At 61.7% G+C, this 56,900-nt stretch carries 52 protein-coding genes (1 of these 52 only partly in view); 28 read left to right on the top strand and 24 right to left on the bottom strand.

Annotation, left to right across the window (positions count from 1 at the left end; translation table 11 throughout):
- From dxs to V9L13_RS17245, 3 genes are all read right to left on the bottom strand, one after another.
- Nucleotides 1-56, bottom strand: partial view of a 1-deoxy-D-xylulose-5-phosphate synthase gene (gene dxs, locus V9L13_RS17255; RefSeq protein WP_103521353.1) — the start only. Its footprint begins 1,843 nt before the window's first position; only the first 56 of its 1,899 coding nucleotides appear in the window; it begins with the start codon at nt 54-56; its stop codon lies beyond the left edge, outside the window.
- Between the two features lie 91 nt (nt 57-147).
- Nucleotides 148-1,035 carry a (2E,6E)-farnesyl diphosphate synthase gene (ispA, locus tag V9L13_RS17250; protein WP_338800101.1) on the bottom strand — a complete coding sequence of 296 codons (888 nt, stop codon included), beginning with the start codon at nt 1,033-1,035 and terminating at the stop codon, nt 148-150.
- Nucleotides 1,032-1,274, bottom strand: coding sequence for an exodeoxyribonuclease VII small subunit (locus tag V9L13_RS17245; RefSeq protein ID WP_003228627.1), 243 nt, complete (start codon nt 1,272-1,274; stop codon nt 1,032-1,034). Before V9L13_RS17245 ends, ispA begins: the two co-directional genes overlap by 4 nt.
- A 494-nt stretch (nt 1,275-1,768) precedes the next feature.
- Here V9L13_RS17245 and V9L13_RS17240 point away from each other — a divergent pair, with 494 nt between their 5' ends.
- From V9L13_RS17240 to V9L13_RS17215, 6 genes are read left to right on the top strand one after another with little or no spacing between them, the layout of a single operon-like run.
- Nucleotides 1,769-2,560 carry a DUF2135 domain-containing protein gene (locus V9L13_RS17240; RefSeq protein WP_103521354.1) on the top strand — a complete coding sequence of 264 codons (792 nt, stop codon included), beginning with the start codon at nt 1,769-1,771 and terminating at the stop codon, nt 2,558-2,560.
- A 38-nt stretch (nt 2,561-2,598) separates the two neighbouring features.
- The gene (locus V9L13_RS17235; RefSeq protein ID WP_338800100.1) at nt 2,599-4,311 is read left to right on the top strand and encodes a DUF2138 domain-containing protein; all 1,713 of its coding nucleotides are present in this window, start codon (nt 2,599-2,601) and stop codon (nt 4,309-4,311) included.
- Nucleotides 4,296-4,946, top strand: a complete 651-nt coding sequence (locus V9L13_RS17230; protein ID WP_003228618.1) for a DUF1175 family protein — start codon at nt 4,296-4,298, stop codon at nt 4,944-4,946. The genes V9L13_RS17235 and V9L13_RS17230 overlap by 16 nt, the downstream gene beginning before the upstream one ends.
- Nucleotides 4,943-9,517, top strand: a complete 4,575-nt coding sequence (locus V9L13_RS17225; RefSeq protein WP_338800099.1) for an alpha-2-macroglobulin — start codon at nt 4,943-4,945, stop codon at nt 9,515-9,517. Before V9L13_RS17230 ends, V9L13_RS17225 begins: the two co-directional genes overlap by 4 nt.
- A gap of 1 nt (nt 9,518) precedes the next feature.
- On the top strand, nt 9,519-11,138 hold the full coding sequence (locus V9L13_RS17220) for a DUF2300 domain-containing protein (RefSeq protein WP_338800098.1): 1,620 nt from the start codon (nt 9,519-9,521) through the stop codon (nt 11,136-11,138).
- A gap of 3 nt (nt 11,139-11,141) precedes the next feature.
- A complete protein-coding gene (locus V9L13_RS17215) occupies nt 11,142-11,954 on the top strand; it encodes a DUF2135 domain-containing protein (RefSeq protein ID WP_338800097.1) in 813 nt (270 codons plus the stop codon).
- A gap of 8 nt (nt 11,955-11,962) precedes the next feature.
- Here V9L13_RS17215 and V9L13_RS17210 read toward each other — a convergent pair whose 3' ends face one another.
- The 10 genes from V9L13_RS17210 to V9L13_RS17165 all read right to left on the bottom strand — a co-directional run bounded on the left by V9L13_RS17210 (nt 11,963) and on the right by V9L13_RS17165 (nt 22,400).
- Nucleotides 11,963-12,397, bottom strand: coding sequence for a hypothetical protein (locus V9L13_RS17210; protein ID WP_338800096.1), 435 nt, complete (start codon nt 12,395-12,397; stop codon nt 11,963-11,965).
- 391 nt (nt 12,398-12,788) lie between these two features.
- Entirely contained in the window at nt 12,789-13,535 is a 747-nt protein-coding gene (locus V9L13_RS17205; RefSeq protein ID WP_003228601.1) for a S24 family peptidase, read from the bottom strand.
- 223 nt (nt 13,536-13,758) lie between these two features.
- Entirely contained in the window at nt 13,759-14,286 is a 528-nt protein-coding gene (gene ppa, locus V9L13_RS17200) for an inorganic diphosphatase (RefSeq protein ID WP_008052339.1), read from the bottom strand.
- A gap of 112 nt (nt 14,287-14,398) precedes the next feature.
- Nucleotides 14,399-15,211: a zinc-dependent peptidase gene (locus V9L13_RS17195; protein ID WP_338800095.1), complete on the bottom strand. Its 813-nt coding sequence runs from the start codon at nt 15,209-15,211 to the stop codon at nt 14,399-14,401.
- 4 nt (nt 15,212-15,215) lie between these two features.
- Nucleotides 15,216-15,866, bottom strand: a complete 651-nt coding sequence (locus V9L13_RS17190) for a DedA family protein (RefSeq protein WP_007968152.1) — start codon at nt 15,864-15,866, stop codon at nt 15,216-15,218.
- Between the two features lie 346 nt (nt 15,867-16,212).
- Entirely contained in the window at nt 16,213-16,674 is a 462-nt protein-coding gene (locus tag V9L13_RS17185; protein ID WP_003228592.1) for a GNAT family N-acetyltransferase, read from the bottom strand.
- Nucleotides 16,675-16,788: 114 nt separating this feature from the next.
- Complete coding sequence (gene eutC, locus V9L13_RS17180; RefSeq protein WP_338800094.1) at nt 16,789-17,613, bottom strand: ethanolamine ammonia-lyase subunit EutC; 825 nt, start codon at nt 17,611-17,613, stop codon at nt 16,789-16,791.
- Between the two features lie 5 nt (nt 17,614-17,618).
- Nucleotides 17,619-19,013 carry an ethanolamine ammonia-lyase subunit EutB gene (locus V9L13_RS17175; RefSeq protein WP_041064955.1) on the bottom strand — a complete coding sequence of 465 codons (1,395 nt, stop codon included), beginning with the start codon at nt 19,011-19,013 and terminating at the stop codon, nt 17,619-17,621.
- Nucleotides 19,014-19,205: 192 nt separating this feature from the next.
- Nucleotides 19,206-20,576 carry an ethanolamine permease gene (eat, locus tag V9L13_RS17170; protein WP_338800093.1) on the bottom strand — a complete coding sequence of 457 codons (1,371 nt, stop codon included), beginning with the start codon at nt 20,574-20,576 and terminating at the stop codon, nt 19,206-19,208.
- A gap of 303 nt (nt 20,577-20,879) precedes the next feature.
- On the bottom strand, nt 20,880-22,400 hold the full coding sequence (locus V9L13_RS17165) for an aldehyde dehydrogenase family protein (protein WP_003228584.1): 1,521 nt from the start codon (nt 22,398-22,400) through the stop codon (nt 20,880-20,882).
- A gap of 478 nt (nt 22,401-22,878) precedes the next feature.
- Here V9L13_RS17165 and V9L13_RS17160 point away from each other — a divergent pair, with 478 nt between their 5' ends.
- The 4 genes from V9L13_RS17160 (at nt 22,879) to V9L13_RS17145 (ending at nt 27,589) form a co-directional block, all read left to right on the top strand.
- Nucleotides 22,879-24,786, top strand: coding sequence for a sigma-54-dependent Fis family transcriptional regulator (locus V9L13_RS17160; RefSeq protein WP_338800092.1), 1,908 nt, complete (start codon nt 22,879-22,881; stop codon nt 24,784-24,786).
- A gap of 532 nt (nt 24,787-25,318) precedes the next feature.
- The gene (gene mpl, locus V9L13_RS17155) at nt 25,319-26,668 is read left to right on the top strand and encodes a UDP-N-acetylmuramate:L-alanyl-gamma-D-glutamyl-meso-diaminopimelate ligase (protein WP_201136482.1); all 1,350 of its coding nucleotides are present in this window, start codon (nt 25,319-25,321) and stop codon (nt 26,666-26,668) included.
- Nucleotides 26,665-27,312, top strand: a complete 648-nt coding sequence (gene ubiX, locus V9L13_RS17150; RefSeq protein ID WP_003228582.1) for a flavin prenyltransferase UbiX — start codon at nt 26,665-26,667, stop codon at nt 27,310-27,312. The genes mpl and ubiX overlap by 4 nt, the downstream gene beginning before the upstream one ends.
- Nucleotides 27,305-27,589, top strand: a complete 285-nt coding sequence (locus V9L13_RS17145) for a YceK/YidQ family lipoprotein (RefSeq protein WP_047602534.1) — start codon at nt 27,305-27,307, stop codon at nt 27,587-27,589. Before ubiX ends, V9L13_RS17145 begins: the two co-directional genes overlap by 8 nt.
- A 163-nt stretch (nt 27,590-27,752) precedes the next feature.
- On the opposite strand, the gene V9L13_RS17140 is transcribed toward V9L13_RS17145, so the two are convergent.
- The 3 genes from V9L13_RS17140 to V9L13_RS17130 form a co-directional block, all read right to left on the bottom strand.
- A complete protein-coding gene (locus tag V9L13_RS17140; RefSeq protein ID WP_003228578.1) occupies nt 27,753-28,394 on the bottom strand; it encodes an oxidoreductase in 642 nt (213 codons plus the stop codon).
- Nucleotides 28,395-28,421: 27 nt separating this feature from the next.
- Nucleotides 28,422-30,149, bottom strand: a complete 1,728-nt coding sequence (locus V9L13_RS17135; RefSeq protein WP_003228577.1) for a C13 family peptidase — start codon at nt 30,147-30,149, stop codon at nt 28,422-28,424.
- Between the two features lie 102 nt (nt 30,150-30,251).
- A complete protein-coding gene (locus V9L13_RS17130; RefSeq protein ID WP_003228575.1) occupies nt 30,252-30,707 on the bottom strand; it encodes a MaoC family dehydratase in 456 nt (151 codons plus the stop codon).
- Between the two features lie 181 nt (nt 30,708-30,888).
- Here V9L13_RS17130 and V9L13_RS17125 point away from each other — a divergent pair, with 181 nt between their 5' ends.
- The 3 genes from V9L13_RS17125 to V9L13_RS17115 are packed head-to-tail and all read left to right on the top strand — an operon-like array spanning nt 30,889 to nt 32,568.
- Nucleotides 30,889-31,251, top strand: a complete 363-nt coding sequence (locus V9L13_RS17125; protein ID WP_103486260.1) for a CidA/LrgA family protein — start codon at nt 30,889-30,891, stop codon at nt 31,249-31,251.
- A complete protein-coding gene (locus tag V9L13_RS17120) occupies nt 31,251-31,967 on the top strand; it encodes an LrgB family protein (protein ID WP_003228570.1) in 717 nt (238 codons plus the stop codon). The genes V9L13_RS17125 and V9L13_RS17120 overlap by 1 nt, the downstream gene beginning before the upstream one ends.
- Before the next feature lie 10 nt (nt 31,968-31,977).
- On the top strand, nt 31,978-32,568 hold the full coding sequence (locus V9L13_RS17115) for an LON peptidase substrate-binding domain-containing protein (protein ID WP_003228568.1): 591 nt from the start codon (nt 31,978-31,980) through the stop codon (nt 32,566-32,568).
- A gap of 3 nt (nt 32,569-32,571) precedes the next feature.
- Here the strand turns inward: V9L13_RS17115 and V9L13_RS17110 are convergent, their stop codons facing one another.
- Together V9L13_RS17110 and V9L13_RS17105 are read right to left on the bottom strand one after the other, a co-directional pair.
- Nucleotides 32,572-33,888 carry a bifunctional DedA family/phosphatase PAP2 family protein gene (locus V9L13_RS17110; protein WP_338800091.1) on the bottom strand — a complete coding sequence of 439 codons (1,317 nt, stop codon included), beginning with the start codon at nt 33,886-33,888 and terminating at the stop codon, nt 32,572-32,574.
- A 191-nt stretch (nt 33,889-34,079) separates the two neighbouring features.
- Nucleotides 34,080-34,778, bottom strand: coding sequence for a DNA-3-methyladenine glycosylase (locus V9L13_RS17105; protein WP_338800090.1), 699 nt, complete (start codon nt 34,776-34,778; stop codon nt 34,080-34,082).
- 177 nt (nt 34,779-34,955) lie between these two features.
- Here V9L13_RS17105 and V9L13_RS17100 point away from each other — a divergent pair, with 177 nt between their 5' ends.
- From V9L13_RS17100 to V9L13_RS17040, 13 genes are all read left to right on the top strand, one after another.
- Entirely contained in the window at nt 34,956-36,227 is a 1,272-nt protein-coding gene (locus tag V9L13_RS17100; RefSeq protein ID WP_338800089.1) for a glutamate-5-semialdehyde dehydrogenase, read from the top strand.
- A gap of 1 nt (nt 36,228) precedes the next feature.
- Entirely contained in the window at nt 36,229-36,918 is a 690-nt protein-coding gene (gene nadD, locus V9L13_RS17095; protein WP_201137067.1) for a nicotinate-nucleotide adenylyltransferase, read from the top strand.
- A 72-nt stretch (nt 36,919-36,990) separates the two neighbouring features.
- The gene (rsfS, locus tag V9L13_RS17090; RefSeq protein WP_003228555.1) at nt 36,991-37,485 is read left to right on the top strand and encodes a ribosome silencing factor; all 495 of its coding nucleotides are present in this window, start codon (nt 36,991-36,993) and stop codon (nt 37,483-37,485) included.
- 9 nt (nt 37,486-37,494) lie between these two features.
- The gene (gene rlmH / locus V9L13_RS17085; protein ID WP_003185785.1) at nt 37,495-37,962 is read left to right on the top strand and encodes a 23S rRNA (pseudouridine(1915)-N(3))-methyltransferase RlmH; all 468 of its coding nucleotides are present in this window, start codon (nt 37,495-37,497) and stop codon (nt 37,960-37,962) included.
- 10 nt (nt 37,963-37,972) lie between these two features.
- Nucleotides 37,973-39,868, top strand: a complete 1,896-nt coding sequence (gene mrdA, locus V9L13_RS17080) for a penicillin-binding protein 2 (protein WP_003228554.1) — start codon at nt 37,973-37,975, stop codon at nt 39,866-39,868.
- 31 nt (nt 39,869-39,899) lie between these two features.
- On the top strand, nt 39,900-41,003 hold the full coding sequence (gene rodA / locus V9L13_RS17075; RefSeq protein ID WP_049827977.1) for a rod shape-determining protein RodA: 1,104 nt from the start codon (nt 39,900-39,902) through the stop codon (nt 41,001-41,003).
- A 17-nt stretch (nt 41,004-41,020) separates the two neighbouring features.
- Nucleotides 41,021-42,031 carry a lytic murein transglycosylase B gene (gene mltB, locus V9L13_RS17070; protein ID WP_103486252.1) on the top strand — a complete coding sequence of 337 codons (1,011 nt, stop codon included), beginning with the start codon at nt 41,021-41,023 and terminating at the stop codon, nt 42,029-42,031.
- Entirely contained in the window at nt 42,031-43,041 is a 1,011-nt protein-coding gene (locus tag V9L13_RS17065) for a septal ring lytic transglycosylase RlpA family protein (protein ID WP_103486251.1), read from the top strand. The genes mltB and V9L13_RS17065 overlap by 1 nt, the downstream gene beginning before the upstream one ends.
- A gap of 187 nt (nt 43,042-43,228) precedes the next feature.
- Nucleotides 43,229-44,386, top strand: a complete 1,158-nt coding sequence (locus V9L13_RS17060; RefSeq protein WP_003228546.1) for a D-alanyl-D-alanine carboxypeptidase family protein — start codon at nt 43,229-43,231, stop codon at nt 44,384-44,386.
- An 86-nt stretch (nt 44,387-44,472) separates the two neighbouring features.
- Nucleotides 44,473-44,748 carry a DUF493 domain-containing protein gene (locus V9L13_RS17055; protein ID WP_003228544.1) on the top strand — a complete coding sequence of 92 codons (276 nt, stop codon included), beginning with the start codon at nt 44,473-44,475 and terminating at the stop codon, nt 44,746-44,748.
- On the top strand, nt 44,748-45,395 hold the full coding sequence (gene lipB / locus V9L13_RS17050) for a lipoyl(octanoyl) transferase LipB (RefSeq protein WP_226501060.1): 648 nt from the start codon (nt 44,748-44,750) through the stop codon (nt 45,393-45,395). The genes V9L13_RS17055 and lipB overlap by 1 nt, the downstream gene beginning before the upstream one ends.
- A 25-nt stretch (nt 45,396-45,420) precedes the next feature.
- Nucleotides 45,421-46,419 carry a lipoyl synthase gene (lipA, locus tag V9L13_RS17045; RefSeq protein WP_160768663.1) on the top strand — a complete coding sequence of 333 codons (999 nt, stop codon included), beginning with the start codon at nt 45,421-45,423 and terminating at the stop codon, nt 46,417-46,419.
- Nucleotides 46,420-46,546: 127 nt separating this feature from the next.
- On the top strand, nt 46,547-47,497 hold the full coding sequence (locus V9L13_RS17040; RefSeq protein WP_338800088.1) for an LD-carboxypeptidase: 951 nt from the start codon (nt 46,547-46,549) through the stop codon (nt 47,495-47,497).
- Nucleotides 47,498-47,623: 126 nt separating this feature from the next.
- On the opposite strand, the gene V9L13_RS17035 is transcribed toward V9L13_RS17040, so the two are convergent.
- The 5 genes from V9L13_RS17035 to leuS form a co-directional block, all read right to left on the bottom strand.
- Complete coding sequence (locus V9L13_RS17035) at nt 47,624-48,946, bottom strand: lytic murein transglycosylase (protein WP_338800087.1); 1,323 nt, start codon at nt 48,944-48,946, stop codon at nt 47,624-47,626.
- Nucleotides 48,947-49,007: 61 nt separating this feature from the next.
- A complete protein-coding gene (gene arfA / locus V9L13_RS17030; RefSeq protein WP_003228536.1) occupies nt 49,008-49,172 on the bottom strand; it encodes an alternative ribosome rescue factor ArfA in 165 nt (54 codons plus the stop codon).
- A 200-nt stretch (nt 49,173-49,372) separates the two neighbouring features.
- Complete coding sequence (holA, locus tag V9L13_RS17025; RefSeq protein ID WP_003228535.1) at nt 49,373-50,410, bottom strand: DNA polymerase III subunit delta; 1,038 nt, start codon at nt 50,408-50,410, stop codon at nt 49,373-49,375.
- Between the two features lie 39 nt (nt 50,411-50,449).
- Nucleotides 50,450-51,055: an LPS assembly lipoprotein LptE gene (gene lptE / locus V9L13_RS17020; RefSeq protein WP_338800086.1), complete on the bottom strand. Its 606-nt coding sequence runs from the start codon at nt 51,053-51,055 to the stop codon at nt 50,450-50,452.
- 88 nt (nt 51,056-51,143) lie between these two features.
- Nucleotides 51,144-53,750 (bottom strand): leucine--tRNA ligase, encoded by a 2,607-nt coding sequence (leuS, locus tag V9L13_RS17015; protein ID WP_003228532.1) that lies wholly within the window; start codon nt 53,748-53,750, stop codon nt 51,144-51,146.
- 255 nt (nt 53,751-54,005) lie between these two features.
- Between leuS and V9L13_RS17010 the strand changes: the two genes are divergently transcribed.
- Both V9L13_RS17010 and V9L13_RS17005 read left to right on the top strand, forming a co-directional pair.
- Nucleotides 54,006-54,329, top strand: a complete 324-nt coding sequence (locus V9L13_RS17010; protein WP_103486248.1) for a hypothetical protein — start codon at nt 54,006-54,008, stop codon at nt 54,327-54,329.
- 104 nt (nt 54,330-54,433) lie between these two features.
- Entirely contained in the window at nt 54,434-55,195 is a 762-nt protein-coding gene (locus V9L13_RS17005; protein ID WP_338800085.1) for a YdcF family protein, read from the top strand.
- A gap of 172 nt (nt 55,196-55,367) precedes the next feature.
- Here V9L13_RS17005 and lnt read toward each other — a convergent pair whose 3' ends face one another.
- The gene (gene lnt / locus V9L13_RS17000; protein ID WP_338800084.1) at nt 55,368-56,891 is read right to left on the bottom strand and encodes an apolipoprotein N-acyltransferase; all 1,524 of its coding nucleotides are present in this window, start codon (nt 56,889-56,891) and stop codon (nt 55,368-55,370) included.
- Nucleotides 56,892-56,900: the final 9 nt, after the last annotated feature.

Raw genomic sequence — 56,900 nt, 5'->3', positions numbered from 1 at the left:
TCGAGCAGGGGCGTGGTCGGGCGCTTGCGGGGAATCTCATGAAACGTCGTGGGCATCAGGCGAATCGTTATAGGTATAAAAGATGCGGCAGTTTACCTGATGCATCGCCCCCTGCCCACGCGTTGGTCTTTTTTGGCAGGTTGGCGTTCAGTTACGCCGCTCGACGATATACCGGGCCAGGTCGCGCAAAGGCTCGGCTGCCGCGTCAAACGGTCGCAGCGCGTGCAGTGCCTGATCGCGCAGTTCCAGGGCGTAGACCTTGGCCGCGTCCAGCCCCAGCAAGGCCGGGTAGGTCGGTTTGTCGCGGGCGATGTCGGCGCCCTGGCGTTTACCGAGGGTTTCGGTATCGCTTTCGACGTCGAGAATGTCGTCCTGCACCTGGAAGGCCAGACCGATGGCCTGTGCATAAGTCTGCAGGGCTTTGAGTTCATCCTGCTCGGCACGGCCGCTGGCCAGGGCGCCGAGTTTGACGCTGACTTCGATCAGCGCGCCGGTCTTGTGCCGGTGCATCTGCTCCAGTGCTTGCTGATCCAGCTTCAGACCGACCGAACCGAGGTCGATGGCCTGACCGCCGACCATGCCCGCCGGGCCTGCCGCATGCGCCAGCGCCGTGACCTGTTGCAAACGGATGTCAGCGTCGAGGCTGCTCAGGCGCGGGTCGAGCAGGGCGCTGAAGGCCAGGCTCTGCAAGCCGTCACCGGCAAGAATCGCGCAGGCTTCGTCGAATTTCTTGTGAGTGGTGGGCTGGCCGCGACGCAGATCGTCGTCGTCCATCGCCGGCAAATCGTCGTGCACCAGCGAATAGGCGTGGATCAGCTCCACCGCGCAGGCCGCGCCGTTGGCTTGCTCAGCCTTGCCACCGAGCGCTTCGCACGCGGCGTAGGCCAGCAGCGGGCGCACGCGTTTGCCGCCGATCATCACGCTGTAGTGCATTGCCTCATACAAGCGCGACAGTTCCGGCAGCGGAGCCTTGAAGAGGATTTCCAGTGCCGCATTGACCCGCGCCTGACTGGTCGCCGAATACGCCGCAATCATTCTGGCTGTTCCGCGTCGAAGGGTTCCTCGGCGAGTTCGCCATCGCGCTCCAGCAGCACTTGCACCTTCTGCTCGGCCTGGGCCAGCGCTGCCTGGCAGTCACGGGTCAGGCCGATGCCCTGCTCGAAAGCGGTCAGCGAGTCTTCCAGCGACAATTCACCGTTCTCCAGACGCTCGACCAGCGTTTGCAGGTCGGCGAGGGACTGTTCGAAATCCAGTGCAGCTTTTTTGCGGGCCATGGCGGCGATTTCCGGTTGACGTTAAACCGGCGCGACACTAGCAGATAGGGGGTTTATGGGCAAATGAGGTGCCCCGGACGACCCCGCTTTACTGTGGCGAGGGAGCTTGCTCCCGCTGGGTTGCGTAGCGACCCCAAAACCCGCCACCGCAGTTTTTCAGGCAGATTGCACTGACCGGATTGGGCCTGCTGCGCAGTCCAGCGGGAGCAAGCTCCCTCGCCACAGTATTTGTGGTGACTTATGAAGGTTGGAGCTTATTCGGCTCATTTTGTGAGCCGAATAACGCTTCTATTCGGCTCACGCCCAACAAACCTGCGTGAATCCCACAGCAAATCCAGATGTATCCGATTGTTAAAAAACTGCCGAATCGCTAATCTTCGCGCCTTCTACGACCCGCTAGTCACGGGGTCTTTCAGACGAAACGCAGTTTCCACCGCTGTGAAGTACCGAGGATCGGGTGCAAGGTTTCGTTCAGGCATGGCAGGAGGCACTACATGCGTTCATTTCTTTTGTTGCTGATCGGTCTGGCTGGCGCGCCTGCGCTGCTGGCGGCGCCGACTGCCGAACTGTCGGAACCGTCGGGCGGTTGGCGCTACAACGGTCTGCTTGATCGCAGTGAAAACCCGCAAGTCGCCTATCCGACGCCGCCAATCGACCGTGGCATCCAGCGCAATCGCACGATGATCCAGGGCCAGCTCAAGGCCATCGGCAATCAACGCGGGCCGCACACGCTGGCGGTCAATGGCAATCCACTGAATCTGTACACCGACGATGACGGGCGATTTGCCCGCCCGTATGCGTTCGGCGCCGGTTCCAACAGTGTCGAAGTGCGCAGCGCCGAGGGGCAGTCGCTCAAGCGCGTGCAGTTCTACGAAGCGAACAACCTGCGCACTCCGGCGAAAATCCGTGTGGTGCTGGGTTGGGACGATCCCAAGGCCGAACTCGACCTGCACATCATTACGCCCGACGGTCAGCACGCGTTTTTCGCCCACACGGCGCTGACCAACGGCGGCGGTCTGGACCCGGATGGCGTCGATGGCCCCGGCCCGGAAATGTTCACCATGACCGCGCCGCTGCATGGCACCTATCTGGTTTACGTCAACTATTGGGGCAACTTTGGCGACGGCGGCTATAACTTCGAGGAGGCCAGCAATCAGAACGAGGTCATCACCTCGCAAATCACGCTGGTGCTCAACGAAAACACGGTCGACGAAAAACGTGAAACGTTCATCGTGCCCCTGCGGGCGATCGGTGATCTGCTGCTGGTCAAGACTTTCAACTATTAAGCATCCCGCTCCACGGATGAACTTCGGGTTTTGTGAACATGAGTGATAACGCTGCTTCTCCGGCCGTCCCGACACCTGCCGGCAAACCTTCCCGGCGCTGGCCGGCGCTGCTGATTGGCCTGGTCCTGGTGGCCGGGGTAGCGGGTGGTCTCGGCTGGCTGCTGCACAAGCCCAAGTTGCCGGCGGCTCTACTTGCCAGCGACAAGCTCGGCCTGAGCCGCCCGGACGCACTGCTGGAAACCCGCTCCCTGAGCCAGTTGCCCAAGGACCTGCTGACGGTGCCGTTCCTCAAGGCCACGCTCACCGAAGATTTCGTCTTCTATTACGAAACCCACGCTGACCGCCTCGGCCTGATCGGCAGCCTGCGACGGATCATCTACGAGCACGACCTGAAGCTGCAGGACAGCCTGATCGAGCAGCTTTTCGATCAGCCAGCCGATGTCGCGTTGTGGCGCGGCGCCGATGGCCGACTCAAGGATTTCCTGCTGGTGATGGATCGCGGCGGTCTGGCGAAACTGCTGGAGCCGCTGGCGAAAGTCGCGCTGGATGACTCGCAACTGAGCAAGTTCGGCACGCTGAAAGTCGGCAGCGACGAGGTGACGCTCTATCAGCTCAGCTACAACGCCAGCAAATCGCTGCTGTTCGCTTCGCGCGGCGACAAGCTGGTAGTGCTGTCCAATCCGGCCAAATACTACGACGCCGACAACGGCGCCTCGGAGGAGTCGGGCCACGTGTCTTCACAAGCGCTGGCAGCGTTGCTCAATGGCGACAAACTGTTCCCCGAAGCCTTCGGTTTGGCAACGAAAACGCCGGAAATCAAACAACGCCTGTCGGTGAGCTCCAGCGTGCTTGCCATGGGGTATCAGCGCTTCATCCCGAACTTCGCCGGACTGCGTTTCGACATGGACGATAAGGGCTGGCACAGCTTTCTGGCCATGGACGAACTGGACAATCAGCCGGACTTCGATTTCAAACCGGTCTGGCAAGCCATGCCGCTGGGCGCCAGTGCCTGCGTGACCTTGCCGGTGGCGGCCGAACCGCAGAAACCATTACTGGTGAAACTCGGCGCCGACGAGGCCGTGGCCGGACGCATGATCACCCACGTCGCCGGTGCCGCCGGGCTGTGCTGGTATGCCGACTCACGCCTGTACACGCCGTTGCTGGTGGCGAGCCTGAAGAACGAGGACACCGGCCGGATCGACGGTGAACTGGGTGCATTGTTCAGTTCGATGATCGGCGCGTATGAAAACAACGTTGAATACCGCGCTTTCCCGGTGGTCGAGAAACAGGAAGGCCAGAGCCACGTGTGGCAGCGTCAGGTCAGCTCGAACTTTGGCCAGTACCCGGCCAAGGATGCCGAGAACCCGGACGCAATCACCGGCAAGGCGTTCATGAAAGTCAGCATGGCGCGTCACAACTCGACCCTGCTGTTTTCCCTCGACGACAAACTGGTGGAAAAGGCGATTGGCACCCTCGACAAACGCTTCCCGCCGATGGCCGACGTGCTGCCGAAAGACGTGCTGATGCCGATCTACTTCGGTCCGGATGCGATGGCGCAACTGATGCAGCAGGAAACCCTCGACAGCCTGCCGCAGGACATGGAGCCGGTGTTCTACAACGCCGCGCAAACCTACCTGATCCCGAAACTGCGCACCCTCGGCGGTTATGGCAAATACGCGCTGACCCTGCCCGAAGGCAGCGAGCCTGACGGCCACTGGCAATGGCTGCCGCTGGAATGGAAAGCGCTGTGACGACACTGATCCGCAGCCTCGGCCTGCTCGCGCTGTTACTCAGCGCCGGCGCCCGAGCCGTCGAAGCGCCGGCGCTGGATCCGGCACAGTCCCAGGTGTTCCGCGCCTGGTTCGTGCGCATCGCTCAGGAGCAACTGAGCCAGGGGCCGAGCCCGCGCTGGTATCAGCAGGACTGCGCGGGGCTGGTGCGTTTCGCTGCCAACGAAGCGTTGAAAGTCCACGACGACAAATGGCTGCGCAGCAATGGCCTGTCCAATCGCTACCTCCCGCCGGAGCTGACGCTCAGCGATGAGCAGCGCAAGCTCGCCCAGCAATGGCAGCAGGGCGGCGGCAAGGTCGGGCCGTACGTCAACGCGATCAAACTGATTCAGTTCAACAGCCATCTGGTCAGCCGCGACGTGTCCCAGGCACGCCCCGGCGACCTGATGTTTTTCGATCAGGGCGACGATCAGCACCTGATGATCTGGATGGGCCGCTACATCGCCTATCACACCGGCACGACCACCCCCACTGACAACGGCATGCGTTCGGCAAGCCTGCAGCAACTCATGACATGGAAGGACACCCGATGGATACCCGACGCAGCCAACCCCAACTTCATCGGCGTCTATCGACTGAACTTTCTCTCCCAATGACCGGTGCCCGCATGCTGCGACTCTGCGCTCGAATTCCCCTGCTGCTGGCGCTGTTGCTGCCACTGGCGACCGTCAACGCTGAAGATTCAGTGGAGCCGAGCGGCTACACGCCGGTCTCTGGTGAAAGCTTTTTCCTGCTGGCCGACAGCAGTTTCGCGGCGGACGAGCAGGCGATGGTGCGTCTCGAAGCGCCGGGTCGCGACTACCGCCGCTTCCGCATGGAACCGTACGGCGGCGCCGACATCCGCGTCTATCGCATCGACAAACCGCTGGATTTCCTCAAGCGTCAGAAGAACCTGCACCGCGTGGTCAGCGACGGCCAGTTCAAGGGCGAAGGCCTGTCCAACACCCTCGCGTACCTGTGGGACAACTGGTACCGCAAATCGCGGCGGGTGATGCAGCGTGCGTTCTCCTACGAATCGCGCAAGCAGGTCACCGAGGAAGTGCCGGAACTGAAGATGGGCAACGCCATCGCCGCGCCGACCCCGTACGACGCACAGCCGCAATTCGCGTTGATTCCGGGTCTGCCGGTGGTCAGCCAGTTCCGTTATCCACTGTGGCAGGCCAAACCGATCCAGCCGCCGGCCGGGGTCAACCTGGCCGGGTCTTCCAGCGAGTTCGTCAGCGTTGCGCCGGGTAACGTGTACATCCCGTTGGGCAAGCTGAAACCGGGCCTGTATCTGGTCGAAGCGCTGATCGGCAAGTACCGCGCGACCACCATGGTTTTCGTCTCCAACACCGTCGCGGTGAGCAAGATTGCCGGCGATGAATTGCTGGTCTGGGCCGCACGCAAACACGAAGGCAGTTCGGTGCCGAAGGTCAATGTGCTGTGGACCGACGGCCTCGGCGTGATGAGCAGCGGCGCCACCGATGCCGATGGTTTGCTGCGTCTGAAACACGTCAGCCCCGAGCGCTCGTTCGTGATCGGCGAGGACGAAGAGGGCGGGGTGTTCGTCTCCGAGAACTTCTATTACGACAGCGAAATCTACGACACCAAACTCTACGCGTTCACTGATCGACCGCTGTATCGCCCGGGGGATTGGGTGTCGCTGAAAATCGTCGGTCGCGAGTTCAAGAATGCGCGGGATTCGGTATTGCCGGGTGCGGCGGACGTCACGGTCAGCGTACTGGATGCCACCGGCACCGAGTTGCAACACCTTGACCTGAAACTCGATTCCAAGGCCGGTACCCAGGGCCGCTTCCAGTTGCCGGATAACGCCGTGGCCGGTGGCTATGAGATCCGTTTCAGCTACAAGGATCAGGCCTACAGCAGCGCCTTCCGTGTGGCTGAATACATCAAGCCGCACTTCGAGATTTCGCTGAATCTGGCCAAGCAGGATTACCGCACCGGCGAGCCGGTGAAGGGCAGTCTGGTGCTGCTGTATCCGGACGGCAAACCGGTGGCCAACGCCAAACTGACTCTGAGTCTGCGCGCGCAGCAACTGTCGATGGTCGACAACGAGCTGCAATATCTTGGGCAATTCCCGGTGGAACTGACCAGCACCGAACTGACCACCGACAGCAAAGGCAACGCGACCCTCGACCTGCCGGCCGCCGACAAACCGAGCCGTTACATGCTCACCGTGTTTGCCAGCGATGGCGCGGCGTATCGGGTCAAGACCACCAAGGAAATTCTCATCGACCGTGGCGCCGCAAGCTTCCGTCTGAGCGCGCCGCAACGTTTCAGCGCGGTCAACGACAAAGTCGCGTTCAGCTACGTCAACGAAGGTGGCAGCGAGCAAAGCAAAGCCGTCACCCCGAGCAGCTACAGCTGGGTGCGCCTGGAAGACCAGAGCACCGCTGAAGGCAAGCTTGCGGCGACGGACAAGGGTTTCAGCATTGCCTTCGAACGTCCGGGTACTTACAACCTGACGCTGAAGGATCAGCACGGTCGCGTCCTCGGCGCCACCGGCCATTCAGTCACTGGTGACGGCGTCAAAGCGGTGCCGGGCACTGTGGAAATCGTCCTCGACAAGCCCGAGTACAAGGCTGGCGATGAAGCGCTGGCGCTGATCACGTTCCCGGAGCCGGTCAGCGATGCCCTGCTGTCGCTGGAGCGTGACAAGGTCGAAGCCACCGCGCTGCTGGCCAAGGGCGGCGACTGGCTGAAACTGGAAAAACTCAGCGACACCCAATACCGCGCACGCATCCCGGTGAAGGACAATTTCGCGCCGAACCTGACCTTCTCGGTGCTGTACACCAAGGGCGGGCAGTACAGCTTCCAGAACGCCGGGATCAAGGTGATCGCGCCGCAAATCGACGTGGCGATCAGCACCGATAAAACCGTGTACCTGCCGGGCGACACGGTCACGGTTGACCTGACCACGCAGTTCGCCGGCAAAGCGGTCCCGGCGCATCTGACCGTCAGCGTCGTCGATGAAATGGTCTACGCGCTGCAACCGGAAGTCGCACCGACCATCGACCAGTTCTTCTACCACCCACGCCGCAACAACGTGCGCACCAGCGCCAGCCTGTCGTTCATCAGTTACGACGTGGCGTTGCCGGGCAGCCCCGGCGCGCCGGGCAAGGCCAACCGCAGCGAGCGTGGGGTGAAAGTGCTGGAGCGTCCGCGTCGCGAAGACGTCGACACCGCCGCGTGGCAGCCAGAGTTGTTGACCGGTGCCGACGGCAAAACCCGGTTCACCTTCAAGATGCCGGACTCGCTGACCCGCTGGCGCATCACCGCCCGCGCCATTGCCGATGACGGTCAGGTCGGGCAGAAGAAGCAGTTCGTCCGTTCGGAAAAACCGCTGTACCTGAAGTGGAGCGGGCCGAGCAAATTCCGCAAGGGCGATCAGCCGCAACTCGGAGTGTTTGCCTTCAGCCAGGCGGAAAAACCGGTCAAGGCTGAGCTGGTCACCCATTACGCTGGCGCCGAACAACGCCTGCCGGTGACCCTGAATAACGGCATCAACTACGTGCCGCTTCCAGCGTTTGCGCTGGCGACCGGTGAGTGGACTGCCGAGCTGGTGCAGGATGGCAAAACCGCGGACTCGCTGGCCGTGCGCCTGAGCGCGACCGGTGACGGCTGGCAAGTCACGCAAACCCAGAGCCTCGACGTGGCCAGCGGCGACACTCCGTTGAGCCTGCCGGCGGACGCCACTGACATTCGTCTGCGTCTGGATGACAGTCCGCAAGCGCTGTTCCGTTCCGCGCTCGACGATCTGCTGAGCTACCCGTATGGCGGCGTCGAGCAGACGGCCAGCCGTTTGCTGCCGCTGAGCATCGCTTATCCGTCGCTGGCGTCGAGCCCGCAGATCCGCGATCGCCTGCGCCTGATCATGCAGAACAGCCGTCTGCGTCTGGTGCAAATGGCCGGGCCGTCGGCGAGCTTCACCTGGTGGGGCTTCGACGGCGAGCCGGACGCGTTCCTCACCGCTTACGCCTACTACGCCGACTGGAACGCCAGCCAAGTGCTGGAGCTGACCTTGCCACCGGAGCACTGGCAGCGAGTGCTGGAGGTCTACGCCAAGCAAGCGCCGAACACGCCGCTGCTGCAGCGGGCACTGATTCTGTCGTTCGCCAAGCAGATGCACCTGCCGGTGAACACTTTGCTCAGCGGTTTGATGGACGATCTGGCCAAGGCCGGTGAGGGCAATGCCGAAACCCTGATGGACGACGGCGAAGACAGCCTGGTGATGAGTGACCCGGATTCGGCGCTCGGTCTGGCGGCGGCGCGGGTGTTGACCGCGGCGCTGGCGACTCAGTCGAAAGTCGCGTTGCCGGACGCATTCAATCGTCAGGTTGGCGCGGCGCAACAGCGTCTGGCGGTCAGTTCGCAGCCGTTTGCCGAAGCGCTGAACCTGTCGCTGCAAGCGTTCGATCAGGCCCGTGCGACGGCGTTGCTGCAACGTCTGCTGCCACAGCAATCGACCCTCGAACGCGCCCTGGCGCTGAGCTGGTTGCAACGCAGCATCGCCCAGGCCTCGCCGACCATCGCGCTGATGCCGGGTGAAGGCTGGAAGAAAAACTACGGCGCGACCGGCGAGATGTTCTGGACGTGGCAGGGGGCGACGCCGGTGCCGAGCGTGTTGTCGGTGTCCGGCACTCAGGAGCGTCCGCTGCGGGCGGCGCTGAGCTTCCAGACCCGGCAACCGGCGGTCGATCCAATGGCCGTGACCATCACCCGGCGCCTGTCGCGACTGGTGCCGGGCGACGAAGCCTTCACCTTCAAACTGGAGCCGGTGGGCACCAAGCCGCTGTCCAGCGACAGTCTGTACCTGGACGAAGTGATCCTCACCAGCAAGGCGCCGAAACCGCTGCGCTACGGCATGCTTGAAGTGCCGCTGCCACCGGGCGCCGATGTCGAGCGCACCACCTGGGGTATCAAGTTGCAGGGCAAGGACGGCACCGAACCGACCGCGCTGGAGAAGGCGCGCTTCGAGCCGGGGCAACTGGCTTACGCGGTGCCGGTGGATGCGCTGAGTGGCGAATTGCGTCTGCGCCATCTGGTGCGTTTCTCGCAGAAGGGTCAGTTCAACCTGCCGCCGGTGCGCTTCACTCAGGTCTACGCCCCGCAGCATCAGGCCCAGGAAGCGCAAGCTGCCCTCGGTCAGGTCACGGTCAACTGACATGAACCGGCCGCTGCTGTGGCTGCTGATGTGTGTGATGCCTGCGCTGGCGACGGCGCAGGATGAGCCGTTGCGGCTGGCGTACAAGGGCGAGTTGCTGTCGTTGAATCAGACGCAACTGATCGCCCGCGAGCCCTTGCCGTCGACGCTGGATACGCCGCTGGGCAGTCTGTGGAAATTGTTCGTCTATGCGTGGCTGGTGGATACCGGCGCGCGCGAGCCAGCGTATGAATGTCGCGGGCAGTCGAAGGAGGAGGTTTATTGCTGCTCGGCGGGCGGCAAGATCGAGCGCGATCAGGCGTTGGTGAAATCCTGCGGCTTGTACTTTGAGCCGGCGCGATTGGGCATTGCTGCTGCCGATTGGCGCACGTATTGGCAAGCGCGGCAGGCACCGTCGTGGTTGCTGTATTTGCCAACCGTGCAACCGGCTACCCGGGTTTCCGTGGCTGACTTGCTGAAGGTGTTGTCGGTGCTGCCGGCGCAGGAGCAGACGCGCCGGGTGTTGCTCGACGTTGTGCTGAATGCGGCGGACGGCAATGTCGTCGGTGAGCTGGGCGGACGCCTGCGGGTGAAAACCTGGAGCTGGCTCGGCGATCAGGATCCGCAATCGCGGCAGGGTGGTTTCGCCGGTTGGACGGCAGACGGTTCGCCGATCTGGGCCGGTGGGCGTGGCACCAGTCAGATGGTTTTGCGCCATTACGGGCAGGCGTTGGCGACGGTGTTGCCAGCGTCATGGCCGGCCGAGGCGGGGCGTTGTGTTGAGGTCGGACTGTTCTCGCGGTATCCGGTTTCGCGAGTCCTGTCGGGTGAGCGCGTTGCTGGCTCCGGGCCTTTGCAGGGCGACTACCGCGTCGAATTCGCCAATGGCAATGCGCTGGATATCCACAGCGCCGGCGAACTGTTTCTGCTCAACGACAAACTCGTCGCACGGCTCGATCGCGAAGAATACGTCGCCCGCGTCCTTGAGCGTGAAGCCAAACCCGAACCCGCCGAAGCCGCCAAGGCGCTGGCCGTGGCGATCCGCACCTACTTGCTGCAAAACGCCACGCGCAATGGCGATTGTCTGAGTATCGACGACAGCAGTAACCGTCAGCGCGTCGCCCCACGCCCGGCTTCCGCCGAGTCGCGCAACATCGCGGCGTGGACAGCGGATCTGGTGCTGGCCGGCAGCACCGTCACCTATCACTCCGACCAGCCCGGCCCGGACAAACTCGCATGGCAACAGGCCGTCGAGCAGGCCAATGCCGGTCAGCGCTACGACGCGATTCTGCTGCACGCCTATCCGCGCGCCAGCCTCAGCCGCTGGGACAACCCGGTCGCCTCCTGCGAAGCACTGCCCGCCGCGCAAGACTGGCTGCAAAAGCAGCGTCGTGGCTGGCGTCCTAAGCTTGAAAGCGAAACCGGCTACAACGAAGTCAGCACCTTCGCCGTGTGCAAACTCGCTTTCGGTCGCCCCTTTGTCGATCGCGAACGCCAACGTATTTACGTGCGTGGCGTGCTGACGCTGCAGGACCGCCTCGACCTGACTCACGAATACCTGCACCTGGCCTTTGAAGCACATCCCAATGGCCAGGATGAAACCTACATTGAAGGGCTCGCCCGTCACCTCTTGCTGGAATAGACCATGACACTCCGTTATCCACAGGTCTTGCTGTTGCTCTGCGCGTTCCATGCATTGCCGATGGCAATGGCCGCCGACAGCGTCAAACTCGACACCCCGGTCGGCGGCTGGCGCTCCGGCGCGCCCGAGGGCGAAGGCGAAAACTTCCGCCAGACCGTCAACTACCCGGCCTCCTCGGTCAATACACCGGTTGGCCAGGCCAACACCGCACGCATCAGCGGTGAAATCAAAGCCACCCCCAAGAGCAAGGAGCCGGGCCGACTGATCGTCAACGGCGTCAGCATGCCGCTGAAAATCGACGACAGCGGCCACTTCGACCGTCCGTTCTCCTTCCCCAACGGCAGCAACAGCGTCGAAGTACGCAGCCCTGACGGTCAGCAACGCCATCGCACCCAATTCATCAACGCCAGCGGCGGCGCCACCCCGGCCAAACTGCGCGTGCTGCTGTCGTGGGACAGCGACGGCACCGACCTCGACCTGCACCTGATCACCCCCGATGGCGCGCACATCTGGTATGGCGACCGCGTCGCGCCCAACGGCGGTACGCTCGACGTCGACGTCACCACAGGTTATGGCCCGGAAATCTTCGCCATGCCGGCGCCGATCAAGGGCCAGTATCTGGTGTACGTGAATTATTTCGGCGGTGGGTATCGCGGGGATGACGAGGGTGGGGAAGAGGCGGTGCAGCCGCTGACCACGGCGCAGGTGACGGTGATTACCGAGGAAGGCACGCCGAGTGAGAAGATGGAGACGTTTGTGGTGCCGATGCGGGCGGTGGGGGAGTTGACGCTGGTGAAGTCGTTCAGTTATCCGTGAGGCTCCGGTTATTTGGGGAACACACCGCAGAACGCATTGCCCTGATATTCGTGAACTACCGGCGCCAGGACCATCAATGGACCGCAAGCGTAGAACTGGGACGCCACTTTTTGCTCTGAGTTGAGCAAGACCACTTCTTTGCCGAATTCGTCGCTGCCGAAGGACTGCTCGAAGTACGAGGTACACACTGGCAACTTCAACGGCACAGGAATCACCAGAGCCCAAACCGTGATACCGCACCATTCTCGAGTAGGTGTCGATCTTTCGGTCCTGGTGATATTCGGATTAATCGAGCGTGCGCTGAGGGCTTTGTGCTCATCTGTTCTAAGCGTGGTTTTCTCCGGCAGGGCCACGATGGCACCGACGCAGCCGGATAGGCAAACGCCTAAAGCGGCAGTCAAAACGACTGATTTCAGAGCAGAGCGGTAACTGTCGAGCTGCACGTTTTACTTTCCTTGTAAGCGTGTGTGGACTGCCGGAGCACTTTCTTTCAGGCATTAAAAAGCCGGCTTGTGGCCGGCTTCTCGGGGACTGGCTTGGTTTATTTTTGGTAAACCGCGCCAGCCTTCAAAACGTACACCCGGATCTGCGACCGGCTGTGGGACTTGGTCAGACGTTGGTCTGCCGCGTCAGGCGTCATCTGAGCCGCGGGAGCGGGACGATGCGCAAATGTGGGGCGCAGGATACTGAGTTTTGTTGGGGATTCCCAGTCTCAACTGCGGAATAGAGCCACTGCGGCGGTCGATATTTGTAATTTGTACTGATTTTCGGGGCCTCTCCGCGAGCGGGCTCGCTCCCACAGGGTTTGGTGCAGGGTTGAAGATCCGTATCCGATCAGAGAAACGGCACCACCGGCCGGCGTTTGCCCAGGGTCGACCACCAGAATACCCAGCCCAGAATATGGATCCGCTGCTCATCGATCTGCGCTGCGCGGAAGATTTCGTCCGGGTATTCGGCGCTGTTGTGGCTGCGCAGGCGCAGGGCGTTGCCGGGCATGCGGTGCAGGTATTTGATGCGCAGCATGCCGTCGTGTTCGATGGCGTAGATTTCGCCGTCGACCACCTGGGTCAGGCCGCGGTCGATGCCGATGATCGAGCCGTCTTCGATGCGCTCGGCCATGCTGTTGCCGATCATGTGTGCGCAGATGGCGTCGCCGGGGCGGATTTCCAGTTGGGCGAGGTGGGCGCGGGGCAGGCGGACGGTATGTTCGGGGTCGAGGATGACGTGGGTTTTGTCGGCGCCGGCGCTGAGCGGTGTTTCCTTGAAAAACGGCAGTTCGATGTCGTTGGGGTCGATGATCGAATAGACGCCGTTGACGGACTGCGCGTCAAAGATGTCGCCGTTGCTGGCAGGGGTGTGCAGGCGGGGTGACTCCTTGGTGCCTTCGCCGGTTTTCAGCCAGTCGCTGTTGACCGAGAGCAGGCGTGAGACTTCCTCCATGCGGTACGCCGGGACGCCCCGGGTGTACCAGTTATGAATATTTTGGGCTTCCGTGCCCCAGAACTTTGCGAATCCCGTGGTGGTGATGTTCGCTGCTTCCAGGAGTGCCTTGAATCTTGGACCGCTAGTGTTCTTTCTCATAAACACCGAGTCTACGGCCGTGCCAGAGCGGTTTGAATAAACCGGGTGTTCAAAAAAAGGCTGTATTTTGCGACTGGATGTAAGACGTGCTTGTGGGAAATCACTCACTTCGAAACTTTTCTGTAGTCCGCGATAAACACACTGTTTAAGACACCATTTCTCAGGCACAAAAAACCCCGGATCAACCGGGGTTTTCTTCAAGCGTCATGCAGCCAGCGGGCGCTTAGCCCTTGTAGGCAGCAACCGACTTGGTGATCGCGTCGCGAGCGGCGTCAGCGCCAGCCCAGCCTTCGATCTTGACCCACTTGCCTTTTTCGAGATCCTTGTAGTTCGCGAAGAAGTGCTCGATCTGCTGGATCAGCAGCGGTGGCAGGTCGGTGTATTCCTTCACGTCGACGTACAGCTGGGACAGCTTGTCGTGTGGGACTGCGATGACTTTGGCATCGCCGCCGCCGTCGTCGGTCATGTTCAGGATGCCGACTGGACGCGCGCGGATCACCGAGCCTGGAGCAACCGGGTAAGGGGTCACAACCAGCACGTCGAGGGGATCACCGTCGTCAGCCAGGGTGTTCGGGATGTAACCGTAGTTGGCCGGGTAGAACATTGGGGTGGCCATGAAACGGTCAACGAACAGGCAATCGCTGTCTTTGTCGATTTCGTATTTGATCGGCGCGTGGTTGGCCGGGATCTCGATCGCGACGTAGATGTCGTTCGGCAGGTCTTTGCCAGCCGGAATCTTGCTGTAGCTCATTGGGCGTTGCCCCCGTAGTTGACCAAAAACACTTGGCCGGATTGACCAAAAAGTGGCGGCGATTATAGGCATATTCCTAAGCCGACGCCACGTACCAGAAGTCGTGCAGCGCTTACTCGTGCGCCTGATAGACCGGGTCTGTGGCCTGAAGTTGCCGCAGCCTGCCCAACGGATCCTGCCGGTAGAAAAGCTGCAGCTGCAAGTAGACCTGTGGATAAGCCGCGTGCAGCAGATCCGGGGCGCTGAAGAAATATTCGCTGGTGACCGCGAAGAATTCCGCCGGGTTCTCGGCGGCGTAGGGGTCGATGGCGGTTTCGGCATCGGGGTTGCGGTCGAGCTGGCGGTTGAGGTCATCGTAAGCGTGTTGCATGACCTCGGCCCAGTCGCTGACGCGCATGTCGGCGTGCAGCGGTGGCAGGCCGTTGGCGTCGCCATTGAGCATGTCGAGTTTGTGCGCCAGTTCGTGGATCACCAGGTTGTAGCCTTCCCAGCCCCCACTGGCCATCACGCCCGGCCAGGCGAGGATGATCGGCCCCTGTTGCCAGGCTTCGCCGCTGTGCTCGCCGTCCCACTCGTGCTCGACCCCGCTGGCATCGCGATGCCGTTGCGGGCTGAGGAAGTCATCGGGGTAGAGGACGATTTCGTGGAAACCCTGATACCAGTTCAAATCGCCCAGATTGAGCAACGGCAACTGGGCCTGGGCGGCGAGCAGCAGGCATTGTTCCTGATGCAGTTCGACACCGGGCAGGGCGGTCAGGTGTTTTTCTTCGAGGAACAGGACGCTGGCTTCACGCAGCCACTGGTCTTCGGTGGCGCTGATGCCGTCGAGAAAGCTCAGGTGATGACGCACCCGTTGCCACATCTCGTCGGCAATCGGGTGCCTGGCCAGAATGCGCCGGCGACGCCAGGCGCTCAGTGACCACATCGGATCAGTGAGTTTCGGCTTTGGCACCGCCGAAACGGCTGCGCACCACACCGATGATCATCGGAATCAGCGACAGCAGGATGATGCCGACCACCAGTAACGACAGGTTTTTCTTGATGAACGGCACGTTGCCGAAGAAGTAACCCAGGGTTACCAGGCCGCCGACCCAGAGGATGGTGCCGAACACGCTGAAAGCGAAGAAGCGCGGGTACGGCATTTTCCCGACGCCGGCGACGAACGGGGCAAACGTGCGGATGATCGGCAGGAAACGCGCCAGAGTCACGGTTTTACCACCGTGCTTGTCGTAGAAATCGTGGGTTTTCTGCAGGTAGTCGCGGCGGAAGATTTTCGAATTCGGGTTGCTGAAGAGTTTTTCACCCGCGGTTCGTCCAATCACATAGTTGGTGCTGTCGCCAAGGATCGCCGCGAGCATCAGCAGACCGCCCAACAGCACCGGATCCATGCCACCGCCCGCCGCTACGGCACCGGCGATGAACAACAGCGAATCGCCCGGCAGGAACGGCATCACCACCAGACCGGTTTCACAGAAGATGACAGCGAACAGAATCGCGTAGATCCACGGCCCGTAGTTGGTTACCAGCAAATCGAGATACACGTCGAGATGCAGGATAAGGTCGAGCGGGTTGAAATCCATGGGGGCACCTGTGGTGATGGCCTGACTCGGCAAGCCTGTGCGGATGATTCGGGTGTAAGCCTACAGCGGGGTGTAGTTTTTCTTACAAGCCGGAAAGCTCGGGATTATACGGGCTGAGAGGTGAAAAGCGCGTTGGTTTTGTAGCGAGGGATGTCGGGGTGTGAACAAATGTCAGGCAGGCATTGATGGTGGCGGCAAGGTGGGTGTGGCGAGGGAGCTTGCTCCCGCTGGAGGGCGGAGCACTCCCAAGCCTTGATTTGCCTGACCTGTTGAGATGACTGAGGTGGGGCCGCTTCGCAGCCCGGCGGGAGCAAGCTCCCTCGCCACAACAGGCCCTTGATGAGTGCTAGAGCTCGTCGCTGATCGGCAGAACGTAGTTCTTGAACTCGGTGTCTTCCTTGAAGCCGATCGACTCGTAGGTCTTCTGCGCCACTTCGTTATTGCTGCTGGTGGAAACGCGCATGCGCACGGCCTGGGTTTCCTTGGCCATTTTCTTCGCGGTGCGGATCAGGTTGTCGGCTACCAGTTGGCGGCGGGCGTCTTCGGCGACATAGATGTCGTTGAGGATCCACACGCGCTTGAGCGACAGCGAGGAAAAGCTTGGATACAGCTGACAGAAACCCATCAGTTTCTTGTCGTCATCATCGGCCAGGGCCAGATAAATCACCGACTCCTTGCGGCGCAGGCGTTTTTCGAGAAACGCGCGGGAGGAATCCGGGTAAGGCAGGGAACCGTAGAACTCGCGATATTTGACGAACAACGGGGTCAGCAAATCCAGGTGTTCGAGGGTCGCTTGAATAATCCGCATGATAGGTCTCGTCTTCAAGTGGCTGTCTTCAACTGCTCTGACGGCGATGGGAAACCCTGCGGCCGTGCGTCGATCCTGCCTGAAAGCAGCGCAGAAACGCAATGCGGAAACGGTTCAGGTTGTGGGCGGATCGAGTAGGAAGTTTCCCTTCATGTCCGCACCGGCGTCCGACTCCAGCGTCTGAACCTGTGCTTCGTCCTTCAGATTGACCCCCGACAGCTGCCGCCGACAGGCTTCGCGCATCAGATACAGCAAGCGATGTGCCGCCATCCCGTAACTCAAACCCTCGAGCCGCACGTTGGAGATGCAATTGCGGTAGGCATCGGTCAGCCCGATCTTTGGATTGTAGGTGAAATATAACCCCAGGCTGTCGGGCGAGCTGAGGCCCGGGCGCTCTCCGATCAGCATTACGAGCATTTTCGCGCCGAGCAACTGGCCGATTTCGTCACCGACGGCAACGCGGCCCTGTTCCACCAGCACCACCGGGGCAACGGACCAGCCGTCGCCGGCCATTTGTTCCTCCAGACGGCCGAGAAACGGCAGGGTGTGCCGATGCACTGCCAGTGCCGACAATCCATCCGCCACGACAATCGCCAGATCGACGCCGCCAGGGTGCGCCGCAGCGTAATCACGCAGGGTCTGTGCCGACGCGTCGCTGAGCTTGCGCCCCAGATCCGGCCGTTGCAGATAGCTGTTGCGATCCGTTGCCGCGCTGTGCAGCAACAGGCTCTCGCGCCCGCGTTCGCGCAGTTGCGCGCTGAGCCCGACATGATCGAACGGCAGATGCACCGCATCCCGTGCCTGAGCGTGGGCAAACTGGAAATCCAGCTGGGCGCTGGTCGGCAGGCTGGTGCCGGTGCGGCCGAGGGCGATGCGCGCCGGGGTCAGGCGGCGCAGTTCCAGCCATGGGTTTTGCGGGTCGACAGGCGGTTTTTCCATAACACTCATCCCAGTTGCGCCAGCGCCTGGCGGAAGGCCGGCGGCAGGTTGTTGCCAAAGCGAACCTTGCCGTCCGCCTGGGTGAAGATGCCCATGTTCGCCAGCCATTGCTCGAACTCCGGCGCCGGTTTCAGGCCCAGGGTCTGGCGCGCGTAGAGCGCGTCGTGGAACGAGGTGGTCTGGTAGTTGAGCATGATGTCGTCGGAGCCGGGAATGCCCATGATGAAGTTGATCCCGGCCACACCGAGCAGGGTCAGCAGGGTGTCCATGTCGTCCTGATCGGCTTCGGCATGGTTGGTGTAGCAGATGTCGCAGCCCATCGGCACGCCGAGCAACTTGCCGCAGAAATGGTCTTCGAGGCCGGCGCGGATGATCTGTTTGCCGTTATAGAGGTACTCCGGGCCGATAAATCCGACCACGGTATTCACCAGAAACGGCTTGAAGTGCCGCGCCACGGCGTAGGCCCGGGTTTCGCAGGTCTGCTGGTCAACACCGTGGTGGGCGTTGGCCGACAGCGCGCTGCCCTGACCGGTCTCGAAATACATCAGGTTCTGCCCGAGGGTGCCGCGCTTCAGGCTTAGTCCGGCGTCATAGCCTTCCTGCAAGACATTGAGGTTGATGCCGAAACTGGCGTTGGCCGCTTCGGTGCCGGCAATCGACTGGAACACCAGATCCAGCGGCACCCCCCGGTTGATCGCCTCGATCGAGGTGGTGACGTGGGTCAGCACGCAAGCCTGAGTCGGGATGTCGTAGCGCTGGATGATCGCGTCGAGCATTTCCAGCATCGCGCAGATCGAGGCGATGCTGTCGGTGGCCGGGTTGATCCCGATCATCGCGTCGCCGTTGCCGTACAGCAGGCCGTCGAGAATGCTCGCGGCGATGCCGGATGGCTCATCGGTCGGATGGTTGGGTTGCAGGCGGGTCGACAGGCGTCCGCGCAGGCCGAGGGTGCCGCGAAATTTTGTGACCACGCGGATCTTCTGCGCCACCAGCACCAGATCCTGCACGCGCATGATTTTCGACACGGCGGCGACCATTTCCGGGGTCAGGCCGGGGGCAAGGGCGCGCAGGCTGGTTTCGTCAGCGGCGTCGCTGAGCAGCCAGTCGCGGAAGCCGCCGACGGTGAGGTGGCTGACCACGGCAAAGGCTTGTTTGTCGTGGGTGTCGATGATCAGTCGGGTGACTTCATCGGTTTCGTAGGGAATCAGCGCTTCCTGCAAGAAATGCGTGAGCGGGATGTCGGCCAGCGCCATTTGTGCGGCCACGCGTTCGCCGTCGTTGAGCGCGGCAACGCCAGCCAGAAAGTCCCCGGAGCGCGCCGGGCTGGCCTTGGCCATGACGTCCTTGAGGCTGTCGAAACGGTAGGTCTGGGCGCCGACGGAATGGGCAAATGCGGCCATGGGGCGGTGTCCTCCTGATTCTGTGGGTAACTCGGTCTCCCTGTGGGAGCGGGCTTGCTCGCGAAGGCGTCGTGTCAGACGACATCGTTGTTGGATGACACGACGCCTTCGCGAGCAAGCCCGCTCCCACAGGGGGATTTTCATGCACTTCTATATAGCGGGCACCGGGCGACAGGCCCGGTGCCGGTGCAACTAGATACTTTCGAGCATAGCGTCTGCCGGGGCGTCGGCGCGTTGTTTGGCGGTGAGCTGAAAGTACAGATAACCAGCGGCCATGAACCCCAGGAACACACAACCGATCAGCGTGTTGAACCACGCCATCGCCACCAGGCACACCACCGCCAGAAACAGTGCAATCGCCGGCACCAGCGGGTAGCCTGGGGCGCGGAAGGTGCGTTCCAGGTTCGGTTCGGTTTTGCGCAGTTTGAACAGGCTGAGCATGCTGATGATGTACATCACGATCGCGCCGAACACCGACATGGTGATCATCGCCGCAGTCAGGGTCATGCCTTGCAGATTGACCAGACCGTCGCTGTAGATCGCCGCGATGCCGATCACGCCGCCGGCCAGAATCGCCCGGTGCGGGGTCTGGAAACGCGACAGTTTGGCCAGGCTTTTTGGCAGATAACCGGCGCGGGCGAGGGCGAAGAACTGTCGCGAGTAGCCGAGGATGATCCCGTGGAAACTCGCCACCAGACCGAACAGGCCGATCCACACCAGCATGTGCATCCACGATGAGTTGTTGCCGACCACCGCTTTCATCGCCTGCGGCAGCGGATCGTTGATGTTCGACAGCTGGCGCCAGTCGCCGACGCCGCCGGCCATCACCATCACGCCGATGGCGAGAAACACCAGGGTCAGGATGCCGCTGACGTACGCCTTGGGAATCGTGCGTTTCGGGTCCTTGGCTTCTTCGGCGGCCATGGCGGCGCCTTCGATGGCGAGGAAGAACCAGATCGCGAACGGAATCGCGGCAAAAATTCCGGGGATCGAGCCCAGGGTGAACTCGTTGGCACCCGACCAGCCGTTGAGCACGAAGTTGCTGAAGCTGAAGCCCGGCGCGACTACGCCCATGAACACCAGCAGTTCGGCGACCGCCAGCACGGTGACCACCAGTTCGAAGGTGGCGGCGATGCTGACGCCAAGGATGTTCAGGGTCATGAACACGAAATACGCGCCGACTGCGGCGATTTTCGGGTCGAGTCCCGGATATTGCACATTGAGGTAGGCGCCGATAGCCATGGCGATGGCCGGTGGGGCAAAGACGAATTCGATCAGCGTGGCGATCCCGGCGATCAACCCGCCTTTTTCGCCGAACGCCCGGCGGCTGTAGGCAAACGGCCCGCCCGCGTGGGGAATCGCGGTGGTCAGTTCGGTGAAGCTGAAGATGAAGCAGGTGTACATGGTCGCGACCATCAGCGCCGTGACCAGAAATCCGAGGGTGCCCGCGGTGCCCCAGCCGTAACTCCAGCCGAAGTATTCGCCGGAAATCACCAGGCCGACGGCAATGCCCCACAGGTGCAGGGTGCCGAGTGTGGGTTTGAGCTGTGTGGTGGAAGTCATAAGTCCTCTCTGTTTTTTATTGTTCGATCTGTTGGACTTTCGGGTGCAAGGGTTGGGTGGATGAATGCTGTTCACGCAGCGGCAGTTTTCGCGCAAATCCTGAATGACGGGTACGCAAGGGCCGTGCCAGAGCGGCCAGGCCATGTGTCGTGTCATTGAGGGCGCCTTCGCGAGCAAGCTCGCTCCCACAGGTCTATGTGGTGAACCCAATATTGAGATCGAATACAGATCCCTGTGGGAGCGAGCTTGCTCGCGAAGGCGGTCGAACGGGCGAAACAGAAATATCTGTATCGCCCTCGGGTTTTAGAAGAAACCCAACGGATTGATGTCGTAGCTCACCAGCAGGTTTTTGGTCTGCTGATAATGATCGAGCATCATCTTGTGAGTTTCACGGCCGACGCCGGACTTCTTGTACCCGCCGAACGCGGCGTGCGCCGGGTACAGGTGGTAGCAGTTGGTCCACACACGACCGGCCTTGATCGCGCGGCCCATGCGGTAGGCGCGGTTGATGTCGCGGGTCCACAGGCCGGCACCGAGGCCGAACTCGGTGTCGTTGGCGATCGCCAGGGCTTCGGCTTCGTCCTTGAAGGTGGTGATGCTCACCACCGGGCCGAAGATTTCTTCCTGGAACACGCGCATTTTGTTGGTGCCCTTGAGCAGGGTCGGCTGGATGTAATACCCGGTCGCCAGATTGCCCTCGAGTTTTTCCACCTTGCCGCCGGTCAGCAGCTCGGCGCCTTCGCCCTTGGCGATTTCCAGGTACGAAAGAATCTTGTCGAATTGCTGCTCGGACGCCTGGGCCCCAACCATGGTGTCGGTGTCCAGCGGGTCGCCACGCTTGATCTGCAGGACTTTTTTCATCACCACGGCCATGAACTCGTCGTAGATCGATTCCTGTACCAGCGCGCGGGACGGGCAGGTGCAGACTTCGCCCTGGTTGAAGAACGCCAGCACCAGACCTTCTGCGGCTTTCTCGATGAAAGTCGGCTCGGCCTGCATGATGTCTTCGAAGAAGATGTTCGGCGACTTGCCGCCCAGCTCCACGGTGGACGGAATGATGTTTTCGGCGGCGCATTTCATGATGTGCGAACCGACCGGGGTCGAGCCGGTGAAGGCGATCTTGGCGATGCGTTTACTGGTGGCCAGCGCTTCGCCGGCTTCTTTGCCGAAGCCTTGCACCACGTTGAGCACGCCCGGTGGCAGCAGATCACCGATCAACTCCATCAGCACGCAGATGCCCAGCGGAGTCTGCTCGGCAGGCTTGAGTACCACGCAGTTGCCGGCGGCCAGTGCCGGGGCGAGTTTCCACGCGGCCATCAGCAGCGGGAAGTTCCACGGGATGATCTGGCCGACCACGCCCAGTGGTTCATGGATGTGATAGGCCACGGTGTTGCCGTCGATTTCGGCCGCGCTGCCTTCTTGGGCGCGCAGGCAACCGGCGAAGTAGCGGAAATGGTCGGCCGCCAGCGGGATGTCGGCGTTGAGGGTTTCGCGGATGGCTTTGCCGTTGTCCCAGGTTTCGGTGATCGCCAGCAGTTCGAGGTTCTGTTCGATGCGGTCGGCGATTTTCAGCAGGATCAGCGAGCGCGCCTGCACCGAGGTCGCGCCCCACGCATCGGCAGCGGCGTGGGCGGCGTCCAGTGCCTTGTCGATGTCTTCGGCAGTGGAGCGAGGGAATTCGGCAATCGGTTGGCCATTCACTGGCGAGGTGTTGGTGAAGTACTGACCTTTGACAGGCGCGACGAACTCGCCGCCGATGTAGTTACCGTACTTGCTCTTGAACGAGACTTTGGCGCCTTCAGTACCGGGGTGAGCGTAACGCATGATTTGTTCTCCTTGGCTTTGTACTTATTAGAGAAACGCGCAAGTGCGCTTGCTATAAGCGTAGAGCAAAGGTCGGGCCACTGCCGTGCAGGGCAGGCAAATCAAGACCTTGCGTGGTTTGTGTCGGACGGGCGGACGGCGCCTGTGATGGTTTCGGTACAGACCGGGTGACAGTTTGTACCGCTTTTGGCACGGCCTGTGACCGGGTGGTCTCGCCAGCATTGCAATGCGCCGATGGCTGGAGGATGCTGACTGCCAATCGTCCAGATGCAACTTAGTGGCGAGGGGATTTAGCGAAACGTCGCACCGCCCCGATCGGCTGCGCAGCAGTCGTAAATCCGGTGTACGCGGTGAATCTAAGAAGCCACGTTGGTTTGATTGGGGCTGCTTCGCACCCCATCGGGGATAAATCCCCTCACCACTAGGTATGTGCCAGCCAATAAAGAGGCGGCACTGATCTCGGGGAGAATAATAAGAAATGCACGACAACCATTTGAGTCGCCATGCCCAACAGGTGCTCACCGTCACTCAGGGCAAGCCGCACCTGCACGGGCCCGGTGCCGACCCTTCGATTGCCCGTTCGTGGCTGCGCTGTCTTGAGGACTATCACCTCGATCCGGCCCTGACCATGGCGCCCACCGTGCTTGAGCACGGACGCGTGCTCGAAAGTCGCGAACGCCTGCAACAGGTGCTGCAGATCGCCGGCAATGAAATGAGCAGCCTGCATCAGCAGCTGTCCGGCGCCGGTCATGCGGTGCTGTTGACCGATGCGCGCGGGGTGATCCTCAACTGCGTCACCGCACCTGCCGAGCGCAAGATTTTCGAACGGGCCGGGCTCTGGCTCGGCGCCGACTGGAGCGAGGCCTGCGAAGGCACCAACGGCATTGGCACCTGCCTGGTCGAACGCCAGGCGCTGACCATCCATCAGGACGAACACTTTCGCGGCCGCCACACCGGCCTGACCTGCTCGGCGAGCCCGGTGTTCGACCCGCACGGCGAACTGCTGGCGGTGCTCGACGTGTCCTCGGCGCGCCATGACGTCTCGCGGCAGAGCCAGTTCCACACCATGGCGCTGGTCAATCTGTCGGCGAAGATGATCGAGAGCTGCTATTTCCTGCGTTGCTTCGATAATCAGTGGCTGCTGCGGTTCCATCTTCAGGCCGAATCGGTCGGCCTGTTCAGCGAAGGGCTGCTGGCGTTTGACGGGGAAGGGCGGATCAGCGCGGTCAACCAGAGTGCGTTGAATCTGCTGGGGCATATTCGCGGTGGTTTGCTCGGCAAACCGGTGGAAGCGTTTTTCGATTGTTCGCTGGATGAATTGCTCGGTCGTGCCAGCGCCAATGCCAGCGCCAGTTGGCCGCTGCGCACCCGCGACGGGCGACATCTGTTTGCCTTGTTGCGCGGCGAATCGCGTAAACCGGCGCCGATCACCCCGGCCCCAGTTGTGGCCAAGGCCCAGCCACTGGCGGGCATTTGCCTCGGTGACGCAACGCTGCAAGCGGATTTCCGCAAGGCGTTGCGGGTATTCGAACGCGACGTGCCGCTGCTGATCAATGGCGAAACCGGCTCGGGCAAGGAAGCCTTTGCCAAGGCTGTGCATCACGCCAGCCAGCGCGCCAACAAAGCCTTCGTCGCCCTCAACTGCGCGGCGATCCCCGAAAGCCTGATCGAGAGCGAACTGTTCGGTTATCGCGGCGGAAGTTTCACCGGTGCGCGCAAGGACGGCATGCGCGGCAAGTTGCAGCAGGCCGATGGCGGTACTCTGTTTTTGGATGAAATCGGTGACATGCCGCTGGCGCTGCAAACCCGTTTGTTGCGGGTGCTGGAAGACCGGCAGGTGGTGCCGATCGGCGGCGAGCCGGAAGCGGTCAACGTGCGGATCATCAGCGCCACTCACCGTAATCTGCTGGAGCGCGTGGCGGACGGCAGTTTCCGCGAAGATCTGTATTACCGGCTCAATGGCCTGGAGGTCGCGTTGCCGGCGTTGCGTGAGCGCAGCGACAAGTCGCAGTTGCTGGATTTCCTGCTGGCCGAGGAGGCGGATGGCGAAGTGATTGTGATCGACGAACCGGCGCGTCAGGCGTTACTGACCTTCAACTGGCCGGGCAACGTGCGGCAGTTGCGCAATGTGCTGCGCACATTGGCGGCGTTGTGCGATGAGGGGCGGATCGGGCTGGAGGATTTGCCGGCGATGATTCGGCAGGCGCGGCCGACGCTGGAGCTGAAGTCGGTTGAGTCCGAGCATCCGCTGGAAGACGCTGAACGTGTGGCGCTACTCAACGCGCTGGAACAGACACATTGGCATATGACCCAGACCGCGCAGCAGCTCGGTGTCAGCCGCAACACCCTCTATAGAAAGCTGCGTAAGCACGCGATCTCCCGTTAAACCGCGTCGCGCCATTCGCGAGCAAGCCCGCTCCCACAGGATTGGCGCCATCCTTGTGGGAGCAGTTCGGTGTCAGCCGCAACACCCTCTATAGAAAGCTGCGTAAGCACGCGATCTCCCGTTAAACCGCGTCGCGCCATTCGCGAGCAAGCCCGCTCCCACAGGATTAGCGCCATCCTTGTGGGAGCAGCTCGGGGTCAGCCGCAACACCCTCTATAGAAAGCTGCGTAAGCACGCGATCTCCCGTTAAACCGCGTCGCGCCATTCGCGAGCAAGCCCGCTCCCACAGGATTAGCGCCATCCTTGTGGGAGCAGCTTGGGGTCAGCCGCAACACCCTCTATAGAAAGCTGCGTAAGCACGCGATCTCCCGTTAAACCGCGTCGCGCCGTTCGCGAGCAAGCCCGCTCCCACAGGATTGGCGCCATCCTTGTGGGAGCGGGCTTGCTCGCGAAGGCGTCGGTGCAGACGAAACACAAGGTGCGATTTTTCCCACCCTACGCTAACCTGCGGCCATGTTTTACGAGGTCGACTATGCACATTCATATTCTGGGTATCTGCGGGACTTTCATGGGCTCGATGGCGGTTCTGGCCAAAGAGCTGGGCCATCACGTGACCGGCTCCGACGCCAACGTCTATCCGCCGATGAGCACGCAGCTTGAGGCCCAGGGCATTCAGCTGACCCAGGGCTACGATCCGGCCCAGCTCGATCCGGCGCCGGATCTGGTGGTGATCGGCAACGCCATGTCCCGCGGCAATCCGGCGGTGGAATATGTGCTGAACAAAGGTCTGCCCTACGTCTCCGGCCCGCAATGGCTGGCCGATCACGTGCTGCAAGGGCGCTGGGTGCTGGCGGTTGCCGGTACGCACGGCAAGACCACCACCAGCAGCATGCTCGCCTGGGTGCTGGAACACGCCGGCATGAGCCCGGGGTTCCTGATCGGCGGGGTGCCGCAGAACTTCTCGGTGTCGGCGCGGTTGGGCGGTACGCCGTTCTTCGTGATCGAGGCCGATGAGTACGACAGCGCGTTCTTCGACAAGCGTTCGAAGTTCGTCCACTACCGCCCGCGCACCGCGATCCTCAACAACCTTGAGTTCGATCACGCCGACATCTTCCCCGACCTGCCGGCGATCGAGCGGCAGTTCCACCACTTGGTCCGCACTATCCCGAGCGAAGGTCTGGTGATCCACCCGACCACCGAGCCTGCCCTGCAGCGTGTGATCGAAATGGGCTGCTGGACCCCGGTGCAGACCACCGGTGTCGGCGGTCAGTGGCAGGTCAAGTTGCTCAAGGATGACGGTTCGGCGTTCGAAGTGATGTTCGAAGGCGTGTCCCAGGGCACTGTCGAATGGGAGCTGACCGGTCAGCACAACGTCGCCAACGCCTTGGCTGCGCTGGCAGCGGCGCGGCATGTCGGTGTGGTGCCGTCGATGGGCATCGCCGGGTTGAGCGCATTCAAGAACGTCAAACGCCGGATGGAGAAAGTCGCCGAAGTGCGCGGCATCACCATTTACGACGACTTCGCCCACCACCCGACCGCCATCGCCACCACCCTCGATGGCTTGCGCAAGCGCATCGGCGACGCCCCGTTGATCGCGATCATCGAGCCGCGCTCCAACTCGATGAAGCTCGGCGCGCACCGTGACGGTCTGCCGGACAGCGTGGTCGATGCCGATCAGGTGATCTGGTACGCCCCGGCCAATCTCGGTTGGGATCTGGCAGCCACCGCCGCACTGTGCAGCGTGCCCTCGATTGTCAGCGACTCGCTCGAAGGCATCATCGAACGCGTGAAGAGTCAGGCCCAGCCTGGCACTCACGTGGTGATCATGAGCAACGGCGGCTTCGGCGGTCTGCACGGCAAACTCGCCGAGGCACTGCAATGAACACTTTTTCCCAGAACGGCGGCCCGGAACGCATCACGCTGGCGATGACCGGCGCGTCCGGCGCGCAGTACGGTTTGCGCCTGCTCGATTGTCTGGTGCGTGAAGATCGCGAAGTGCACTTCCTGATCTCCAAGGCCGCACAACTGGTGATGGCCACCGAAACCGATGTCACGCTGCCGCCCAAGCCGCAGATGATGCAGGCGTTCCTCACCGAATACACCGGCGCCGCTGCCGGGCAGATCCGTGTGTACGGCAAGGAAGACTGGATGTCGCCGGTAGCCTCGGGCTCCGGCGCACCGGCCGCGATGGTCGTGGTGCCGTGTTCCACGGGTACCTTGTCGGCGATTGCCACGGGCGCGTGCAACAACCTGATCGAGCGCGCGGCGGACGTCACCTTGAAGGAACGTCGCCAGTTGATTCTGGTGCCACGCGAGGCGCCGTATTCGAGCATTCATCTGGAACACATGCTCAAGCTGTCGAACATGGGCGTGACCATCCTGCCGGCCTCGCCGGGCTTCTATCACCAGCCGCAGACCATCGACGACCTGATCGATTTCGTCGTCGCGCGGATTCTCAATCTGTTGGGCATTCCGCAGGACATGCTGCCGCGCTGGGGCGAACATCATCTGAGCAGCGATGAATAAGCTGCTGGCAATTGTGCTGGCCCTGCAACTGGCCGGCTGCGCCACCGCGCGCACGCTGGATGCGGCCAAACCGGGGGCGCCGGTGGTGTATTCCGGGACGCGCCTGGATTTGTATGCGATGAATGGCGGGTGCTGCGCGATGGATCGCTTCGGCGCTGAAGCGCCGAGCTATCCGGGCGTGGATCTGCCGGCGAGTGCGTTGCTCGATACGCTGCTGTTGCCGTTGTCATTGCTGACCGTGATTGGCGTGGGATTTCAGGCGACTGGCGGGTTGTAGGGGAGTGTGTCGCACTCCTGTGGCGAGGGAGCTTGCTCCCGCTGGGCTGCGAAGCGGCCCCAAAACCCCGCGATTAAATCCTTCAGATACACCGCATCTTTCAGGGTTGGCGACTGCTGCGCAGTCGAGCGGGAGCAAGCTCCCTCGCCACAAAGTCCCGCTGTTATTTGCCGAGCTTGCGCAATTCATCCGACTCGACGATCCGCACCCCGTCCTGTTCTTCCAGCGCCAGACGCCACATCGCCCGGGCCAGTTGGCAGGCTTCGATGCCGCGGTACTTGCCGGGAATCAGCTTGGAAAACGGCGCCGCAAGCTGTTCGCCCAGGCGCGGTTCGCTGCGATCTCCCAGTAATAGCGATGGCCGGCAGATGGTCAGTTGCGGCCAGTCCTGAGCGCGCAATGCCTGCTCCATCTCGCCTTTGACCCGGTTGTAGAAAATCGACGATTTCGGATCGGCGCCCAGCGCACTGATCACGATCAAGTGCCGCGCGCCCATCTCCCGCGCGCGTTTGGCGAAGGCCACGACCATGTCCAGATCCACCGCGCGGAAAGCGGCTTCGGAACCGGCCTGTTTGATCGTGGTGCCGAGGCAGCAATAGGCAATATCGACGCGTCCGCTCAGTTGCGGCAGAAAGGTCTGTGGGTCGCCCACCGGGTTTTCCAGGTGCGGATGTTCCGCCAGCGGCCGACGGGACGGCGCGAGCACGCGGGTGATCGTCGGCTCGTTGAGCAAACGGTCGAGCAGATGCTCACCGGTCAGTCCGGTGGCTCCGGCAAGCAAAACGTGCTGAGGCGTCAAGTACATAGTGTTTCTCCCTTGATACTGTTCAGCTTAGTTGCTGTTTGTTGCTCCGTCGTTCAATGCAGCACTCTGCAACGCTTTTCTCGCTTGCTGTTTACGCAGCAGTTGCCAGTGCGCCAGTACGGTTTTCGGTGCCCAGATCTGCGGCTCCGAGGCTTCGAAGTTGTCCGCCAGTTCGCGCTCGGCGACGGTGGCCTTGGCCAGTTTGAACGCTTGCTCCAGATCATCGGTCTGGTTCAGGGCCTGAGCGAACAAGGCGTCGCCGAAGTAGGTGAAGTTGGCTTCTTCCGAGCAACCGAACGACACGCGGTCGGCGCGCGAGGCGGTCATGATCAGGGTGCGCTCATCTTTCAGCGCGGGGATGAAGCCGCCGGAATAGCACGAGGAAATCACGATCACCTTGTCGCGATTTTTCAGCGGGGCCAGCACCGTGGCAAGTTCGTCGGCGGGCAGGTCGGCCAGCTCCATGCGCGGCTGGTCGAGCACCAGTTCGTGTTCGGCGGTGCCGTGGCTGGTCAGGTAGATGAACACCAGGTCTTCCGGGCCGCTGCGCTCGGCCAGGGTCTGCGCGGCGCGGCGCAGGTTTTCGCGGGTGGCCATCGGTCGGTCGGTGAGATGGTCGCGATGGTTCACCAGGCGGATTTGTCCATAGGCGCCAAACCGCGTGGAGAGCATGTTGGCGACATAATCTGACTCGCGCAGGAACACGCTTTGCTTGCCGTCGCCACCGAGGGTCAGGGTGTACAACTCCACCGCAGGCGTTGAGGCGGGCACGGCGGCCAGCGCCTCGTCCAGCAGACGACCCTGGGCCAGCAGGCCGAGTTCGAGGGTGTCGGGCAACAGCTTGCCGTCGGCGTCACGTACGCGCTGGCCGTTGATCCAGGTGCCGCTGAGGACGGTGCCGTCGGTCAGCACCAGAGTGCCACGTCCGGCGTAGCTGTCGCTGTCGAATTCGCCGATGTAGAAACTGCCGTCGGCCAGGTTCAAACGGCCCTGTCCGCTGAAGCGCCAGTCGTTGAAGTAGCCGACGTAATGGCTGCCGTCGGCACCGATCAGTTCACCCTTGCCGGTCAGTGCGCCTTCCTTGAATTGGCCGAGCCAGACATCGCCGTCGGCGTTTTCATAGCGGCCCTTGCCGTGCAGCTGGCTGTTCTTGAAGCCGCCGACATAGATGTCGCCATCGGCACTGTTGAAGGTGCCATTGCCTTCGAGTTGGCCGTTGACGAAGTGGCCGCTGAATGTATTGCCGCTAGAGTCGCCGCGCTGGCCTTCGCCGTTGGGTTTGCCATGGGCGAACTGGCCCTGATAGGAGCTGCCGTCGTCCATTTCCAGACGGCCCAGCCCGGAATACTGGTCAGCCTTGAACTCGCCACGGTAGGTCATGGCGTTTTCTTTCAGCGTGCCTTCGCCATCGCGTCGGCCCTGCTTGAAACCGCCGGTGTAACTGCTGGCGTTGGTGGTCAGGCTGCCCTGACCGTCGAACAGTCCCTGCTGGAACTGGCCGCGATAGACCTCGCCATTGCTGCCGTGCCACTCGCCCTGACCATGCCACTGACCCTTGTCGAACTGGCCGGCGTACCAGCTGCCGTTGGGGTAGTCGACGCGACCCTGACCTTGCAGCAAACCGTTGACCAGTTCGCCGCGATAGCGTCCGCCATCCGGCAGCCGTGCATCCGGGGGCAGCAGCGATTCGCCGTCGCCGCAAGCGGTGAGCATCAGGGTCAGGGCAATGGGTGCAAGAGAAGCGAGTGGGCGCATAGCGGGATCCGGGCAATTAGGCGACCGAGTATGCCGCAGCTATGTGTCGCATATATAGAGAGGGAACGCGAAACAGCGTGAGCCGCTTCGCATCCGGGGCACTTAGACGAAGCAGAGCGACAGCGGTTCGGCGATGTAGGCCGGTTTGTCCGAGCCTTCTATCTCCAGTGTCGCGGTGGCCTTGAGCAGCCATTGACCGGGTTTTTTCTCGGTCACTTCGGCCAGATCGACTTTCAGGCGAACTTTCGAATTGACCTTCACCGGCTGGATGAAACGTACGCTGTCCAGGCCGTAATTGACCACCATCTTCAGGCCTTGCGGCAGCACGAGGATGTCTTCCATCAGTTTCGGGATCAGCGACAGCGACAGGAAACCGTGAGCAATGGTGCTGCCGAAAGGCGTTTGCGCGGCTTTGACCGGATCGACATGGATGAACTGATAATCCCCGGTGGCTTCGGCGAACAGGTTGATGCGCTCCTGATCGATGGTGAGCCATTCGGAACGTCCGAGTTCCTTGCCGACATAATCTTTGAGCTCTGCAACTGGAACATAGGGCATTGAGACTCTCCTTGGGTTCATCGGTTTTATAGTTTTTCAGGTGGGGGATTTGACCGCCCTGCGAACCACTGTAGATCAACATGGCGATTTGCTCCGGTCAACCGACCATGCTTTTGGCGAATGCCGATGCATAGCGCCAGCGTGCTTATAATGCGGGGCGCTTTTTCACAGGGGATGTCGGATGTTGTTACGTGGCCTGACCATGCTGGTGCTGTTCCAATTGCTCGGCACCGCGCTCAACCACTTGCTGCTGCCGGTGCTGCCGGGGCCGATCATCGGCCTGCTGCTGTTGCTGGTGTTCCTGATCATTCGCGGCGAAGTCGCTGAACCGCTGAACCTCGCCGCCGGCAGCCTGCTGCGCTATCTGCCGTTGCTGCTGGTGCCGCCGGCGGTGGGCGTGATGGTGTATGCCTCGGCGATTGCCGCCGACTTCTGGGCGATTGTCGGTGCGCTGGTGCTGTCGCTGATTCTGTCGATGGCGTTCGCCGGGGTGCTGATGCAACGGCTGGTCAAGCGCCATGCGCCGCACTCGGAGGAGTCGTGATGCTCTTCGATTGGCAAGGGGCCTGGGCTTCGGTCATCCATCATCCGCTATTCGGCATTGGCATCACCCTCGGTGCCTATCAACTGGTGCTGGCGGCGTTCGAGAAAACCCGCTGGATCTTTCTGCAACCGGTGCTGGTCTCCATGCTGCTGGTGATCGGCGTGCTGGTCGGCTGTGGCCTGACCTACGCCGAGTACCGCAAAAGCACAGAGATCCTCAGCATTCTGCTGGGCCCGGCCACGGTGGCACTGGCGGTGCCGCTGTATCTGAACCTCAAACGCATCCGCCAATTGTTCTGGCCGATTTTTACTACGCTGGTGATAGGCGGGGTGGTTGCCACTGGCATGGGCGTTTTGCTGGGATGGTGGTTCGGTGCCGATCATATGATCCTGATGACCATGGCGCCGAAGTCGGTGACTTCACCGATTGCGATGCTGGTGGCCGAGCAGATCGGTGGCGTCGCGGCGCTGGCTGCGGTGTTCGTGCTGATCACCGGGGTGATCGGGGCGATCTTCGGCCCGGCCATGCTGACCCGGCTCGGTGTCCACAGCCCCGAGGCGCGTGGCATGGCGCTGGGCATGACCGCACACGCGGTCGGCACCTCGGTGGCGTTGCAGGAAAGCGATGAGTGCGGCGCCTTCGCGGCGCTGGCGATGAGTCTGATGGGCGTGGCCACGGCGGTGTTCCTGCCGTTGGCGGTGTCGATGGTGGTCTAAGGAAATGTCTATGAGTCTGCCGCTTTTTCCGCTCAACACAGTGCTGTTTCCCGGCTGCAACCTCGACTTGCAGATCTTCGAGGCGCGCTACCTGGACATGATCGGCCGCTGTATGAAACAGGGCGGCGGTTTCGGCGTGGTGTGCATCCTTGACGGCCACGAAGTTGGCGTTGCGCCAGAAGGCTTTGCCCTGGTCGGCTGCGAGGCGCGGATCACCGATTTCCAGCAACAGGACAATGGTCTGCTGGGGATTCGCGTGCAGGGTGGGCGGCGTTTTCAGGTGTTGCACACTGAAGTGCAGCGTGATCAGTTGATACTCGCTGACGTCGAGTGGCTGGACGATGAGCCGGAGCAACCGCTGCAGGACGAAGACGCCGATCTGGTGGCGCTGCTCAAGGCCTTGGCCGAGCACCCGATGGTCGAGGCTTTGAACATGGGCACTGAGGCCTTGGGCCAGCAGTCACTGGCCAATCAACTGGCGTATCTGCTGCCGTTCGCCGAAGAGGACAAGATCGACCTGCTGCAACTCGACGATCCGCAGCAGCGGCTGGATGCGATCCAGGCGCTGCTTGATGAACTGCAGGGCGAGTTGTTCGCCTGAGCGTCAGTAGGCGTAGCGCAGCATCGTATGCGGCAAATGCCGCAGAACGAAGAAGCCGAACAGCGCGACCAGTGCCGGCAGCACCAGCCACCAGACTTTCTGTGGCATGGGTTCAAGCGGCGTGTTGCGCTGGCTCAGCCACAAGGCAGCAGCGCAGACGCACGCTGCCAGCATCGCCCCGGCCAGAATATCGGTCGGCCAGTGCGCGCCCAGATACACCCGTGACAGCGCAATCGCCATGGCCGGAATACAGCCGAGCAGCAGCCACGTCAGGCGCATGCGCGGCGGTTGTCCGCGTCCGGCCAGCACGGCGAGGGTCAGGAACAACGCAAACGACCCTGACGCATGGCCGCTGGGCATGCTGAAACTGGTCAGCGGTTCGGTCAGAACTTCCGGTCGAACACGAGCGAAGAATTGCTTGGTCGCGGTGTTTGCCAGCGCCGTGAACAGCAGTGTGCCGCCGACGAAAATAGCCTGTCGCCATTGCTTGCACAGCAACAGCAGGCCGGTCAGCAATGCACTGAACACGAACATGTTGCGGAACTCACCGATCAGCGTGAAGGTGACCGCAATTTCATCCAGCACGGGTTGACGGTGCTCTTGCACCAGCGTCATCACACCCTGATCGAGCGCACTCAGATACGGATAGCCGACGAACAGGCCGAACAGAATCAACAGACTCATGCTGCTGATCCACAGCGTGGCGCGGCGATGCTGACGCAGGCTGCTGTTGACGCTCAGGCCGACCATCACCGCGATACTGCCGGCGACGATCCCGGCTTGCAGCCAGAAACCTTCCGGTAGTGGCAGGCGGATTGCCGCGCCGGTGGCCCAACCCGGCAGCAGGTAGGCGACGCTCCAGCCGGCAGCGGCCAGCAGGCTGACGGCGGCGAAGCGTGGGAAGGGCATGTCGCACATGCCGGCGACCATCGGCAGCATTGGCCGCAGCGGGCCAATGAAACGGCCGACCAGCAGGCTGGCAATACCGTAACGCTGGAAGTAGGTTTCGGCCCCGGCCATCCATTCCGGGTGATGGCGCAGGCCGGGCAAACGGCGGATGTTCTGGTGGAAATGACGGCCCAGGTAATACGAAACCGCATCGCCCAGAATCCCGCCGAGAAAACCCAGCAGCAAGGTTTCACTCAACGACAGTGCGCCGCTGCCGGCTAGTACGGCCACGGCAAACAACAACACAGTGCCGGGCACGATAATTCCGGCAATCGCCAGACACTCCACGAATGCGACGATAAACACCGCAGCGGCCAGCCACTGCGGATTGGCGGCGAGCCACCCGGTCACGCTATCGAGCCATGGGCCCATACAAGCAACTCCATCAAATCTTCAATTGGCCTCAAAGGGTGCAGGCTATTTTCAACAGCACTCAGTTCCCCTGTGGGAGCGGGCTTGCTCGCGAATGCGCTGTGTCATTCAACTCATCCGCTCCTGACACGGCCCCTTCGCGAGCAAGCCCGCTCCCACAGGGGGATTTCATCTATTTCAAATCCGTCACTTCAGGGCAGCAAAAAATAATCGCGACCTTCGACCTGGCCCCGGCGCAGCGGGTTCCGTGTGCACCATTGGGCGTATGTGGCGTCGACGAAGCGGTACATCAGGTGTTCGTCGCGGCCATGGGGGATGCCCAGACGGGTGGTCTGGATAATCTGCGTCGGCGCCGGCCCGGTGTCTTCCACCAGTATCCGTTCATGATCGAAACGCTTGGCGTCCCACATCGGCACCTTCAACCCCAGCGCCTTGCACAGCAGCGTCTGTCCGGCGCAAAGCTTTTGCGAAGGGCGCGGCCGACCCTGAGTGTCAGGGTTGTTCAGCAGCATTTGCGCCAGACTTGCCTGCCCGCTGATTTCATCGACCCACGGGTAGGCGGACTTGATCAGCACCGCGTTGCCTGGCCCTTGGGCGCTGAAGTTCAGCGAATCGCCGCCCCGGGCGTAGTACATATAGATGTGCCCACCGTCCAGAAACAAAGCCTTACGCTTTTCCGTATAACCGAGCGACGCATGACTGCCTTTTTCCGCGCAGTAATAGGCTTCGGTTTCGATGATCCGGGCGCTGAGCCACAGATCGCCGACCCGGTGGCGGATGACTTTGCCGAGCAGATTGCGGGCCAGCACTTGCGCGTCACGGTCGAAAAAAGCGTCCGGAAGGCCCAGTGGCAGGCGCTCGGCGGTGGCGCGAACGGTCAGGTTGGACATGGCAAACGAGGTTTATCCAGGCGAAAGAGGTCGTGATGATAGCAATCCGAGGCTTAATTACGGCTGAACGTCGGCAAATTGCAGTCCATTTCGACCATCCGCCTGTCACCGCTGTTAGTCCCGGGACGCGACAGCTATAATCTGCCGCTTTCCTCTTTGCCAAGACCCCAGCAGACCATGACTGAGTCCGTTCTTGACTACATGACCCGATTGGGTCGCGCCGCCCGCGAAGCTTCCCGGGTCATCGGCCGTGCCAGCACCGCGCAGAAAAACCGCGCCCTGCAGGCTGCTGCCAATGCGCTGGACGCCGCGCGCGCCGAGCTGGCCGCAGCCAATGAACAGGATCTGGCCGCCGGTCGCGCCAATGGTCTGGAGCCGGCCTTGCTGGAACGTCTGGAACTGACCCCGGCACGGATCGACGGGATGATCGTCGGCCTGCGTCAGGTCGCGGCACTGCCCGACCCGGTCGGGGCGATCCGCGACATGAGCTTTCGTCCGTCCGGCATTCAGGTTGGCAAGATGCGCGTGCCGCTGGGCGTGATCGGGATCATCTACGAATCCCGGCCCAACGTGACCATCGATGCCGCCAGCCTGTGCCTGAAGTCCGGCAACGCGACCATCCTGCGCGGTGGTTCCGAGGCGATTCATTCCAACCGGGCGATTGCTGCGTGCATCCAGCGCGGTCTGGCCGAGGCCGAGTTGCCGGCAGCCGTGGTGCAAGTGGTCGAAACCACGGATCGCGCCGCCGTCGGCGCGATGATCACCATGCCCGAGTATGTCGACGTGATCGTGCCGCGCGGTGGTCGGGGCCTGATCGAGCGCATCAGTCGCGATGCCCGCGTGCCGGTGATCAAGCATCTGGACGGCATCTGCCACGTGTATGTCAGCGAGCACGCGGATCTGGCGAAAGCCCAGCGCATCGCCTTCAATGCCAAGACCTACCGTTATGGCATCTGTGGTGCGATGGAGACCTTGCTCGTCGATCAAAGTGTTGCGAAGGATTTCCTGCCGTCGATGGCGGCCCAGTTCCGCGAAAAAGGCGTCGAGCTGCGTGGCTGCGAGCGCACCCGGGCGATCATCGACGCGGTGCAGGCCAGCGAAGACGACTGGAGCACCGAGTATCTGGCGCCGATCCTGTCGATCCGCGTGGTCGACGGGCTGGACCAGGCCATTGAACACATCAACCATTACGGCTCGCATCACACCGACTCGATCGTCGGCGAAAACCTGGCGGACACCCGGCGTTTCGTCGCGGAAGTCGACTCGGCGTCGGTGATGATCAACACCCCGACCTGCTTCGCCGATGGATTCGAATACGGATTGGGTGCCGAGATCGGCATTTCTACTGATAAGCTGCACGCCCGCGGCCCGGTGGGCCTCGAAGGACTGACCTGCGAGAAGTACATCGTGGTCGGTGATGGCCAGTTGCGCGGCCAGGCGACGGTCTGACTTGACCGACCTCGACCTGACAGCGCCGCTGCCTGACAGCGAACTCCGACCCCGGCGCATCGGCGTACTGGGTGGCACGTTCGATCCGGTGCACATCGGCCATTTGCGCGGTGCGCTGGAAGTCGCCGAAGCGCTGACGCTCGACGAGCTGCGCATGATGCCCAGCGCTCGGCCGCCGCATCGCGATACGCCGCAAGTGTCGGCGCAGGATCGGCTGGCAATGGTTGAATGCGCGGTGGCCGGAGTGCCGCCGCTGGTGGTGGACGCCCGCGAATTGCAGCGGGACAAGCCGTCCTGGACCATCGATACCCTGGAGTTGATGCGTGCCGAAATGGCCGCCGAGACCCAGGTTTTTCTGCTTTTGGGCTGGGACGCATTTTGCGGCCTGCCCACTTGGCACCGCTGGGAAGAGTTGCTCCAGCATTGCCACATCCTGGTGCTACAGCGCCCGGACGCCGACAGCGAACCGCCGGATGCCTTGCGCAACCTGCTGGCAGCGCGTTCGGTGAGCGACCCGCTGGCCCTGAAAGGGCCGAGCGGACAGATTGCATTCGTCTGGCAGACACCGCTCGCGGTTTCCGCCACCCAGATCCGTCAACTGCTGGCCAGCGGTAAGTCGGTACGTTTCCTGGTGCCCGACGCGGTCCTGGCCTACATCGATGCGCACGGTCTGTACCGTGCGTCGAACTGAACAAGGCGTGCTTCACTGATACGAATCCACGTATCGCCAAGCCGCCGAATACATGAGCAAAACGAGTTTTATATGACTGACAAAGATGTAAGCAAAGTTAAGCGTAAAGGCACGTTCAAGAGCGCGCCGCTGCCGGAAGTGGCCAACACCAACGAGCCGCTGAAAGGCGACGAACTGGTCAAGGTTGCCGTGGCCGCCCTGGAAGACGTCAAGGCACAAGACATCCAGATCATCGATGTTCGCGACAAGCAGAGCATCACCGACTACATGATCATCGCTACCGGTACGTCCAATCGCCAGATCAACGCGATGCTGGACAAGGTCCGTGAAGAAGTCAAAAAGCAGGGCGCCAAGCCGCTGGGCGAAGAAGGCAAGGGCGACAGCGACTGGGTGCTGCTCGACCTCGATCTGGTGATCGTGCACATGATGACTGCCTCGGCGCGTCAGTTCTACGACCTGGAACGCCTGTGGGCCGGTGCCGAGCAAAGCCGTGCGGCAGACGCCAGGCACCACAGCCCGGAAAACACCCACGAGCATTTCACCAAGCTCAACAAAGACCAGCTGTAAGGGATTGCTGTGCGACTGCGACTGATCGCCGTCGGTTCACGCATGCCCAAGTGGGTGGAAGAAGGCTGGCATGAATATGCCAAGCGTCTTCCGTCCGAGCTGGCGCTGGAACTGGTGGAAATTCCGCTCAATACCCGTGGCAAGAACGCCGACGTGGCCCGTTTCATCCGTCAGGAAGGCGAAGCCATGCTGGCCAAGGTCGGGCCGAACGAGCGGATCGTCACGCTGGAAGTCCACGGCAAGCCCTGGAGTACCGAGCAGCTGGCGGTCGAACTCGACCGTTGGCGGCTGGATTCGCGCACGGTCAACTTCATGGTTGGCGGCCCCGAAGGGCTGGCGCCGGAAGTCTGCGCCCGCGCCGATCAGCGCTGGTCGTTGTCGCCGTTGACCTTGCCGCACCCGCTGGTGCGGATCCTGATCGGCGAACAGCTGTACCGTGCCTGGACCGTGCTGTCCGGTCACCCTTACCACAAGTAGTCCTGCCCTCATGTCTCAGCCGATCCGCATCAAGGACCACGAAAAGGACGCCCGCCTGGTGCGTAGCCGCGTCGTGTTCGGGGCCATTGCGGTCATGCTGTTGATCTGCGTATTGATTGCGCGGCTGTACTACTTGCAGGTGATCCAGTACGAGTACCACTCGACGCTCTCGGAAAACAATCGCGTCCACGTGCAGCCGATTCCGCCGACCCGCGGCTTGATCTTCGACCGCAACGGCGTGGTGGTGGCGGACAACCGCCCGAGCTTCAGCCTGAGCATGACCCGCGAGCGTTCCGGCGACTGGCAGCAAGTGCTTGACGTGATCGTCGAAGTGCTGCAGCTGACGCCCGAGGACCGGGTGATCTTCGAAAAGCGCATGCGTCAGGGGCGCCGGCCGTTCGAGCCGGTGCCGATCCTGTTCGAGCTGACCGAAGAGCAGATCGCCAGGATCGCGGTGAACCAGTTCCGCCTGCCAGGGGTGGAAGTGGTCGCGCAGCTGGTGCGCCACTACCCGCAGGGCGCGCACTTTGCGCACTCGGTGGGTTACATGGGGCGCATCAACGAGAAAGAGCTGAAGACCCTCGACCCGGTCAATTACAGCGGCACTCACCACATCGGCAAGACCGGCATCGAGCGTTTTTACGAGCCGGAATTGCACGGCCAGGTGGGTTACGAGGAAGTCGAGACCAACGCCCGAGGCCGCGTATTACGCGTGCTCAAGCGTACCGATCCGATTCCCGGCAAGGACATCGTCCTGAGCCTGGACATCAAGCTGCAGGAAGCGGCCGAGGCCGCGCTGGGCGGGCGCCGTGGCGCGGTGGTAGCGCTCGATCCGAACACCGGCGAAGTGCTGGCGATGGTCAGTCAGCCGAGTTTCGACCCGAACCTGTTCGTCACCGGCATCAGCTTCAAGGCCTATGCCGAGCTGCGCGATTCCATCGACCGGCCGCTGTTCAACCGGGTGCTGCGCGGTCTGTACCCGCCGGGTTCGACGATCAAGCCAGCGGTGGCGATTGCCGGTCTCGATGCCGGTGTGGTGACAGCGTCGAGCCGGGTGTTTGACCCCGGTTATTACATGCTGCCCAACTACGATCACAAGTACCGCAACTGGAACCGCACCGGTGACGGTTTCGTCGATCTCGACACGGCGATCATGCGTTCCAACGACACCTACTTCTACGACCTGGCGCACAAGCTGGGTATCGATCGGTTGTCGGCCTACCTGAACAAGTTCGGCATCGGCCAGAAGGTCTCGCTGGACATGTTCGAAGAATCCCCCGGCCTGATGCCGTCCCGCGAGTGGAAACGCGCGACGCGCAAACAGGCGTGGTTCCCGGGCGAAACCCTGATTCTGGGGATCGGCCAGGGCTACATGCAGTCCACCCCGTTGCAACTGGCGCAGGCTACGGCGCTGGTGGCCAACAAAGGCATCTGGAACCGGCCGCACCTGGCCAAGACCATCGAAGGCGCCAAACCGGTAGACGAAAACCCGATGCCGGATATTGTCCTGCGCGATCCGTCGGACTGGACCAAGGTCAACCACGGCATGCAACAGGTTATGCACGGCGCCCGGGGTACGGCGCGCAAGGCGGCGATCGGTGCGCAATACCGCATCGCCGGCAAGTCCGGTACGGCTCAGGTGGTCGCGATCAAGCAAGGTGAGAAATACGACCGCTCCAAGGTTCAGGAGCGCCACCGCGACCACGCCTTGTTCGTCGGTTTCGCCCCGGCCGACAACCCGAAAATCGTGGTCTCGGTGATGGTCGAGAACGGTGAGTCCGGCTCGGGTGTCGCCGCGCCAGTGGTGCGTCAGGTCATGGATGCCTGGCTTCTGGACCAGGATGGTCGGTTGAAGGCCGAATACGCCGGTCCTATCAGTGCGGAGGCTACGGCCCGTGATGAATAATTTTGATCGCATGCTCTCCAGCGAGGATGTGATGCGTCGCCGCGCGACGCTGCTGCAACGTCTGCATATCGATGGCCCGCTGTTGATCCTGCTGCTGATCCTCGCCGCAGGCAGTCTGTTCGTGCTGTATTCGGCCAGCGGCAAGAGCTGGGATCTGCTGGGCAAACAAGCCACTTCGTTCGGCATCGGCCTGGTGTCGATGATCGTCATCGCCCAGTTCGAACCGCGTTTCATGGCGCGCTGGGTGCCGCTCGGTTACGTGGTCGGCGTGGTGCTGCTGATGGTGGTGGACATCATGGGCCACAACGCCATGGGCGCGACGCGCTGGATCAACATCCCCGGGGTGATCCGCTTCCAGCCCTCGGAGTTCATGAAGATTCTGATGCCGGCGACGATTGCCTGGTATCTGTCCAAGCGCACACTGCCGCCGCAGCTCAAGCATGTGGGCATCAGCCTGTTGCTGATCGGTGTGCCGTTCATTCTGATCGTGCGCCAGCCCGACCTCGGTACGTCGTTGCTGATTCTGGCCGGCGGCGCATTCGTGCTGTTCATGGGCGGGCTGCGCTGGCGCTGGATCCTCAGCGTGCTGGCCGCCGCCGTGCCGGTGGCGATCGCCATGTGGTTCTTCATCATGCACGACTACCAGAAACAGCGGATCCTGACCTTCCTCGACCCGGAAAGCGATCCGCTCGGCACCGGCTGGAACATCATCCAGTCGAAAGCCGCGATCGGTTCCGGCGGTGTGTTCGGCAAGGGCTGGCTGCTGGGCACCCAGTCGCACCTGGACTTTTTGCCGGAAAGCCACACCGACTTCATCATCGCCGTCCTCGGCGAAGAGTTCGGTCTGGTGGGCATCTGCGCGCTGCTGCTGATCTATCTGCTGTTGATCGGTCGCGGGCTGGTGATTACCGCCCAGGCGCAGACGCTGTTCGGCAAATTGCTCGCCGGCGCGTTGACCATGACGTTTTTTGTTTATGTTTTCGTCAACATCGGTATGGTCAGTGGCCTGTTGCCGGTGGTGGGGGTGCCGTTGCCGTTCATTAGCTACGGAGGAACTTCGCTGGTGACACTGCTGTCAGCGTTTGGGGTTTTGATGTCGATTCATACGCATCGCAAGTGGATCGCACAGGTTTGAATAAGGTGAAGAGTTCAATGCAAGTCATGCGCAGCTGGGCGACTCGTTACGCGCCGTGGGTCGGCCTGGTCGGCATCCTTGGCAGCGCGCAGGAAGCGCTGGCCGGCGATTACGAAGGCTCGCCGCAGGTGGCCGAATTCGTCGGTGAAATGACCCGCGACTACGGTTTTGCCGGTGAGCAACTGATGGCGGTGTTTCGCGAGGCCCAGCGCAAACAGGCGATTCTCGACGCGATTTCCAAGCCCGCCGAGCGGGTCAAACAGTGGAAAGAATATCGCCCGATGTTCATCACCGACGCGCGCATCGCCCGTGGCGTGGACTTCTGGCGCCAGCACGAGGCCGTACTGGCCCGTGCCGAGCAGGAATACGGCGTGCCGGCACAAGTCATCGTGTCGATCATCGGCGTCGAGACCTTTTTCGGACGTAATACCGGCAATTACCGGGTGATTGATGCGTTGTCCACGCTCGGTTTCGACTATCCTCCCCGTGCCGAATTTTTCCGCAAGGAATTGCGTGAGTTCCTGCTGCTGGCCCGTGAAGAACAAGTTGATCCATTGACCCTCAAAGGCTCGTACGCCGGGGCGATGGGCCTGCCGCAATTCATGCCGAGCAGCTTTCGCGCCTACGCGGTGGATTTCGACGGTGACGGTCACATCAATATCTGGACCAATCCTGACGATGCGATCGGCAGCGTTGCCAGTTACTTCAAACGGCATGGCTGGGTCGCCGGGGAACCGGTGGTCAGCCGCGCCGATGTCCGCGGCGAGCAGGTCGATGAAGGCCTGACCACCGGCATCGAGCCGACGAAGACGGTTGGAGAGTTGCGGGCGCTGGGCTGGTCAAGTCATGATGCGCTGCGCGATGATATGCCGGTTACTGCATTTCGCCTCGAAGGCGATAACGGCCCTGAATACTGGATGGGCCTGAAGAATTTCTACGCGATCACGCGTTATAACCGCAGCGTGATGTACGCCATGGCCGTATATCAACTGTCTGAAGAGCTGGTAAAAGCACGGGGCGTCAAGTAATGCGGGCATTGCCTATCAATAAACCCCTGAAGCTGGTGGCTTTCGCTGCGTTGGCGGTACTGGTCGTCAGTTGTTCGACCAGCCGCGCGCCGACCCAGAAGACCTCGTCCACCGCCGTGCGTGCGCAGCCGGGGCTGGACATCAACCGCGCCCACAAAGACGGCGCGCCTTGGTGGGATGTCGACGTTTCGCGGATCCCGGATGCCACGCCGACCCTGCACACCGGCCCGTACAAGGCCAACCCGTACACCGTGCTGGGCAAGACCTATTTCCCGTTGCAGGAATCCAAGACCTACGTCGCCTCGGGCACGGCATCCTGGTACGGCACCAAGTTTCACGGGCAGAATACCGCCAACGGCGAAGTGTATGACCTGTACGGCATGAGTGCCGCCCACAAGACTCTGCCACTGCCAAGTTACGTTCGGGTGACCAACCTGGACAACAACAAGAGCGTGATCCTGCGGGTCAACGATCGCGGGCCGTTCTATTCGGACCGGATCATCGACTTGTCCTACGCGGCCGCGAAGAAGCTCGGTTATGCCGAAATCGGCACCGCGCGGGTCAAGGTCGAAGGCATCGATCCGCAGCAATGGTGGGCCGCGAAGGGCCGTCCGGCGCCTCTGATGCTCAACGAGCCGCAAGTCGCGCAGAATAGCGCCCCGGTGATCACGGCGTCGGCCGGTACCATCGAGCAGTGGACCCCGCCGCCGCAGCAACATGCCTCTGACACTGTACCTGTACAGATCAGCGCAAAAAAAAACGCTTCTGCACCAGCGTCTGGCCAGTATCTGCAGGTGGGCGCGTTCGCCAACCCGGACGCTGCAGAACTCCTGAGGTCGAAGCTCAGCGGGATGGTGAGCGCTCCGGTGTTCATCAGCTCGATCGTGCGCAATCAGCAGACCCTGCACCGGGTACGCCTGGGGCCGATCGGTTCGCCGGGTGAAATCGCCCAGGTGCAGAACAGCGTGCGCCTGGCCAACCTCGGTTCGCCGAGTGTGGTCACAGAGTAAGAAACGTAGCACTTGATTGACGGTTCACTTGCGGTTTTGGGGGGTGAACCAGGTTGTTGGCTCGTCGAAGAACAAAAGCCCGGCAAGGGTGACTGGAGTGAGCAACTGAACACGCGATGGCCCGTTAGAAGGCTGTCTGAATAGTTTTGCCCTCGGGCAAGTTTCCATTAGCGATTTCGAGAGACGGATGAACATCACCACCTTTGCCAAACGCCTGTGTCTGCTAGTCCCGCTGCTCCTCTCGCCAGCCGCCTTCGCGGCCGAGATGATGCCGTCGCCACCTCAACTGGCTGCAAAAGCCTACGTGCTCATGGACGCCAGCAGCGGCAACGTGCTGGTGGAGAACAACGGTGACCAGCGTCTGCCGCCAGCCAGCCTGACCAAACTGATGACCGCGTACATCGCTACGCTGGAAATCCGTCGTGGCCAGATCGGTGAAAACGACCCGGTGACCGTCAGCGAAAACGCCTGGCGTACCGGCGGTTCGCGGATGTTCATCAAAGTCGGCTCGCAAGTGACCGTCAGCGACCTGCTGCACGGCATCATCATCCAGTCCGGCAACGACGCCAGCGTGGCGCTGTCCGAGCACATCGCCGGCAGCGAAGACGCGTTCGCCGACCTGATGAACAAGACGGTCGCCGATCTGGGCATGACCAACTCCCACTTCATGAACCCGACCGGTCTGCCGAACCCTGAGCACTACTCGTCGGCTCACGACATGGCGATCCTGGCGCGCGCGATCATCCACGAAGACCCGGCTCACTACGCGATCTACTCGCAGAAAGAGTTCTTCTGGAACGGCATCAAGCAGCCTAACCGCAACCTGTTGCTGTGGCGCGACAAGACCGTTGACGGTCTGAAAACCGGTCACACCGACGAAGCCGGCTACTGCATGGTGTCCTCGGCTGTACGTGATGGCCAGCGTCTGATCGCCGTGGTGTTCGGCACCAACAGCGAAGTGGCCCGTGCTGCTGAAACCCAGAAGCTGCTGACCTACGGTTTCCGTTTCTTCGAAACCCAGACCTTCTACCAGAAGGGCACCGAACTGGCTCAGGCCCCGGTGTGGAAAGGCACCACCAGCCAAGTCAAGGCCGGCCTGGCTGAAGACCTGACCATGACCCTGCCAAAAGGCCAGCTGAAAAAGCTCGCTGCCAGCATGACCATGAACCCGCAACTGACCGCGCCAATCGCCAAGGGCGACGTGATCGGTAAAGTCGAAGTGAAACTGGACGACAAGGTAGTGCACAGCGCCGACCTGATCGCTCTGGACGCTGTCGAGGAGGGTGGTATCTTCCGTCGCATGTGGGATAGCATCCGTCTATTCTTCTACGGCTTGTTCAACTGATTGAGTGTTGACCTGCATGGCCCCGCCCCGATCCGGCGCGGGGCCATGTGCGTTACCACGGCTTACGCTTACGAGGCCGTTACGCCATGACCGATACCGAAGTAAAGGCGCCAAAGATCGAATTCCCCCAGGTTGATTATCCGGTTAAGGTAATCAGCGATACGGGCGTCGGGCACAAAGACAAGATCATCGAGATCGTGAAGAAATTCGCGACCATCAACGATGAGCGTGTCGACGAACGCTCGAGCAGCAACGGCAAGTACACCACCATCCAGTTGCACATCGTCGCGACCGATCAGGATCAGCTGTACAACATCAACAGCGAACTGCGGGCGACCGGTTTCGTACACATGGTGTTGTGATGCCGGGCACGCTGGGCTTTCGCGAACTTGGCCAGATGGCTTACGAGCCCGTCTGGCATGCCATGCAACGCTTCACCAACGAACGCGGCAGCGATGCCGCCGACGAAATCTGGCTGGTCGAGCACCCCCCGGTGTTTACCCAGGGCCAGGCCGGCAAGGCCGAACATTTGCTGCTGCCGGGGGATATCCCGGTGGTACAGGTCGATCGCGGCGGACAGGTGACTTATCATGGCCCCGGCCAATTGGTGGCTTACCTGTTGCTGGATGTGCGCAAGCTGGGCTTTGGCGTACGTGATCTGGTCAGTCGCATGGAACACTGCCTGATCGAATTGCTGGCCAGCTACGGCGTGACCGCTGTAGCCAAGCCAGATGCTCCCGGCGTCTACGTCGACGGAGCGAAAATCGCTTCTCTGGGTTTGCGGATTCGCCACGGTTGCTCCTTTCATGGCCTGGCCCTGAACGTGGATATGAACCTGGAGCCGTTTCGACGGATTAATCCCTGCGGCTATGCCGGGCTGGCGATGACCCAGCTGAGCGATCACGCAGGATCGATTGAATTTGCCGAGGTAAGTGCCCGGCTGCGCGCGCAGCTCGTCAAACACCTCGACTATGCTGAGCAGACGACCCTGACGGGCGGAATCGACTGATATGACTACTGATGCAGTGCAAACCATGATCCCGACGCTCGACGTGACCGAGCGCCCGGCCCCGCGTCCCAAGGTTGAAGCCGGCGTCAAGCTGCGCGGCGCCGAGAAGGTTGCACGCATTCCGGTCAAGATCATTCCGACCACCGAACTGCCGAAGAAACCTGACTGGATTCGTGTACGTATCCCGGTTTCGCCGGAAGTCGACCGGATCAAGAGCCTGCTGCGCAAGCACAAGCTGCACAGCGTCTGCGAAGAAGCGTCCTGCCCGAACCTTGGCGAGTGCTTCTCCGGCGGCACCGCGACCTTCATGATCATGGGTGACATCTGCACCCGTCGCTGCCCGTTCTGCGACGTTGGCCATGGCCGTCCGAAGCCACTGGACGTCAACGAGCCTGAAAGCCTGGCGATCGCCATTGCCGACCTTAAGCTCAAGTACGTGGTGATCACCTCGGTTGACCGCGACGATCTGCGTGACGGCGGTGCCCAGCACTTTGCCGACTGCATTCGCGAAATCCGCAAGCTGTCGCCGAACGTGCAGCTGGAAACCCTGGTCCCGGACTACCGTGGCCGCATGGACATCGCCCTGGAAATCACTGCCGCCGAGCCGCCGGATGTGTTCAACCACAACCTGGAAACCGTGCCGCGCCTGTACAAGGCTGCGCGTCCGGGTTCGGATTACCAGTGGTCGCTGACCCTGCTGCAACGCTTCAAGCAGATGATGCCGCACATCCCGACCAAATCCGGCCTGATGCTCGGGCTGGGCGAGACTGACGAAGAAGTCATCGAAGTCATGAAGCGCATGCGCGAACACGACATCGACATGCTGACCCTCGGCCAGTACCTGCAACCGTCGCGCAGCCACTTGCCGGTGCAGCGTTTCGTGCACCCGGACACCTTCGCCTGGTTCGCCGAGGAAGGTTACAAGATGGGCTTCAAGAACGTTGCTTCCGGCCCGCTGGTACGTTCTTCGTATCACGCTGACGAGCAGGCGAAACTGGTCAAGGCCGAGCTGCTCGGTTCCTGATTCGGCGCTGATAGCCTCCAAAAATACCCGCCTCGGCGGGTATTTTTGTTTGGGCCTGCCGAGCACTCTTTTGTTTGTCTCCGTACCTGACTACTGTGTGTTCATGAATTCACAGGGAGACCCATGGATGACCGTTCGACCGACTCACACCCTTTTTCCGCATAAGCCTGTGCCGGCGCTGCCGTCCGAAGGACTGATCGGTGTGATTGCCCCTGCCGGTCCCGGTGCACTGGACACTGACAAGGCTGTGCAGTGGATGCGTGCCCGCGGCTATGCGCTGAAGGTGTTCCCCGGTGTCTACGAGAAGGACGGCTATCTGGCCGGCAGCGATGACGTACGCCTCAACGACCTGCACGCCGCTTTCGTCGACCCTGAAGTCGACGCGATCATCTGCCTGCGCGGCGGCTACGGTACGCCGCGCCTGCTGGACCGGATCGATTACGACTTGCTGAGTCGTCACGCCAAGCCGTTTGTCGGCTACAGCGACATCACCGCACTGCATCTGGCGATCAGTCGCTACGCAGGGTTCGTGACCTTCCATGGCCCGCTGCTCAATGCCGATCTGCTGGGCGACAAGGAGCCACCCACCGTCACCTCATTCTTCGCCATGTTGCGCGGTCAGTTGAAGGCGGGGAGTGTGTTGAGCCATCCGGTGGCTTATCCATTGACCACGGTCGAACCCGGCATCGCTCACGGGCGTTTGCTTGGCGGCAATCTGGCGATGATTGCCTCGACGCTGGGCACACCTTATGAGATTGACGTCGAGGGCGTGATTCTGCTGATCGAAGACGTCAACGAGCCGCTATATCGGATTGACCGTTTGCTCACGCAGATGCGCCTGGCCGGCAAACTGGCCAGATTGCGTGGGGTGCTGGTCGGTGATGTCGCCGGGGTGGATGTCGAGGCGTTGAATCGCTTGCTCAAGCAGACCTTCGAGCCGTTACGGATTCCGGTGCTGTCGGGGTGGCGCAGCGGGCATTGTGATCCGAACCTGACGCTGCCGATGGGAGCGCTGGTTCGCTTGGATGCCGGGAAGAAGGAATTGATGTTGGAACAGGATGTAGTGATCAGACGCTAGGGTTTGGTTGCCAGTGAGGCAGTCTTCGCGAGCAAGCCCGCTCCCACATTGGATTCGTGTCGTACACAGAACCAATGTGGGAGCGGGCTTGCTCGCGAAGGCGGCATCAGCCATACGACGATCTTTCTATTGGGAGCGCAGGCTCTCAAGCAGCTTATGCGTCGGATACCCGTCCGCCGGCCAGCCAAACGACTGCTGGGCACTGCGGATCGCCTTGCGGGTATTGGCGCCGATAATCCCGTCCGCCGTGCCCGCATCGTAATTACGCGCGCTCAGCAGGTTCTGCAATTCGATGCGTTCGGAACGGCTCAGTGGCAGATCGTCTTTCGGCCATGTGCCGTTGATCAGGCCTGCGCCATTGAAACGCTCGGACAACAGACTGACCGCCAGTGCATAGGACGACGAGTTGTTGTACTTGAGGATCGCCCGGAAGTTATCGAGGATCAGGAACGCCGGGCCACGGTAGCCGGCCGGCAGCAGCAGGGCGGCAGACAGCTGTTCCGAGCCGGCAGGGGCCTGACCGCCATTGGGCAGGATCACGCCCAGTTGACGCCATTCGGCAACGGTCTTGCGCATCGCGCCATCGGCCAGGGTGTAGTTGAAACCGTTTGGCAGTTGCACCTCGAAGCCCCACGGCTGACCACGCTGCCAGCCTGAGCTTTGCAGGTAGTGGGCGGTAGAGGCCAGCGCATCGGCCGGGCTGCCCCAGATGTCGCGGCGACCGTCACCGTCGAAATCCACGGCGTGGGTGTTGTAGGTGGTCGGAATGAACTGGGTCTGGCCCATCGCACCGGCCCACGAGCCGAGCATTTTCTCTGGGGTGATATCGCCCTGCTGCAGGATCTGCAGGGCCGCGATCAGTTGCGCATGGGCAAAGCCCGGACGACGGCCTTCGTAGGCCAGGGTCGCCAGCGAATTGATCACCGATTTGGTGCCCTGGAACTGACCGAAGTTGCTTTCCATGCCCCATACCGACACCAGTGCCTGGCGATCCACGCCATAACGCTGTTCGATGCTTTGCAGGATGTCGGCGTACTGACTGATCAGCGCCTGCCCCTTGCGCACCCGCAGCGGCGACAGGGCGCCGTCGAGGTATTCCCATACCGGACGGGAAAATTCCGGCTGGCTGCGGTCGGCTTTGATCACGCTGGCATCGAAGCTGACATTGGCAAACGCGCGGTCGAACACATCTGCACGGATACCGGCTGCCAGCGCATCCTTGCGGAAACCTGCCTGCCATTCGGCAAAGGTCTGGGTTGGCTGCAAGTCGAGAGAGTCGGCGGACGGCACTACCGGCGGGATGATCGCTGGGGCCGTGACGGCAGGAACGGTCTGTAATGGTTGCGCATCGGCGGCGGTAGGTTTTTCCGCGCAGGCGACAAGCAGAATGAAGCTGGAGGCAGCGATCAGTTGGCGAACGGGCCAACGACGGGAAAGACTGAAGGGCATGCACAGTTCCAGGGGATACGAATCAGGTACAAACCTTAACATGACCGGGGGGTACTGTGCTTCAGGCAGCCAGAAAGTAAGAAGCCTCCCAGCTATCAGACTGGAAGGCTTCGCGGCGGTAGCTGCCTTTACCCTTGGTTGGTCGTTCCTGGCGGCTGCGGAACAGGGGTTGGGCGATGATGGATTTGGCCTTGTTCGGGCCATGTTTCGATGGCTTTTTGCTCATGATGGATCTCTCGAGTGAGTGGTTTTTGCGGGGGAAATAATCTGCCGAAGCCGTGCGTCTGTCCAGTCTCTATTGCGTAGGAACATTCCGACGCCTTCGCGAGCAAGCCCGCTCCCACAGTCGATCGCATTCACATGATAGAACTCGGTCGACTGTGGGAGCGGGCTTGCTCGCGAAAGGGCGTTATGCGGTTGAACGTCTTACTCGGCGGGCAGTGAAAGACGCTGGCCGGACATCAACAACGCCAACCGGCTCAGGCTCATCCACGGCGAACCGGCGGCTTGTCCCTTGATCTGCGCATCGATGCGCTGGGCTTCGAGCAGCAACTGCGCCCAGCGTTGTGCCGAATAGCGTTGCAGGGCTTTGCTCATCAGCGGTTTGCGCTTGTCCCAGACCGGTGGTTTCGCCTGGCTGAAGCACTTGTCCAGCGGCGTGCCCTGGCTGTACTGCAGCGAGATATTGGCCAGCAGGCGCAACTCCCGCGCCAGCGCCCAGAGAATCACCGGAGGCTCGACACCCTCACCGCGCAGGCCTTCGAGCATGCGCAAGGCGTGGGCCGGTTCACCGTTGAGCACGGCGTCGGTCAGGCCGAACACGTCGAAGCGCGCACTGTCGGCCACCGCGGCCTGCACGGTTTCGACGGTGATCTGCCCACCTTCGGCCATCAGCTTGAGCTTTTCGATTTCCTGCGCGGCGGCGAGCAGGTTGCCCTCGACGCGCGCGGCGATCAGTTCAACCGCGTCCTGGCTGGCCGACAATCCGGCCTGCGAGAGGCGTTGGCGAATCCAGCTCGGCAGCTGATTGGCATCCACCGGCCAGATCTGAATGAACTGGGTCTGCTGGCCTTCGACCAGCGCCTTGCCCCACTTGGTCTTCTGCGCACTGCCATCGAGCTTGGGCAGGCTGATCAGCAGCACAGTGTCTTCGGCGGGGCGCGAGCAGTATTCGATCAGTGCGGCAGCACCCTTGTCACCGGGTTTGCCCGAAGGCAAACGCAGCTCCAGCAGGCGCTTTTCAGCGAACAACGACATGCTGGCGCCGGCCTGCAGCAAGGTACCCCAATCGAAATTGGCATCGGCGGCGAACACCTGGCGTTCGTCGAAACCTTGCTGCCGGGCGGCGCTGCGGATGGCGTCGGCGGCCTCCTGGCACAACAGCGGGTCATCGCCGCTGATGATATAGACGGGCGCAAGAGCGCCTTGCAGGTGTTTGCCGAGTTGAGCGGGAGCGAGCTTCATAAGAGAGGGCGTACGGGGCGCCTGAGCGCCCCGTACGTCTTACTGCTGCGGCAGTTCGAGCGGCGACTGACGCGGCGTTTCCGCTTCAGCCTTCTGTGCCGCCTTCAGCGCGTCGGCTTCGGCCCGGGCGCGGTCGTTGGCCGCTTGCTGCAGTTTCTCCAGTTGACCCGGAGTCAGCTGTTGCAGGCGCAGCATCATGCGCTGAACCAGTTCACGGCGGGTTTCAGTGCGGGCGTCGTTAGCTTCCTGATCGGAGCCGACCAGGTTGTTGCCGTCGTGAATGAACACCTTCTGCACTTCAAGCTTGTCGCTCAGCAGGTTCAGATTGTGTTCGCCCACGATGTTGTAGTTCAGCACGGTGTTGACCTGGTATTCGCCAGTACGGCCGGCGCCGGCGTAGCTGAGGATGCGCTGGTTTTCCTGCTCGTCAGCCAGATACAGCTTGTACGGTGCACCGCTGTAGACCTTGACGCCGCTGGACTCCAGCACCTGACGCAGCTGGGTGACGGTATCGCCATAGGCGTTACGGGCGCTCAGGTCGAGTTCCTTGATTGCCAGTTCGGTGGTGCCAGTGCCACGCAGCTGGAAACCGCAGGCGCTCAGCAGAACAGCGAGGCCCATCACCAGCAGATTGCGTTTGATCATTGTGTTGCTCCCCTTGAAACCATGTGGGCCGACCTTGCGGCCCGAAAGGTTTTACAGTGCGTCAGGCGAACCTGACGCCCAATCCAATTTAGCTGGCGACGATGTTGACCAGTTTCCCCGGTACAACGATCACTTTGCGAATGGTCAGACCGTCGACGAAACGCAGCACGTTTTCGTTGGCGCGGGCTGCTGCTTCGACTTCCTCGCGAGTGGCGCTGGCCGGCATTTCGATCTGGCCACGCAGCTTGCCGTTCACTTGAATGACCAGTTGCAGGCTGTCCTGCACCAGGGCGCTTTCATCGACCGCTGGCCAGCCAGCATCGATCACCGGGTCAGCGTGGCCCAATTGATTCCACAGCTCATGGCTGATGTGCGGCGTGATCGGAGCCAGCAGCAGCGTAACGGCTTCCAGGCCTTCGTGAATCAGTGCGCGATCCTGCTCGGTGCCTTGCGCGGCTTTTTCCAGCACGTTCATCAGCGTCATCACCTGAGCGATGGCGGTGTTGAATTTGTGGTTCTGGCCGACGTCGTGGCTGGCCTGCTTGATGGCCAGGTGGATGGCGCGGCGCACGGCTTTTTGCTCGTCGTTCAGGCCGGCGATGTCCAGTTTGCCCGGCAGGCCCTGGGTGACGTGGGCCTGAGCCAGACGCCAGACGCGCTTGAGGAAACGGTGCGAGCCTTCCACGCCGGAGTCGGACCATTCGGCGCTCATGTCCGGCGGCGAAGCGAACATCATGAACAGGCGGCAGGTGTCGGCGCCGAACTGATCGATCATCGACTGTGGGTCGACGCCGTTGTTCTTGGACTTGGCCATTTTCTCGGTGCCACCGATTTCCACCGGCAGGCCGTCGGATTTCAGTTTGGCGCTGATGACCTTGGCCTTGCTGTCACGCTCGAGTTCCACGTCCGCCGGGTTGAACCAGGTGTAGGCACCGTTGGCTTCGCGACGGTAGTAAGTCTCGGCGATCACCATGCCCTGGGTCAGCAGGTTCTTGAACGGCTCGTTGGAGCTGACCAGGCCTTCGTCACGCATCAGCTTGTGGAAGAAACGCGCGTACAGCAGGTGCAGAATCGCGTGTTCGATACCGCCGATGTACTGATCCACCGGCAGCCAGTGGTCAGCCGCGGATTTTTCCACCAGGCCACCTTCGAAGTGCGGCGAAGCGTAGCGGGCGTAGTACCAGGACGACTCGACGAAGGTGTCCATGGTGTCGGTTTCACGCTTGGCAGGCTGGCCGCATTTCGGGCAACTGCACTCGTAGAATTCCGGCATGCGCGCCAGCGGCGAACCGGCGCCGTCCGGCACCACGTCTTCCGGCAGAACCACCGGCAACTGGTCTTCCGGCACCGGCACGTCACCGCAAGTGGCGCAGTGAATGATCGGGATCGGGCAGCCCCAGTAGCGCTGACGGCTGATGCCCCAGTCGCGCAGGCGGAACTGGGTGCGCGAGGCGCCGAGGTTTTTCTTGATCAGTGCAACTTCCATGGCATCGAACGCGCCAGCGAAGTCCAGACCGTCGAACTCGCCGGAGTTGATCAGCGTGCCGTGCTCGCCGTAGGCGTCTTGCCACGGAGCCGGGTTGGTGTCACCGGAGCTGGTGCGTACCACCGATTTGACCGGCAGGTTGTACTTGTGGGCGAATTCGAAATCGCGCTCGTCGTGCGCCGGCACCGCCATCACCGCGCCGTCGCCGTAGTGCATCAGCACGTAGTTGGCGACCCATACCGGGAGTTTTTCACCGGTCAGCGGATGTTCGACGAACAGGCCGGTCGGCAGGCCTTTCTTCTCTTGAGTGGCGACGTCGGCTTCAGCGACGCTGCCGCCCTTGCATTCGGCGATGAACGCTTGCAGCTCAGGATTGTTCTGCGCGGCCTGGGTGGCCAGCGGGTGTTCGGCAGCCACGGCAACGTAGGTTGCGCCCATCAGGGTGTCCGGACGGGTGGTGAAGACCTTGAGGGTGCCTGCTTCGCCGATCGAGTCGACGTTGTACGGGAACTGCACTTCCATGCCGCGGGACTTGCCGATCCAGTTGCGCTGCATGGTCTTGACCTGTTCCGGCCAGCCAGTCAGTTCGTCGAGGCTCTCCAGCAGCTCATCCGCGTAGGCGGTGATCTTGAAGTAGTACATCGGGATTTCGCGCTTTTCGATCAGCGCGCCGGAACGCCAGCCGCGGCCGTCGATCACCTGCTCGTTGGCCAGTACGGTCTGGTCGACCGGGTCCCAGTTCACGGTGCCGTTCTTGCGGTAGATCACACCTTTTTCGAACAGACGGGTGAACAGCCATTGTTCCCAACGGTAGTAATCCGGTTTGCAGGTGGTCACTTCACGGGACCAGTCCACCGCCAGACCCAGGCTGCGCAGCTGGGACTTCATGTAGGCGATGTTTTCGTAGGTCCACTTGGCGGGTGCCACGTTGTTCTTCATCGCGGCGTTTTCCGCCGGCATGCCGAAGGCGTCCCAACCCATCGGTTGCAGAACGTTCTTGCCTTGCATGCGCTGGTAGCGGGAGATCACGTCGCCGATGGTGTAGTTGCGCACGTGCCCCATGTGTAGCTTGCCGCTGGGGTAAGGGAACATCGACAGGCAGTAGTAGGTCTCCTTGCCTGGCTGTTCACTGACTTCAAAGGACTTTTGCTCGTCCCAGAACGACTGGGCGGCGGCTTCGATTTCACGGGGCTGATATTGTTCGTGCATGGCTACTTTTGTACTGGATAGGGGTGGCCTAATCCTCTTCAACGCGCCCTCCGGGGATGCTCCGGACAAGCTGGAAGTGGAATGACAGGAAGCGCCGTAGCATACATGACCGCGCTTGGCCTAGGGAAACCCTGATTACAGCTGTCTGGCCCCGGAAAACCGTGGCGAGGGCCGTTGGTCGCGGCGTTCAGCCGGTTTGTGCAGCGAAGCTAAGCTCTTATTGGGGAGTGAGTCTTATCTTCAATGAGGTGAGGGATGGTGGAGCAACGGCAAAAAAACGTGACGAAACCCGAGTTGTACGAACGGTTGATGGATCGTCTGGGCATGGCCCTCGACGCTGCCAAAACCGCTGGCCGGCTGCGCGACGAGCGCCCCCTGGAACTGGAATTGCGTGGCTTGAGCCCCGCCGAGTTCAAACTGGTCAAGGCCTATCTGGATCGCTGTGAACGTGAAACGCATGGAAGCTTGTCACAGGCAGTGAAGCAGCTCGATGCACCACAATCGGCCAAGGTCATCTGGCTCAAGGACAAGGCGCCCGGCAAAGACACCGTCAAGGTTCGCTCTTTGCAGGCCAAGTAAGCGCAAGGCAGCAGGAAACGGATCTTTTTCAACAGGATCCCACCCTATCGGTTGTAACGCTCTATTAACACTCTTAGGCTTCGGGCATCTCTGGAGATGCCCCGATGCCTTTTCGTTACTTCATCAAACAACTTTTATTGCCGCCCGGCATTCTTTTGCTGCTGTTGTTGGTCGCCTGGTGGCTGCGCCGCTCCCGTCCGCGGCTGGCCGCTGCGTGTTTCGCCATTGGTCTGGGTGGTTTCTGGCTGATGAGCCTGCCAGTGGTGGTGCAGTGGGGCGCCAAGGCGCTGGAGCGTGAGCTGCCGCTGCCCCGTGACGCGTGGTCGATGCTGGCGCAGCGGGCTGACGCCATCGTGGTATTGGGTTCCGGGCGTGAGCGCGGCGATCTGGCCTGGGGCGAGGATCAGCCGACCGGCGTTGGACTGGAGCGTCAGCGCTATGCGGCGCGGCTGGCCAAGGCGTCCGGCTTGCCGATCCTGACCAGTGGTGGTTTGCATTACGGTACACCGCCGACGGAAGCGAAGCTGATGGCCGATTCGCTGCGCGATGATTTCGGCGTGACCACGCGTTGGCAGGAGGGCGAGAGCCGTACCACATGGGAGAACGCCAAATTCAGCGCCGATATGTTGCTGCCACAGGGGATCAAACGCGTCGTGGTGGTGACCCAGGCCTGGCATATGCCGCGCGCCGTCTGGTGTTTTCAGCAGGCAGGGTTTGAAGTGGTACCGGCACCCGTAGGGTTTCTCGGGACCGACAATGCACGACCGTTTGGTGGCTGGCTGCCGGAGTTCAAGTCGATCTGGCAGAGCGGACAGTTGCTGAATGAGGCGGTGGGGCAGGTGGGGTATTCGCTGTTTTACCGCTAAGAGCACTGTTTTGAGAGGGCTTCCGTGGCGAGGGGATTTATCCCCGATGGGTGGCGAAGCCGCCCCAAAACCTGCATCTCGGTCTTTCAGGTAAATCGAGTGCAATGGATTTGCGATGACTGCGTCATCGATCGGGGATAAATCCCCTCACCACAGTGTTTATGGATCGCTTTTAAAGGGTTTTCGACATCCGGCTCGCCATCAGTGCCCAGCCAAACAGCAGCACGCACAGAATAATCAGCGGCCACGAACGCCATTCAAGGTACGGCGTCAGGTTGTGCATCGGCACCACTTCGCCATACAGAATGCCCTGCTCGAACTGCGGAATCTGCTCGGTGATCTGCCCGAACGGGTTGATCAGTCCGGTCACGCCGTTGTTCGTAGCACGGATCATCCAGCGGCCCGCCTCAAGTGCGCGCATCTGCGCCATTTGCAGGTGCTGCAACGGGCCGATCGAGGTGCCGAACCAGGTGTCGTTGCTGATCGTCAGCAGCAGATCGCTGCGTGCCGACAAACCGGCGGCGAACTCCGGGTACACCACTTCGTAGCAGATGAACGGCGCGATCTGATAACCCTTGGCCTGCAGCAACGGCTGATCCGCCGGGCCGCGAGCGAAGTCGGACATCGGCAAGTCAAAGAACGCAATCAAACCGCGCAGCAGATCCTGCAGCGGCACGTACTCACCGAACGGCACCAATTTCTGTTTGAGATAGGTGCCATCGCCTTCGCCGACCACGGTGATGCCGTTGAAGAAGCGTTTTTCGTGGCGCACCGTCTCGCGGATCGGCACGCCGGTGATCAGCGCCGATTTACGCTCGGCGGCGAAGTTGCCCATCATGTTCAAGTAGCCCTCGGCGGACTCCTTGAGCACGGGTACCGCGGTTTCCGGCCAGATCAGCAGGTCCACCGGTTTTGAGCGGAAACTCAGGTCGCGGTACAGCGCCAGTTGCGCGTTGAGCTGCGCCGGATCCCATTTCATGCTTTGTTCGACGTTGCCCTGAATCGCCGCGACAGTCAGCGGTGCACCGGCCGGACTGGTCCAGGCGTGACCCTTGAGCGCAATGCCCGCCACCCAAGGTCCGACCAGCAACACCAAACCGGCCGCGATAAAACCTTTGCGACCGGATTGCAGCAGACGCGGTGCGTTGCAGGTCAGCGCGGCAGTCAGTGCCAGAACGAAGGACACCAGCCACATGCCACCGATCGGCGCGAGCCCGGCCAATGGGCCGTCGAGCTGGCTGTAACCGGAGTAGAGCCACGGGAAACCGGTGAGGAACCAGCCGCGAAACGCTTCCTGACCGACCCACAGTGCGGCAAACGCCAGCGCATCGGCCAGCGGCGCCTCGTTGCGGCGCAACCAGCGTGCCCAGACCCACGCGGGCAGGGCGAAGAACAGCGCGATCGCTGCGGTGAACAGCAGCATCAGGAACCCGGCCAGCAGCACCGAGGCGCCACCGAAATGATGAATGCTGTAGTAGATCCAGCTGGTCCCCGCGCCGAACAGGCCGAAACCGAAACACCAGCCACGGCCCAGTGCCTGACGCGGCTTCAGCTCGCGCAGGCCGGCATAGAACAGGCCGACCGCGAGCAAAGCCAGCGGCCAGATGTTGAACGGGGCCAGGGCGAAGGTGGTGATTGCACCGGCCGCCACGGCCAGCAGGTTACCGGGCCAGCCGGGGCGGGTTGTCCAGCGCATTTCAGTCCT

Source organism: Pseudomonas sp. RSB 5.4 (assembly GCF_037126175.1).
Classification (GTDB): domain Bacteria; phylum Pseudomonadota; class Gammaproteobacteria; order Pseudomonadales; family Pseudomonadaceae; genus Aquipseudomonas; species Aquipseudomonas fluorescens_H.
Note: the sequence above shows the minus strand (reverse complement) of the source record. Positions and strands in the feature narration are given on the sequence as shown.

Excerpts from the sequence above, each read along its gene's own strand:
- ispA (WP_338800101.1), bottom strand. The coding sequence starts at position 1,035 with ATGATTGCGGCGTATTCGGCGACCAGTCAGGCGCGGGTCAATGCGGCA.
- V9L13_RS17245 (WP_003228627.1), bottom strand. The coding sequence starts at position 1,274 with ATGGCCCGCAAAAAAGCTGCACTGGATTTCGAACAGTCCCTCGCCGAC.
- V9L13_RS17240 (WP_103521354.1), top strand. The coding sequence starts at position 1,769 with ATGCGTTCATTTCTTTTGTTGCTGATCGGTCTGGCTGGCGCGCCTGCG.
- V9L13_RS17235 (WP_338800100.1), top strand. The coding sequence starts at position 2,599 with ATGAGTGATAACGCTGCTTCTCCGGCCGTCCCGACACCTGCCGGCAAA.
- V9L13_RS17230 (WP_003228618.1), top strand. The coding sequence starts at position 4,296 with ATGGAAAGCGCTGTGACGACACTGATCCGCAGCCTCGGCCTGCTCGCG.
- V9L13_RS17225 (WP_338800099.1), top strand. The coding sequence starts at position 4,943 with ATGACCGGTGCCCGCATGCTGCGACTCTGCGCTCGAATTCCCCTGCTG.
- V9L13_RS17220 (WP_338800098.1), top strand. The coding sequence starts at position 9,519 with ATGAACCGGCCGCTGCTGTGGCTGCTGATGTGTGTGATGCCTGCGCTG.
- V9L13_RS17215 (WP_338800097.1), top strand. The coding sequence starts at position 11,142 with ATGACACTCCGTTATCCACAGGTCTTGCTGTTGCTCTGCGCGTTCCAT.
- V9L13_RS17205 (WP_003228601.1), bottom strand. The coding sequence starts at position 13,535 with ATGAGAAAGAACACTAGCGGTCCAAGATTCAAGGCACTCCTGGAAGCA.
- ppa (WP_008052339.1), bottom strand. The coding sequence starts at position 14,286 with ATGAGCTACAGCAAGATTCCGGCTGGCAAAGACCTGCCGAACGACATC.
- V9L13_RS17195 (WP_338800095.1), bottom strand. The coding sequence starts at position 15,211 with ATGTGGTCACTGAGCGCCTGGCGTCGCCGGCGCATTCTGGCCAGGCAC.
- V9L13_RS17190 (WP_007968152.1), bottom strand. The coding sequence starts at position 15,866 with ATGGATTTCAACCCGCTCGACCTTATCCTGCATCTCGACGTGTATCTC.
- V9L13_RS17185 (WP_003228592.1), bottom strand. The coding sequence starts at position 16,674 with ATGCGGATTATTCAAGCGACCCTCGAACACCTGGATTTGCTGACCCCG.
- eutC (WP_338800094.1), bottom strand. The coding sequence starts at position 17,613 with ATGGAAAAACCGCCTGTCGACCCGCAAAACCCATGGCTGGAACTGCGC.
- V9L13_RS17175 (WP_041064955.1), bottom strand. The coding sequence starts at position 19,013 with ATGGCCGCATTTGCCCATTCCGTCGGCGCCCAGACCTACCGTTTCGAC.
- eat (WP_338800093.1), bottom strand. The coding sequence starts at position 20,576 with ATGACTTCCACCACACAGCTCAAACCCACACTCGGCACCCTGCACCTG.
- V9L13_RS17165 (WP_003228584.1), bottom strand. The coding sequence starts at position 22,400 with ATGCGTTACGCTCACCCCGGTACTGAAGGCGCCAAAGTCTCGTTCAAG.
- V9L13_RS17160 (WP_338800092.1), top strand. The coding sequence starts at position 22,879 with ATGCACGACAACCATTTGAGTCGCCATGCCCAACAGGTGCTCACCGTC.
- mpl (WP_201136482.1), top strand. The coding sequence starts at position 25,319 with ATGCACATTCATATTCTGGGTATCTGCGGGACTTTCATGGGCTCGATG.
- ubiX (WP_003228582.1), top strand. The coding sequence starts at position 26,665 with ATGAACACTTTTTCCCAGAACGGCGGCCCGGAACGCATCACGCTGGCG.
- V9L13_RS17145 (WP_047602534.1), top strand. The coding sequence starts at position 27,305 with ATGAATAAGCTGCTGGCAATTGTGCTGGCCCTGCAACTGGCCGGCTGC.
- V9L13_RS17140 (WP_003228578.1), bottom strand. The coding sequence starts at position 28,394 with ATGTACTTGACGCCTCAGCACGTTTTGCTTGCCGGAGCCACCGGACTG.
- V9L13_RS17135 (WP_003228577.1), bottom strand. The coding sequence starts at position 30,149 with ATGCGCCCACTCGCTTCTCTTGCACCCATTGCCCTGACCCTGATGCTC.
- V9L13_RS17130 (WP_003228575.1), bottom strand. The coding sequence starts at position 30,707 with ATGCCCTATGTTCCAGTTGCAGAGCTCAAAGATTATGTCGGCAAGGAA.
- V9L13_RS17125 (WP_103486260.1), top strand. The coding sequence starts at position 30,889 with ATGTTGTTACGTGGCCTGACCATGCTGGTGCTGTTCCAATTGCTCGGC.
- V9L13_RS17120 (WP_003228570.1), top strand. The coding sequence starts at position 31,251 with ATGCTCTTCGATTGGCAAGGGGCCTGGGCTTCGGTCATCCATCATCCG.
- V9L13_RS17115 (WP_003228568.1), top strand. The coding sequence starts at position 31,978 with ATGAGTCTGCCGCTTTTTCCGCTCAACACAGTGCTGTTTCCCGGCTGC.
- V9L13_RS17110 (WP_338800091.1), bottom strand. The coding sequence starts at position 33,888 with ATGGGCCCATGGCTCGATAGCGTGACCGGGTGGCTCGCCGCCAATCCG.
- V9L13_RS17105 (WP_338800090.1), bottom strand. The coding sequence starts at position 34,778 with ATGTCCAACCTGACCGTTCGCGCCACCGCCGAGCGCCTGCCACTGGGC.
- V9L13_RS17100 (WP_338800089.1), top strand. The coding sequence starts at position 34,956 with ATGACTGAGTCCGTTCTTGACTACATGACCCGATTGGGTCGCGCCGCC.
- rsfS (WP_003228555.1), top strand. The coding sequence starts at position 36,991 with ATGACTGACAAAGATGTAAGCAAAGTTAAGCGTAAAGGCACGTTCAAG.
- mrdA (WP_003228554.1), top strand. The coding sequence starts at position 37,973 with ATGTCTCAGCCGATCCGCATCAAGGACCACGAAAAGGACGCCCGCCTG.
- rodA (WP_049827977.1), top strand. The coding sequence starts at position 39,900 with ATGCGTCGCCGCGCGACGCTGCTGCAACGTCTGCATATCGATGGCCCG.
- mltB (WP_103486252.1), top strand. The coding sequence starts at position 41,021 with ATGCAAGTCATGCGCAGCTGGGCGACTCGTTACGCGCCGTGGGTCGGC.
- V9L13_RS17065 (WP_103486251.1), top strand. The coding sequence starts at position 42,031 with ATGCGGGCATTGCCTATCAATAAACCCCTGAAGCTGGTGGCTTTCGCT.
- V9L13_RS17060 (WP_003228546.1), top strand. The coding sequence starts at position 43,229 with ATGAACATCACCACCTTTGCCAAACGCCTGTGTCTGCTAGTCCCGCTG.
- V9L13_RS17055 (WP_003228544.1), top strand. The coding sequence starts at position 44,473 with ATGACCGATACCGAAGTAAAGGCGCCAAAGATCGAATTCCCCCAGGTT.
- lipB (WP_226501060.1), top strand. The coding sequence starts at position 44,748 with ATGCCGGGCACGCTGGGCTTTCGCGAACTTGGCCAGATGGCTTACGAG.
- lipA (WP_160768663.1), top strand. The coding sequence starts at position 45,421 with ATGATCCCGACGCTCGACGTGACCGAGCGCCCGGCCCCGCGTCCCAAG.
- V9L13_RS17040 (WP_338800088.1), top strand. The coding sequence starts at position 46,547 with ATGACCGTTCGACCGACTCACACCCTTTTTCCGCATAAGCCTGTGCCG.
- V9L13_RS17035 (WP_338800087.1), bottom strand. The coding sequence starts at position 48,946 with ATGCCCTTCAGTCTTTCCCGTCGTTGGCCCGTTCGCCAACTGATCGCT.
- arfA (WP_003228536.1), bottom strand. The coding sequence starts at position 49,172 with ATGAGCAAAAAGCCATCGAAACATGGCCCGAACAAGGCCAAATCCATC.
- holA (WP_003228535.1), bottom strand. The coding sequence starts at position 50,410 with ATGAAGCTCGCTCCCGCTCAACTCGGCAAACACCTGCAAGGCGCTCTT.
- lptE (WP_338800086.1), bottom strand. The coding sequence starts at position 51,055 with ATGATCAAACGCAATCTGCTGGTGATGGGCCTCGCTGTTCTGCTGAGC.
- leuS (WP_003228532.1), bottom strand. The coding sequence starts at position 53,750 with ATGCACGAACAATATCAGCCCCGTGAAATCGAAGCCGCCGCCCAGTCG.
- V9L13_RS17010 (WP_103486248.1), top strand. The coding sequence starts at position 54,006 with ATGGTGGAGCAACGGCAAAAAAACGTGACGAAACCCGAGTTGTACGAA.
- V9L13_RS17005 (WP_338800085.1), top strand. The coding sequence starts at position 54,434 with ATGCCTTTTCGTTACTTCATCAAACAACTTTTATTGCCGCCCGGCATT.
- lnt (WP_338800084.1), bottom strand. The coding sequence starts at position 56,891 with ATGCGCTGGACAACCCGCCCCGGCTGGCCCGGTAACCTGCTGGCCGTG.